This window comes from Methylobacterium sp. UNC378MF (genome assembly GCF_900103195.1).
Taxonomy (GTDB): Bacteria; Pseudomonadota; Alphaproteobacteria; order Rhizobiales; family Beijerinckiaceae; genus Methylobacterium.
On record NZ_FMWU01000014.1, the window covers coordinates 113,732 to 170,236 of the forward strand.

Below are 56,505 nucleotides of genomic sequence, written 5' to 3' on the forward strand. Positions count from 1 at the left end.
CCGCGGATCGCGGCCTCGACCGCCTCCGCCGCCACGCCGACGGGGAGGCGGATGTCGAGGGCGGCGCTGGCCCGGGACGGGACGAGGTTGGGCGATGTGCCGCCCTCGATCCGGCCGAGATTGACGGTGATCTGGCCGAGCGTTTCTGCCTCGCCGGCCCCGGCCAGGGGCTCGGAGATGGGACGCGACCGCGCGATCGCCTCGCTCACGGCGGCCGGTGCGATCACGGGCACCGCCGCCAAGGCCGCGCCGAGCCGGTCCAGCGCCCTGCGCAGCCGGTCGATCGCGTTATCTCCGAGGTGGACGTGGGCGCCGTGGGCGGGCCGCCCCACCGCCTCGACCTCGATCCAGAGGAAGCCCTTCTCGCCGAAGCGCAGGACGCGCGGCGAGCCGGCATCGCCGATGATTACCGCATCCCCCGTTGCGTGGGGTACGGTGTCGAGCAGCCACCGGGTTCCGAGGGGGCCCATCGTCTCCTCGTCTCCGGCCAGCGTGAGGACGACTTCTCCGGGCCATGCGTCCGCGACGTCGGCAAGCCCGGCGAGGGCGACGATGGAGGCAGCGATCCCGCCCTTCATGTCGGCGGCTCCGCGTCCGTACAAGCGCCCATCGATGGTCGCGCCGGCCGGATCGACGCTCCAAGAACTGGGTTCACCCACGGGGTATGTGTCGAGATGGCCGTTGAGGATGACCCGGCGGCCGGGTCCCGCGCCCCGGACCCGGGCAACCACGTTCACGATGCCCTCCGCGCATTCGTACTGCGCGATCTCGGCCGCGGGCACCGTTTCGCGGATGCAGGCGACGGCGACCTCGGCGACCGCGCGGATGTCGCCCGGCGGGTTGGGGGATGCGGCCGCGATCAGCCGCCGGGCGATAGCGGCCACCTCGGAGGCGCGGTCGATGGCGAGGGTGCGGCGGGCGGCGTCAGCGCGCGGCAAGGCGGCGCTCCCAGATGCGGATGGATTGGGTCAGCGGCCAACAGATCGCGAAGTAGATGGCCGCGATGAAGGTGAAGATCTCTAGCGGCCGGAACGTCGATGAGGACAACTCCATACCCCGCCGGGTGATCTCGCCGACTGAGATGACGGCGGCCAGGGAGGAATACTTGATGAGTTGCACGAAGTTGGCCGCGAGCGGCGGGAGGATGAGGCGGACCGCCTGCGGTAGGACGATGCGCACGAAGCTCTGGCCCGGCGTGAGCCCGAGGACCTGAGCCGCCTCCCGGTGCCCGACCGGGACTGCCTGGATTCCAGCCCGGAAGACCTCGGCGATGAAGGCCGAGGAGTAGATCGACAGGCCGAGGATGGCGGCGGCGAAGGCGTCGAGGCGGATCCCGAGGAGGATCGGCAGGACGTAGTAGGCCCACAGCAGTTGCACGAGGATCGGAGTATTGCGGATGACCTCACCGTAGATGAGGCTGATCGCCCGCAGGGGCCAGAAGCGGGAGCCCGACATGACAGCGACCAGAAGGCCGCCTGCCGTTGCGAAGACGAGGGTCAGCCCTGAGATGATGAGGGTGGTCTGGACGCCCGAGAGCAGGAACGGGAGGTTCGCCGGAATCACGTCCCAGCGGAATTGATAGGTGCCCATCGCCGGCGGCCTACGGCGCGACGATCGGGCCGAGCCCGTTCTTCTCGGCGAATTTGGCGAGACGCCCGTCGAGCTTGATCGTGTCGACGAACAGGTTGACGTAGTTGAGCCAGATCTGGTCGCCCGGCGCGACGACGTAGGCGTAGGGCGTTACCGCGAGCTTCTCCGGCGGCAGTAGGTAGGTGACGCCGGGGAACTCCTTCTTCATGCGCAGGGCGGTGGGGAAGTCGCTCATGATGACGTCGGCCCGGTTCGTCATCAATTCCGCTTGGCTGGTGGCCGGCGGCGCCACCGCGTTGACGGAGGCGTTCTTCAGGTAGCCGCGCATGAACGGCTCGATGTAGGAGCCGAGAGTGACCGCGGCGGTGATGCCCTTCTTGTCGATGTCGCCCCATTGCTTGATCGGGCCGTCCTCCTTCACCACCGCATAGACGTTGGTCACGAGGTACGGCTTTGAGAACTCGACGGCTTGCGCCCGCTTCATCGTTGCGCCGACGCCGAACATGCCGATGTCGCATTTGTTGGCCTGAAGGTCGGCGATGAAGGTGCCGAAAGCGGTCTCGACGACCTCGAGCTTGACGCCCATGTCCTTGGCCAACTCCTTCATCAGGTCGGCGTCGATCCCCTCGAGTTCACCGGTCGCGGGGTTGCGGAAGGAGATCGAGTAGTAGAGCGGCCAAGTGCACACGCGCAGCTTGCCGGACTTGGTGATGTCGTAGAGATGCGACTGCGTTTGCTGGGCATCGGCGGGAAGGGCCGACCCGAGAAGGGCAATCCCGGTCAGGACGGCCGCGAGGAGTCCGGTGAAACGACGTGTCATCGTGCAATCCTCCGTCTGAATGCGGGTGCCGATCAGTCCTCGAACTGTGCCAGGAAGCGGCGCGCACGGTCGGTGCAGGGCGCGGCGAAGAAGGCCTTCGGTTCGCCCTCCTCGATGATCCGGCCGCCATCCATGAAGACGACGCGGCTGCCGACCTTCTCGGCAAATCCCATCTCGTGGGTCACGACCATCATGGTCATCCCCTCGCTGGCGAGGTCGCGCATCACCGCCAGAACCTCGCGCCGCAATTCCGGGTCGAGCGCGCTCGTCGGCTCGTCAAACAGGAGGACGGCCGGGCGCATGGCCAGGGCGCGGGCGATGGCCACGCGCTGCTGCTGGCCGCCCGAGAGCCGGCCCGGATAGGCATCGCGCTTGTCGGACAGGCCGACCTTGGCGAGCAGCACCTCGGCCCGGGCGACGGCCTCGTCGCGCATTAGCCCGCGCACGCGGATCGGTGCCTCGATGACATTGGCCAGCACGCTCATATGCGGCCACAGATTGAAGTGCTGGAAGACCATGCCGATGTCCGACCGGACGGCGCGGGCGGCCCGCGCGACCGACCGGTCGGCCTTGCCGCCCGCGACGACCTGATCGTGCATGAGCACGCGCCCCTGGTCCGGTGCCGTCAGGAGGGCAAGGCAGCGCAGCAGCGTAGTCTTGCCCGAGCCGCTTGGCCCGATGACGCAGACCACATCCCGCTGGTGCAGCGTGAGATCCACGGCATCGAGGACGCGATGCGATCCAAACGCCTTTCCAATCTCCTGCCCCACCAAAACCCGTCGCGTCGAAGCCGCCATAGATCATCACCATCCGTGATGCAGACAGACTGGGATGATTTATCACCGCCTGTCACGCTCGAATTTTAGGCTTGTCTTAGAGGCGATTGCCGTCCGATAAATCACAGTTATGGATCTACGGCAGATCGAACTCTTCACTGCGATCATCGAGCACGGGAGCCTGACGGCGGCGGCTCGCACCCTCGGTGTCACGCAACCGGCCGTCAGCGCCGGGCTGGCACGCCTCGAACGGGCGGTTGGCTTCTCCCTCTTCCGCCGGGACGGCCGGCAGGTGGTGCCGACGCCGGAGGCGACGCTCTTCTACGAGGAGGCGGTCCGCGCCCTTGCCGGCGTCGCGCAACTGGACGATGCGGCCGCCGCCATAGCCGCTGCCGCGCGGGGCTCGTTGACGGTCGCGACCAATCCGAGCCCTGGAATCGCTTGGCTTCCCCGCATCGTCGCGGAATTCCAGCGGACGCGGCCGGACGTCCAGTTGAATTTGCTGACCCGCTCCTCGCGCGAGATCCGCGATCTCGTCGCGGCCCGTGCCTTTGATTTGGGCATCGCCGAGCCGCCGTTCGACAAGAAGGACAGCGTGCTCCGCCGCTACCGCTTCGCTGCCGTCGCGGCTCTCAAGACGACTCATCCCCTGGCCATGCACGAGACCTTGACCCCCGCGTTGCTCGACGGGGCGCCGATGATCGGGCTGCTCCCCGCCCACGGGACGACTCCCGCGATCGCCCAGGCCTTCGCCGCGCACGGGGCGGACTTGCGGATCATGGTCCGGTGCGAGTTCTTCGCAACCGCGTTGAACCTTGCGGCGGAGGGGGCCGGGATTGCCCTGGTCGATCCGATCGGCGCCGCGTGCCACGCGTCGCCCGACATCGCCATCCGGCCGTTCACCCCGCGCATCGCCTACGAGGTGGCCGTGCTGAAGCCGGCGCAGAGCGGTCTCTCCCGTCTCGCCGAGGCCTTCGCCGGGGAGATCGACCGGCACGTTCGGCCCTACCTAATGGAGCATGATGCGTGACGCAGCCTCTCCCCGCCTCCATCGCCGCCTCCATCCTGTCCGACCGCTTCCTGCCGGACGAGTTCGCGGCGATCTGTGATTGTGGCGGACGCCTCGCAGGCACACCCTCGGAGGATGCCGCAAAAGCCCTCCTCCGGCGCCTGGGCGAGGCGGCGGCGGGGCGACCGGCCGGAATCGTCCCGACGCCCTATGATGGATGGCGGTCATCCTCCGCCACGCTGGAACGCGTCGAGGGGGATCGGACCGTTCCGCTGGGCTGCCATCCCCTCGTGCGCACCGTCGCCACGCCGCCCTCCGGGCAGGAGGCGGAGGTCGTGGATGTCGGGCGCGGCACCGAGGCGGAGTTCACCGCGCTTGCTCCCCTCCTGGCGGGCCGCATCGCGCTGGTACGGCACGAATACATGTTCGCGCCTGGGCACATCCACCGCCGGTTGAAATATGCCTGGGCGCGGGAGGCGGGTGCCGTGGGCTTCCTGATCGCCGGGCCCCTTCTGACACGTCCGGTCGCGGGGTCATCCGGCCGGGGCCGGGAAGACGGAATCCCCGCCCTCGGGATCACGCCGGAGGCCGCCGCGCGCCTCGCGCCGACAGGAGCGGACTACGCCCGCGCCCGGCTCACGATCGTCGCAACGGAGTTCGCAGCCAGCACGGAGGCGATCCTGTTCGACCTGCCGGGGCAAACCGCCGAGACCGTCGTGCTAAGCGCCCATCTCGACGGACACGATCTCGCCGAGAGTGCGATGGACAACGCCACCGGTGTCGCGGCGGCACTTGCCGTGACGCGGGCGCTCGCCCCTCATGCGGGGCGTTTCCGGCGCGGATTGCGCCTCGCCTTCTTCAGCGCCGAAGAATGGGCCCTGACGGGCTCGCGGGTCTATCTCGACGGACTGCCCGAGGCCGAGCGCGAGACCCTCGCCTTGAACATCAACCTCGATTCGGTCGCCGGCTCCGGCCGTCTGACGGCCTTGTGCAGCGGCCTTCCAGGCCTTGCGGCCTGGGCTGAGCGAGCCACCGTCGCGGCGGGCGTGCCCGTCGGGACTTTCCTGCCGCCGATGGCCAACTCGGACCACGCCAACTTCACGCGGCACGGCGTTCCGGCCCTGCGCCTCGTCGCAGGCTTCGATGAGGGAAACTCCAATCTCAGGTACGTTCTGACGGCGGCCGATACGCGCGACAAGGTAACGGTGGGGCAACTGCGTCTGGCGACCCTCGCCGCCGCCGCGATGGTGTGGTCCGCCCTCACCGATGAGCAGCTTCCCTACTAAGGAGCCTGCCACAACCCTCCCGGACCCTCCAGGGGTACTCTTCATTGTGGGGAACGTCCCCGCAGCCATCGCAGCGCTCGTTCCACCGAATTGCAAATCGAACACGCGGTGCTCGCCGCAGAAGTTGCTCGAGAATCGCGTCCTTCGTAGGGCTGCCAAGCCAGTCAATCGCACTAAGCCAGAATGTCCGGCTCCAGTAGCCCTTCGCTTGAAAGCGGATTTTCCGCTTTCGGCCAATATCTAACGCCGCGACCCGCTCGCCTGAACGTCTCAGATGGGTGGATTTCTGCCCGTCCGCTTCGGGACGGCAGGTGCATCGAAACGGACATAGCCGTAGGACCGCACGCGATCCTTAGCAGACAGGCAGGTTGCCTGTGTGGAAGTCTCGTCCTGGCTCTATCCCATAACGGGTGGTCGGCACCTCCTGAGAGACAGGCTATGTCTACGACCACCATTCACCAGATCGCATGTGACAACGGTCGAACATGCTTGACCATCCACCAGCGTCAGGATGGCCTCTTCTTCTACACCGAAGATAGCTTTGAAGGCTGGGATGATACGCCCGCCATGTGGCGGGAAGGATACCCTCCTTCTGGCCTTTTCACGACAGCGGAGGAAGCCAAGGCTGAGGCCGAGGCTGTCTTACCTTGGCTGCGAGCGACCCGCATCTGACAGCTTCCCACCCCGAGGCGAAGTTGCCGGGCGGCTGACGAACGGCCGCTTCAGGGAGGTGCCCTTAGCAGGCTCAGCGGCCGGATCGGGTCGCTAGCGGGGCTGCTCGGGGTGGATTTCCGCCGATCCGCTTCTGTTGCGGCACGGCAAGGAAGCGGACATCGCCTCCGCGGCCACGCGCGATCCTCTGCGCACGCGGAACGCGTCCGCTTGCCGACCGCCGGTGGACCGTCGACCTTCGGGCTAAGCAGGCGGCTTCGGCCAAGTCGGCTTCAGCAAGGGGCTCGACGATGTGGACAGCATGGTTCATGAGGCCGTGCAGCTGGAGAGCACGGCCTCTTCGGGCTTTACGCCGCTCGCACGGTGGCGAGGAAGCGTGCAACCTCACCACTGAGGTGCTCTGACTGGCGCGACAGTTCCGAGGCCGCGCCGAGGACCTGGCTCGCCGCTGCCCCCGTCTCCTCGGCCGCACCGGCAACGCCCGCGATGTTGCTCGTCACGTCTCCGGTGCCCTGCGCCGCCTGCGAGACATTCCTGACGATCTCCTGAGTGGCCGCACCCTGTTCCTCGACCGCAGCTGCGATCGAGGTCGCAACGCCGCTGATCTCGCGGATCCGTTCGGTGATTCCGGCAATCGACGTGACCGCTTGGCCGGTCGAAGCCTGGATCTGGGCGATCTGACCCGAAATCTCACCCGTCGCCTTGGCAGTCTGCTCAGCGAGCGCCTTCACCTCAGAGGCCACGACTGCAAAGCCGCGCCCCGCCGCGCCAGCGCGCGCCGCCTCGATCGTCGCGTTTAGAGCCAGAAGGTTCGTCTGCCCAGCGATCGACGAGATCATTGTGACGACGTCACCGATGCGCGAGACCGCGGCGCTCAACTCCTGAACGAGGGCGCCGGTCTGACCGGCCTCAGTGACAGCGGTGCGGGCGAGATCCGCCGAGCCGGCGACCTGGCGGCCGATCTCCTGGACAGAAGAGCCCAGCTCCTCCGCCGCGGCCGCGACGGTGTTGACGTTGGAGGCGGCCTCCTCGGCGGCCGCAGCCACCGTGGTCGACTGGCTGGCGGTCTCGGTTGCCGTGGCGGTCATGGTCTGGGCAGTGGCCTGCAATTCGGTCGCCGACGACGACACCATGCCGATGATGCCACCGACGGCGGCCTCGAAGCCGTCCGCCATCTGGCGCATGCCGGCCTTGCGCTGCTCCTCGGCGGCCAAGCGGGCCTGGGCAGTCTCTGCTTCAAGGTGGCGGGTGCGGATCAGGTTGTCCTTGAACACCTGCACGGCGGCCGCCATCTCGCCGAGCTCGTCGCGCCGGTCGGCTCCGGGAACCGTGACTGACGTATCGCCGGCCGCGAGCGTGCCCATCGTGGCCGTCATACGGGTAATCGGATGCGAGACGCGCAGGAGGCTGAACAACATCGCCCCGAGCGCAAGGACAAGTGCGATCACCATGGCGACGTAGGTCACGCGGGTTGTGTCATCGACGTCGGACACGGTCTTGTCCGCCTCGCCCTGAGCACCCGCTCGATTGAGGGCCACAGCTTGTGTGATGATCTCAGACAGGCCTGAGTAGAGCTTCACGATCTCGGGCTGAGTAATCGCGCTCAGTGCCTCCGACTGGCGGCCTGCATCCATCAGCTCGACAGCACGCTTGCCGATGGCTCCGAACTGTATCCACTCTTTCCCAAACCGCTCGTAGAGCGCGCGCTCCTCGGGCGAGGAGATGAGCGTCTCATAGCGTCTGCTGACCTGTTCTGCGGCCTCGATCCCCGACAGGTACTGCTTACGATACTCGGCCAGCTGCTGGGGGTCACGTGTAGCAGCGACCAGCCGGTATTGGCGCACGCGAGTTTTGTCGACGGCTGAGTTTAACTCGCCGAGCGTTTGAACGGAGGGTAGCCAGTTGCCTGCGACTGTTGTCGCACTGTGACGGATTGCACTGAGCTTGATCAGCGTGATGGCACTCTCACCGGCTACAGTGGCTGCCAGTAAAGCAAAAAGGCCGCCCAGCGCGGCCTTGATCGAGATGCGCATCGTTGGTCCGGCGGATAGAGGAACGCTACGCGGCGTCCGATCGCATAACATCCACCAAGAGTTACCAGCATCCTAAAAGGTCACGAAGATCGCGTAACCGTGAGATGTATTTCTATCGAGAGAAGGCAGTTCAGCTGAGGAGGCGGAGCTGATATCACATCAAAGATCGTGGTTGCCCGCCCTCGAAGAAGGACACGAGCATGCTTGGCCTGAGTCAAGGCCGGCAATCCCCTGAGCCGACTTTGTATGGAAGTCGACGAATAGCGGCTCCTGAGAGGCCCGGAACTAGGATGAGCGTGCGCTGGTGAACCTTAAGGCGTTCGAGGAGGGCGTCGAGCTTGTCGAGCATGGTCGGGCTGCAGGTGTCGAGGCGGAGCTCGAGAACCAGTTTGTTTCTTCTGCCGGACCGCGCAGTCGGAGCGACCCTGGCCATGCTTGTCTATAGAGCAGGCCATAGCCCTGCAGGATCGAGGGCGTTTACATCAATGCAGATGTTGTCCATTGTAAGGACAGCGAGCAACCCGGCCAGTAGTACAGCCGTCGCACCAACTAACACCGGGCTAACCCGCTCCGGATCTAGCCAGTGCTCCCTTATCACTGCGCATCCAAAGGTGAACGCGGCCGCCTCCGTCAGAGGCACGACGCTAGGCAGCCCCATGTTGGTCCTCTCTCCTCCACATCGGCCACGAGCAGCGCGAACTCAGAAGGCGTCGGACGGTTGCCCATCCTCAAGATGAACCTTGAGCGTCAATTCGCGGGTATCTATCCGCGTCTGAACCTTCGCCTCCAGCCTCGGCGGACTTGTCAGCATAGTGACCCAGAACGCTCCGGTAGCCAAAGCAAAAGCGGCTATTAGCATCAGAATTTTTCGCATTCTGTATCTCCCAAATCAGTGGATTCAACACTTTCTTCAACACGACAGATGAGATTGGGATCTATAAGTGGAATATTTGGATATAACTGCCATAAACGCAGTCCATTAGATCAACAATGGCGCAATTAGATCGCGATATGCCCGAAATATTCGGAAATACAACCTATCTATCGCCCTTCAAGTAATGCATATGTGAGTATCGCATGCTCGATATGTTGAGCGCATCCTTCAATTGAGGGATGCGTCTAAGCTGAATTCGGCGCAAGGAGGCGCGGCAGTTGGCGCTTCCAAATGGTGCTGGTTGCTGCAGGCCGTTTGTCCGCTTCCCCTTTTCGGCGGCTCTCCTTTTGCATATCCAGACCGTAGTCCGCCGCCTGTCGCCGCCCGCCGGTGTAGCGCTGCCGAGCTTGACGGCGTATCCGGGCTGTATGGCCAATCAGGTGAAGCAACAGCCTCAGGATTAAGGTCTCGTCCTCTTCGGCGTCGTCTTTCGGGACTTCGGCCGCGCCCCGCGCCGGAGCGTACTGATGTCGATCCTTGGCGGTCTGGATGGTGGTCAGCAGGCGCACGATCTCATTGAGCAGCAAGAAGCGGAGATCTCTCAAAAGGCAGGTCTGCCTTCGCTGGCGATCCAGAGATTGAATCGAGCTGCCATAACAGAGCCGACGCTCGTTCGCGCGGGATTTGCGGCGCCCACAACTCGGCAGCGAACCGCGGCTCCTTCAGATCAGCAGGTGCCGATCGCCTCCCCAGCTGCGAGCTATGGCCGAACGGTGCACAAGTAGGTCGTCACCGACTGCTTGCGATCCCGAGCCCGAGTTGCTGAAGAACTGAGGAGCGGCCGCTTTGGAGTAGCGCGATCGGCGTTCCTTACGGCCGGGTTGGGTCGCTACCGGAATGGCTGCTCAGCGTGGATTTCCGTCGGTCCGCTTACGACCTGAAAGGCATCAAAGCGGAAGTTGCCCCCCGCTCACGACCGAAGCGGACGGCATCCGCTATTGGCACATTGCGTCGACCGTCTTCGCTTCCTTGTAGGCGATGACGGCAGCCGGCTTGATAGGGATCAGCATCCCACCATGCAAAAACGCCTGTAGCTCGCATCGCCGGATCATGTTGCGGACGTGCTGCGCGCTGCAGCGCCACTGCTCGGCCAACGACACAAGGTCGCAGACTTGAGGGCGTCTTGGATAGTCCTCAGACGGCGCAATCCGGGCGGTATGGCGACGTCTGACATCTTTTCAAGTCTGGATCCTCTCCGCATTATCTTTGGTCGGCTGCTTCTTCTGCTGGGCCCTGCTCTTCCCCCGCAAGGAGGGATTCAAGTCTTTCCATCCGGTAAAGCTCTCGGCGTCCTCAGGCCGGCGCAGCACGCCGAAGGCAGCGTCCAGCTTTCGCAGAACCCAGACGAACCCGAGATCCGCTGCCGAAAAGGCCCGGACACCTGTCCATCCCGCACCAACTCGTCGAACTTGGCTGCGCCTACCCCACTGTAGCGGGCAGCCTCCTGCCGGCTCAGCCCGCGTCGAGGCACTACCTTGACGGGGACCACGGCTGGGGCGTCGGGAGCCTCGGGGTGGCACTTCGGCATCGCAGCTGAGCCCTCTTTCGGCTTGATCAGAGTGGCGTGGACGGGGCGCGTGTCGAGTCAACCAATCTGTTGACGAATTCCCTCACGCCGAGGGCAGCCTGATCAAATTACGCAAAGGCAGGCAGCCTCGCTGGCCCAGCCATCAAGGTTAAATCTTCGTCAACCGGTTTGCCAGCTATGATCTGGAAGCTGCCGCTGGATGCTGCGCAGCGTATTGACGTAGGCCCTGCGATGAAGATCTCGGTCCGTGCGCTCCTATCAGGCCTGTTTGGCCTGATGTGCATCATCGCCCTGTGCCTCGCAGGCGGCGGCATCAGACAGGCCCTCACGGCCGGAGAGAGTGCGAGTGAGGTCGCCAAGCTGGCTCAACTCGACAAAGCTATCTTCGAAAGCTTCGCTTCCACGCGTCTCGAATGGGGCTCCTCGTCAGCCGCACTCCTGATCGGAAACGATCGGAACGCGAATGAGCGCAAAGCCGCCCTGGAGTACCGTCAGGTCGCCACGAAAGCGCTGGAGGCCGGCCTGAACGGGTTGGCCGGCCTGTCACTGGATGGCGCGGGCCAAGTCCATCGCGAACTCGCCGCCACCTACGACGATTGGAAAGCGGTCCGCTCAGAGGTTGACCGCGGCCTCGGGCAGGAGCTAGCCGCACGCGACATGTCGGTGCGGACCCGACTTGATCAACGGCTGGAGCCGGTGCTGGTCGCGCTCTCGAAGGGAGCCAAGCTTCTGGGGCGGCGCATGGTGGCGCTCGATGCAACGACGTTTCCCCTCATTCAGATCGGCGCGACCGCGTGGCAGGCGCGGCTCAACGCCGGTCTGCTCCGGTTCCAGGTGCGGACGATCCTGGCGCAGAACAGAGCGGTGCGGCCGGAAGAGGCGACGACGCTGCGCGAATATGCGCACCAGGTCACGTCCGGTCTCGCTGTCATGACCGACCTGATCGACGAGCACACTCCCGCCGAGCTGCGCACGGCCTTGACTGCCGCGCAGAACAGCTTCTCTGGAAGCGCCTTCGTGAATCTGCGCAAGGACATCGACACCTCAGCTGTGACCGGCCAACCGCTCGCCTTCAGCATGGAGACGTGGCTGAAGCTGGCCGGCGATGCGCAGTCGAACGTCTTCGCCGTTGCGACTGCCGCGATGGAAGTCCTGGCTGCTCAAGCCACCGCTTCAGCGGGTCAGGCTTGGACTTGGATGCTCATGCTCACCGGGATAGCCGTCGGCATACTCGCTGTTGCCATTGTCAGCTTCCTGATCCTGCAGCGGTGGGTCTCCCAACCCATCGTTCGCCTGGAAGAAGCGATGGGTAACTTGGCTGCTGGTGACAGCACGGTCGCTGTCCCGGGTATCGGACGCCATGACGAGATCGGCGCAATGGCGTCTGCCGTGCAGGTGTTCAAGGACAACCTGATCCGCACCCGCCACCTTGAAGCAGAGACTGCCCAGGCCCGCTTGGCCGCCGAGGAGCAGCGCAAGGCCGGCATGCGCCAGATGGCGGACGGCTTCGAGCAGGCTGTCGGCGGCATCATCGGCATGGTGTCTTCCTCGGCTACCGAGTTGCAGGCCACCGCGCAGACCATGACCGCGACGGCGACGGAGACCGCCAGCCAATCGACGACCGTGGCGGCTGCTGCCGAAGAGGCCGCCTCCAACGTCAACACCGTAGCTGCAGCGGCGGAGGAGCTGGGCTCCTCGGTCCAAGAGATCGGCCGACAGGTCGCAGGCTCGGCCGAATTGGCGCAGCGCGCCGTGCACGAGGCCGACCAGACCGGCACCTTGGTGCAGGAGCTGAGTGTGGCCGTGTCCCGGATCGGCGATGTGGTGGGGTTGATCTCGACCATTGCCGGGCAGACCAACCTTCTGGCGCTCAACGCAACCATCGAAGCAGCGCGCGCGGGGGCGGCGGGGAAGGGCTTTGCGGTGGTGGCCTCGGAAGTGAAAGCGCTGGCGGAGCAGACCGCGAAGGCCACATCGGAGATCTCGGGACAGATCGCGCAGATCCAAGCCTCGACGGGTCAAGCAGTGACGTCGATTGCGGGTATCACCGGCCGGATCCGAGAGATCAGCGATGTCGCCACTTCGATCGCGGCCGCCGTCGAGGAGCAGGGTGCAGCGACGCGAGAGATCGTGCGTAATGTGAGCCAGGCGGCAATGGGCACAGGCGAGGTGACCAGCAACATCGCCGGTGTGGCTGGCGCCGCCGAGGAGACCGGGGCAGCGGCGAGCCAAGTTCTGGGCGCGGCCTCGGAACTGTCGCGTCAATCCGAGCACCTCACCGCCGAGGTCGGGCGTTTCCTCGCAACTGTTCGGGCGGCCTGAGCGAGGGTGACTCGTCACTTTAGCTGAAGCCACCATCGTCGGAGGACCGTCCCCGTCCACATTTCGGGGGCGGTCCTTTTTCATCCCTGACCGCAACTAGCCGCCTGTCGCCGCCCGCCAATCTGGCGCTGCCGAGTGTCCGTCGTCAGATGATTTGAGACGGCTTGAGGCGCTCAGGAACGGAGGCTCTGGTCCACCTGGGTTGAGAGGTTAGGCAGCGTGCGCGTGATGGCGTAAGCGGCGGTCCATGAGGGTCTGGCGCTTGATCCGCGCCCGGTCCTGCAGGATGGCCTCGCCGCGGCCGAAGTAGACGTCGGCAGGGGTGAGGTTGCCCAGGCTCTCGTGAGCCCGGAGATGGTTATAGTGCTCGACAAAGGCGGCAACCCGCGCCTCCAGTTCGCCGGGCAGGTAGGCGTGTTCGAGCAGGATGCGGTTCTTGAGCGTCTGGTGCCAGCGCTCGATCTTGCCCTGCGTCTGAGGATGGCGGGGCGCACCGCGGATATGGGTCATGCCCCGGCTGCCGAGCCAATCGGCCAGATCACCCGCGACGTAGCTCGATCCGTTGTCGGTGAGTAGCCGTGGCCGATGCACCACTTGCACGTGGTCGAGCCTGGCCGCCGCCAGCGCCAGGTCGAGCGTGGCGGTGACGTCGCTGGTCTGCATCGTCGCGCACAGCTTCCACGCCACGATGTAGCGTGAGAAGTCATCCAGCACCGTCGAGAGATAGTACCAGCCCCAGCCGATCACCTTCAGGTAGGTGAAATCGGTCTGCCAGAGCTGGTTAGGCGCGGTAGTCTTGTCGTGGAACTCATCGGAGGCTTTGACCACGATGTAGGCCGGACTGGTGATCAGGTCCTGGGCCCTGAGCAGGCGGTAGACGGTGGCCTCCGAGACGAAGTAGCGCCGCTCATCGGTGAAGCGCACCGCCAACTCGCGCGGGCTGAGCTCCGGCTGCTCCAGCGCGAGGGCAACGATCTGATCGCGAACCTCGGCGGGCAACCGGTTCCAGACCCGGCTGGGTCGGGACGGGCGATCCGCCAATGCCTCGGGGCCGCCACGCTGGAAGGCGTCATACCAGCGGTAGAAAGTGGCGCGCGGGATGCCGAGCTTCTCCAAGGTGGCGCGCACCGGCAAGTGGGATTGCTCGACCAGCCGGATGATCTCCAGCTTCTCAGAGGCCGGGTACCTCATGCCTCGTCGTCCCCAGCCCCGGTCATACTTTTTTTCAGCGGGCGGTTTTCCAGGACGAGATCGGCCACAACCTCCTTCAGCGCACCCGCCTCGCGACGCAGGTCCTGGACCTCGTCGGCGGTCGCGGCACGGGCCGTGTCGCCGGCCAGCCGCTTCTTGCCGGCCTCCAGGAACTCCTTGGACCAGCCATAGTACATCGAGCTGGCGATGCCCTCGCGCCGGCACAGCTCGGCGATGCTGTCCTCACCGCGCAGCCCTTCCAGCACGATGCGGATCTTCTCTTCGGCCGAGAACTGCCGGCGCGTGGCGCGTCGGATGTCCTTGATCACGGCTTCTGCCGGCTTCCGCGCCGGCCCGGATGACTGTTTCATCTTCGCTCCTGGGGGCTACGATGAACCAGCCATCCTCCGTTCGTGAAGACCCTCAATCTGTCTCAGGAGTGCTGACGGCGGACACTGCTTCTGAGCATCAGCAATGACGCCCGCAGCGACCGGGATGGGTCGCTACCAGACGGACCGCTCGGGGTTTGTATCCTGCCAGTCCGCGTCCGAGCGCAGTTATGCGAGAAGCGGGCCGCAGAGGATAGGCTTCTTGCCGTATCAGCTTTGGCCGAGGCGCTGCTTGGCTTCAGGCGTGACTGGAGCGAACAAGTTAATGAGCGTGCCGTCTGGGTCGCGCAGTAACAGCGAGCGGTTGCCCCACGGCATCGTTGTCGGCGGCTGCACCACCGTCACATCGATACTAGACGCAATCCGTGCCTGTTCCGTATCCACGTCGCCGACTTGGAACTCGATAATCGCGCTTCGGTTGGCTGCGGCCTCGGCGACGGCGTCCAAACCGGATAAGGCCAGCGTGCGCGTGCTTTGGATCGCCAGCGTCGCGCCCGGCGTGCGGATCTCGGCGAAGTCAGGCGTGTAGTGCGTGGCGGGAAGCCCCGTCACAGCCTCGTAGAAGGCGACGAGGCGGTCGAAATCGGCAGTGACGATACGGGTCGAGGCAAGTTGCACGCTTTCCTCCTGAGCGAGCGCGGCTTTGCGGCCGCCAACGATGGGCGTAACCGAGCCCTGCTGACACCGTTCTGTCAGCAGAGATGAGCCGATGCGCCGCGCCGATCGCCCGTTGCAGATCATCCAGATCCTGCGCCGCTCGGCGCGACCAATCACGGCCGCGGTGCTGGCGGAAGAGCTCGAAGTGACCGTCCACACGGACGTAGGCAGCGGAACGCTTGACCGCGAGGGCCTTGCCCAGCGTCGTCTTGCCTGTGTTGGGTAGTCCGCAAGGACGACGAGTATGCGGCTCCAGCGCTCTGCTACGTCCGCTTATAGGGGCAGCCGCGGCGGTCGTGAACGAACGCGTTGGGTCGCTATCGGAAGGGCTGCTTCGGTTGGTTCATTGCCGTCCCGTTTCGGGGCGGTGATGAAGGGAGGCGGATGTCGCCGTGCTTCCTGACGCCCCTTAGCGGTCCTTACTAGCTCGGTCGTCAACGTCCTCGCTTGACCGGAATGGCCGCGCGGCCTTCCAGAAGCCGATCAGCCCACAAAGAAAAAGTAAGGCTGCAGATAGAGCACACGATAACTGTCGCCAGATCGGCTGCCAATCATTCTGGTAACTCAATTTTGAAGTAGCGCTCTTCCAGCTCGGGTCACCGACTCTCACAGTGTACCAACTCAAAATAGCAGCGCATACAATAGCGTATAGCCCCATAGCGGCCCACTTCGCCCGCCTTTTGAGGCCGGGGGGATCCGTTTCGGGGAGCAGGAAAGGCATACGTTGCGGTATCGCAGAAGACATCTGATCTTAGCTGAGATCGTAAGAATGTCTGCTTACCGGAAGCGGCGTTGGCGATCCAGGCGACCGGCATGGGTCGCTACCGGAATGACGGCTTGGGGCGGATTTCGGCTGGTCCGTTTTCGGGCGGCCATGTTTAAAAGCGGACGGCCTCGCCGTTCCTGCTCACGACCCCAAGCCGACCCTCAAAATGTCCGCCTCCTAGACCGACCGCAACGCATAGCCCTGCTCATTGAAGGAAATCAGGTCGCGTTGACCGGGAACGGCATCAGGCTGTGTCTGCCCCTTTCTGGAGATTGCGATCCCGTTGGTCACGCAGCCGAAGGAGCCGCTTCAGCTTCGCTACCAACAGCCCTGCGGCCTCCGATTTGTCTCGCCCCTCTTGGTGCAACTCGCGCAGACGCTTTAGCAGAGCGGTGACCTCCGCGTCGGCCGCCACGATCTCCGCATTCTTTCGCAGCAGTTCTTCGATCCAGAAGTCCGACATGCTCCTACAGAAGCTTCTCGCGGCAGAGGCCACCCGCTGTCTCGGAGAGGCCGTCATCGCCCCCTATCTCACGACCTCGTGAGGTATGGTACTTGCTGTACATGATATCGGTCCGGCATGGGGGAAGCCATCCATGCCTGATGAAAAGCCCGTTGCGACGGCTGTGGCTGTCCGCGAACTGATCGATATCAAGTTCATCGACGGGGGCGATACCGTCGCTGCCCGCTTCATCGCGGCAGATGGCCAGACTGTCGGCGTGGTCATCCCACGAAGGGTGTTTGCCGAATTGCAGGCGAAGGTACCTGATGGCTCGGATCATAAGCGCTAGGCCGGGCTTGTATCGGACAGCTGGCCAACGACCGCTTTGTAGAAGCGCCGCTGGTCAATCGGGTGGCTGGGTTGGGTTGGACGCGGAAGGGCAGCTTGGGGTGGTTTCGCGACCGTCCGCTTCCATGTGGCAGCTGCAATGAAGGGGACGTCGCCGCGCAGCCAGATGTCGGCCCTTCTCACGCGTTTGAAAAACTCGCGTGTCTGCAGCCTAAACATCGCAGAGCAGCGGCGTTCAGAACCGAGCGATGATCTGCGCCCTGATAGTCCGGGGAGCGCCCGGCGTGATGTTGTTGTTGTTGTCTGCCGTGGAAATGTAGCGCCGGTCAAACAGGTTCTCGATGTTGACCTGAGCACGGATCGACTCGCTGATATTATAGAATATTCCTAGATCGATCCGCGTATACCCCGGCAAACGGATCGTGTTGTCAGATGTTGCAAAGGTGTGTGAGTAGTTAAGGACACCAACTCCGACAGCAAGTTCGCGCGTCACATCAAACTTGTTCCATAGAGTGAAGGCGTTGAACGGGACCAAGCCGACTGTGTTGCCAGCCACGATCGTCGCTGAGGTCGCGCTGGCGATGCGCGCATCGGTGAAGGCGTAGCCGCCCGCGATCTGCCACCAATCGGTGACATACCCGTTCGCACCGATCTCGAAGCCCTGCGTGTTGGTCTTCCCCGACAGGATGAAGAAGCCGGGGTTGTTGGGATCGGCCAAACGCTGGTTGTACCGGTCAAGGTTGTAGGCCGCGGCTGTGATCTGGAAGCGCGGGTTGACGTCGTACTTGATGCCGACCTCGGTGTTCTCGAACTGCTCCGGCTTCGCGATGACCAAGCCCGGTGTGAAGTTGCCGATCTGGTCGCCCGAGGAGGGCAGGTAGGACACACTGTAGCTCGTGTAGAGGGCGAGGTTCGGCAACGGCTTCAGCACGAGACCGGCGCGCGGCGAGATAGGATCGTCCACGCGATTGTTGCTCAACAGCGTGCGCCGGTCGGTGGAGGTGAAATCGAAATGATCGTAGCGCAGGCCGCCGACGAGCTGCAGCCAGTCGGTGATATCGATCTGGTCCTGGGCATAGACGGCCGCGAGGCCGAGGCTGTACCGCGCGTTCGAGTCCGTCGTGCCGTTGTTGCGTAGGGAGGTCGGCACGAAGGTCAGCGGGCGGAGCGGACTGACCACGACACTGCTCGCGAGGCTGTTCCCGAAAAACAGGGACTGCCTGTAGGCCAGTCCTTCCTGGTAGCCGAGCTCGAACCCACCGAGGAGGGTGTGCTTGATATCCCCTGTCAGGAATTTGTAGGTGAAGTCGTTCTGGCTGAAGTAGTTCGTCCGCGGCGTGTCGTTGCGGTACCCGGTAATCGTCACGGCGGTCCCGGCGGCGTTCACGGCGCTGCCCGGAAGTGTATTGACGTAGTACCGGTCGTAGTCCGCAAAGCGCAGCTGGCTGTGCATCTCGACACCCGAGTCGAACTGGTGGTCGAGCTGCACGGTGGCGATGTTAGCATCGACCTTCGTGAAATTCACGTTTGGATTGCCGAAGAAGGTCCGGATGTTGTCACGGTACCGGTAGGGGCGGCCGAATTGCGACGGGATGCCCCGGTCGGGAAAGCGCTGATCGTGGAAGTACTCGTATGAGAGCTTCAGCGTCGTCTGCGGGTCGATGAGGAAGGTGGCGGTCGGATTGACGCCGTAGCGGGTCAGGTCGCCGAACTGGCGGTAGGTCCCCGAATCCTCGAACACGCCATTCAGGCGGAAGAAGGCGGTATCGCTGATCCGATCGCCGACATCGACGGCGACGCGCTTGTCGCCGAACTGGCCGCCGCCGGCCACGATCTCCCTGACGCGGTAGCCGTCCGCCTCCTTGAGGACGCGGTTGATGACGCCGCCTCCGCCACCGCGGCCGAAGATGAGGGAGTCCGGCCCCTTCAGGACCTCGATCCGCTGGATGTTGTACAAGTCGCGGAAGTACTGAACGTCATCACGAATACCGTTGATGTAGAAATCAGCGCTGGTGTTTTGACCACGGATCAGCACCTGGTCGCGATTGCTCTCGCCCTGCGCAGGAATCAGGCCCGGTACGAACCGCAGCTGCTCAGTCAGGTTCTGATAATTTTGATCCAGAAACTGCTCCCGTGGAACGATGGTGATGGATTGCGGAATGTCGATGACCGGCGTGCTCGTCTTGGTTGCGCTGCGCGTCTGCTTGGTCAGATACCCGATAGTGACCCCACCCTGCGGCTCCGGGCGCTCGCCCGCATTCTCGACCGTGAGCTGGTCGAGTGTGACGACCTCGGCAAGCTCGGCCGGAGTTTCGCCTCGTTGTGCATGCGCGGCTGTGGCAGATAAGGTGCTAGTCAGCAGAAGCCCGAGGAAATGACACCTGAAAGTCCTGCCCATCATTCACTCCGCGGCTTCGCACGAAAGCCGGTACGTACCGAAAGCTGTTCGATTTCGGACGAGGAGTTACGAGTGAGACACAATGCGGATCAAGAATTAATCCCATGCTGAACAGGCAAAGATTCTGTAACAAATCTTAGAATAATTCTTATACTCATTGTATCTCACTGAGATACATCACAATAGCGTTTTGAAAATGAAGTTAGATCAGTTACAATCTAGAAATATCCGGTCTCAGGCGTTGCAGATCAGCAACATGTCGAACGTGAGCGGTTGCACCCTTCGGACCCGCCCCAGTTCCACGCTTGGTCAAACTGCCCTGGTCATACCGAGATTCCCTATCCATCACCGGAACGCGAGAAGCGACCTGGCACACCTTTACGGGCGCATGGCTACGATACGAGTAAGGCGCGAGGGTCCAGTTCCGGAAGGCCAAGGTTGGGTTCCACTCGCGAGCGGGATTGGACTGTTGGCTGCCAATGGCTGCTTTCGGGAAGCGCTGACAGCCGCCTGCTCGTCTGACATGGGTCGTATGCGGTAGGGCCGCTTGGGGTGGGTTTCCGTCCGTCTGCTTCCGAGCAGCAAATGCAAAGAAGCGGACGTCGTTGTCCCACGGAAACGTCAACCCTAAGAGGGTTTCGAGGCGTCAGGCCAGCGACCGTGAGGCGGCCGTGATGCCGATCTGAGGTCGGGCTCGGCTATTCTCAGCTCAAGCGGACGTGCTGCCAAAACTCCTGCTCAACCAGCTTTGGCCGAACACATCTTTAATTGAAGCATGCTGCTGTGCGGGTGTTCGGGGGAACGCGCGCAAACGGTATCAGAATGGCCTGGCGGAGCCGTACCCGCACGTACCTCAAGTCTTTTAACCATAAAGCACAGCGCATTTCGTGTCGCTTTCAGGCCGACCGTCGCGGCGCTGTGGCTCTTATCTTCGGCCTTTCCAGCATCGTCCTCCTCGGGCTGGTCGGAGGTGGCATCGACTACGGCCGCATCTCCTATCGCCGGAGCCAGATGCAGAATGCAGTTGATGCGGCCGTGCTCGCGGGCGGCAATACACTCAAACTCGCACCCTCGAACTCGAGCGCGGTGGCCAGCATCGTGGAGCGGATCATCGGCGAGCAGGCGCCGTCCCCGCCAGATCGACCTCTGTCGGTGCAGGTGACGGTCGGCAGCGACAAGACCAGCGTGGCCGCCACCGCCACCGACAACTTCAAGCTCGCCTTCGGCGGTTTCGTAGGGCTCAAGAGCGTGCCGATCGCGGTGCGCTCGACCGTCAGGATCATGGGCAAGATGCGCCTGTGCCTTCTCACCCTCGACCCCGCGGCCAAGGGCAGCCTTCACTTGGAGAAGAACGCCAACCTGTCGGCAACTGCCTGCTCGCTATACGCGAACTCGACCAATGCGCAGGCCATTCAGGGCGACGACAACGCCATCGCCAAGGCTGAAACGATCTGTGCTGTTGGCGGTGCTAAAACTGACCGTGCTAATTTCGCGCCGCCGGTCACGGCGGGCTGCCCGGCGATTAAGGACCCCCTGGCGGCTACCGTCACTGCGCCGGCGCCGGGTGCCTGCGTCACCGTTAGCTCGACGGCCGGTCCTGGTCCGGGCAAGGGACCCGGCGGACCTGCGGCAGGCAACGTTGCGGTGACAGCCACCACGACGCTCGATCCCGGCACCTATTGCGGCGGCCTGCACATCACCGGGTCAGCGAACGTCACGCTCAACCCAGGCGTCTACATCATCAAGGATGGCCCGCTGATCGTGGATCAACAAGGTACCATGGCCGGGCAGGATGTCGGCTTCTACTTCATGGGCGATGCCGCCGGTGTACGCTTCGACACCAACACCACGATCAGCTTGACGGCGCCCGTGAGCGGACCATTGGCGGGCTTCCTGATGACGGAGGAGCCGAGCGTATCGGCTCCAGTTCCTCCGCCGCCGGGCCCGAAAGGGTCACCACCGTCGCCACCGAGCCCGCCCTCGAAGCCGCTCCGCGAGTATCGGATCATCAGCAACAACGCTCGCACGATGCTTGGCACGATCTACTTGCCGGCTGGTCGTCTGATCATCGACGGCAGCGCAGCTGTGAGCGATCAGTCCGCCTACACGGTCGTCGTCGTGCAGCTCCTCGATCTCTACGACGGACCGACGCTGTACCTGAACGCCAACTACGATGCGACGAGCGTTCCAGTGCCGAAGGGGGTCGGCCCAATTTCGGGAAAGCTTGTGCTTACCCAGTGAAACAATGAGCCGTGCCTCTATCGCCGAAACTAGACGACGCGAGTAGCCAACTCTGACGCCTTACCATGTCACAATAGGTCGAAATAGCGCCGAGGAATGACCGCTATTGAGCAGTCCCGAAGGCTATTCTGATAGCTGGGTAGGGTGGGAATCCGCTGGTCCGCTTCTGAGTGAAAAGGCAGCGAAGCGGACATCGCTGCCGCGCCCATTTCGTTTAGTCGCCCATAAGAAGCCCGTCCGGCTCGGCCGGAGGCCCCTCACATTGCCACGCTTAGCGTAATAGCGCACTTGCCTGCGCGACGTGGCGGAGCTTGTCGGGATTGCGGGTGATGTAGATCGCGGTGATCCGGCCGTCCTCGATGGCGAGCGCAGTGGTTTGGAGAACGTCGCCGCGTTCGCGACTGACATACCCGGGTAAGCCGTCGATCCAGACGGGTTCGAGCATCTGCGCCCAGCCTTGTCCCCATTTGCGCCGCACACCCTCGAACATGCGCAATAGGCGCTCCAATCCGGTGATGGGGTTGATGAAGGCCAGAACCTTGCCGCCGCCATCGGAGCGCAGCACCGCGTTCTCGGCGAGAAGGGCACGCAGCGCTGCGGTATCGCCGCTGGAGGACGCCGCGAAGAAGGCCCGTGCGATCCGCTCGCCCTCTTCGCGCTCTACGGGGAAGCGCGGACGCGCAGCCTCCACGTTCCGCCGCGCCCGGACGGCGAGTTGGCGCACGGCCGCCGCCTCCCGGTCGAGCGTGTCCGCCACCTCGCCGAGCGGCACGCCGAAGACGTCGTGAAGGAGGAATGCCGCCCGCTCTAGCGGGGACAGGCGCTCCAGCGCCATCATCAGCGTCAGCGTCAGGCCATCTTCGTCCACCCCATCCTCCTCGTTCTCGACGAGCGGCTCGGGCAGCCAAGCGCCGACGTAGGTCTCCCGGCGGGTGCGAGCCGATTTCATCTCGTCGAGGCAGAGGCGCGTGACGATGCGCGCTAGGAACGGGTAGGGAGCAGCGACCTTCGTCTGGTCCACCGCCACCCAGCGCAGCCAGGCATTCTGCACGACATCCTCCGCTTCGCTGTGCGAGCCAAGCATGCGGTAGGCGATGCGCAATAGCCGCGCTCGATGGGTCTCGAAGGTCGCCGTGGCGATTTCCGCCTGCGACATGGGCCGTCCCTCGTGAACGAAGCCGGTTGAGCGAATGTGGACGACCATCGCCTATCCTTGCCGCCTTGAACAGCTGAGTTCCCGCGCCGTGGCCGTTGCTACGGCCGGTCGGGCGTCGTCAACACCCGGTCGGCCGTATCCACGACGAAGACTGCGAGGAGCTTGGAGGGCTCGACATCACTGGCATTGGCGCTGACACCGTGGTGATCACCGGGCATTTCGACGAAGCTCTCGCCGACGCGGAAGATCTTCTCCGGGCCGTCGTTGATCCGGCTGCGCACCGCACCCTCGATCACAGTTGCCGTGATGAAGGCAGACGCGGCGTGGGTGTGGGACGGTGAGGATCCGCCCGGACCGTACTCGACGAAGACGCCGCGCAGGCTCTTGCCGGGAGCCGAAGGCAGCGGATGGTCGAAGATCGTCGTAACGCGGGCCTCGCCCTTTGCGACATCGGCCGCCATCGCAGGAACGGCGGAGACGGCAAAGAGGGCTCCCAGCAGAAATGCTCTAGACATCGAAGAGGTCTTTCTTTGTTGACGGGGAGAAGCGCAGCGGTTCAGGCGGCAGCGAGCCAGCTCTCGAACCCCGTCGGCCCGAGCCGCGCCGTCTCTGCATGCTCGGGAACAAGCGAACCCTTGTCGAGCGCGGCGCCGAAGTAGCGCGCCGCCCTGTCGGCTCGCACCTCCCGACGGTCGCCGGTAGCTGCGATCGAGTTGGCGACGAAGTCGCGGAACGGCAGACGGTCCGGCCCGGCGATCTCGATCGTCGCGTTGCGCGGGGGAGCAAGCGCGACATCGGCGAGCGCTGCGGCGACATCGGCGGCGGCGATCGGCTGGAAGTCAGCGTCGGGAACAACGATGCGGTCGCCTGCGACGGAAGCCTGGGCAATCGTCGCGACGAACTCGAAGAACTGCGTCGCCCGGACGATGGTGTAGGGAAGGCCGGAAGCCGCGATCAATCCCTCCTGCGCGACCTTCGCGAGGAAGTATCCGTTCCCTTCCAGGCGGTCCGTGCCGACGATGGATAGGGCGACGTGATGCTTAACACCCGCCTCGCGCTCCGCGGCGAGGAGGTTGCGGCCAGAGCGCTCGAAGAAGTCGAGCACCGCCGCGTCCTCGAAGGACGGAGAGTTCGACACGTCGACGACGACGTCAGCTCCGGCAAGAACCCCGGCCAAGCCTTCGCCCGTCAGCGCGTTCACCCCGGTGCTCGGCGAAGCGGCGATGGCCTCATGTCCTTGTCGCGAAAGTTCGGCCGTCAGGTGACGCCCGATGAGGCCGCTTCCGCCAATCACCACGATCTTCATGGCACCCGTTTCCTTGTTCGAGAATGGACGGCACGGCTCCTTGCCGCTTTCAGGCGTCCGTCGAACAAAGGACGAGGCGGACTGGGCCCGATGTGACATGCCCCGGGGAAAATCAGCGATGTGAGACGCGGAACTGCGGCCAGGGCTCCATTGACATCGGCGGAAACGGGACGGCGCTGGCGCCGCCCCTGACGGAGCGCAGAGCCGATTAGGCCTTCGCCTGGACCGGGAGACGGAAGGGTGCGCCGAGGCGATTGAACGCGTTCATCGCGGCGATGGTGATCGTCAGATCGACGAGATCCTTGGCCGCAAAAACCGCGCTCGCCGCGGCATAGGCCTCGTCGGAGGCGTGCGTCTCGCTGACCAGCGTAACTTCCTCTGCCCAGGCGAGAGCGGCACAGTACTGTTCAGAAAACAGGTGAGGCACCTCGGCCCAGACCGGAACCAGGACGACCTTCTCCCACGGCATGGTCTTGAGAAGGTCCCTGGTGTGCAGGTCGATGCAGTGCGCGCAGCCGTTGATCTGCGACACTCGCAGGAAGATGAGGTGTATCAGCTCATGGGGTAGATCGGTGCCAGTGGTGATGTAGTGGTGAATGCCATAGAGCGCTTTGGCACCCTGCGGGGCTACCTCGTTCCAGACCAGTCGCTCGATTTCGCTCATGTCTCGTCCTTGTGCTCTGAGCGCCGGAGATCGACGTTCAAAGCCATGACGAGCCAAGCGACCCTGGTGTGACATGCAATGCCACGTTCTCTCACCAAGCGTATTATCTTGCAGCCGAGAGCATCTACGTCCGCTTCCAAGCAGGTTGAGCAGGTCGCTCGATGACCGACATGGGTCGTTAGGGGGTTGTCCGCTTTTCCGTCGGACCATCTCAGAAGCAGCCATTCCGCTTTCGGCCAAATCCGGCCGGCCGCTTCGCGCCTATCTCGGCTGTTCAGGATGCTCGAAAGCGGACGCCGTTCACTCGGCGGTGTCATATGCCTCCGGCGGTGGGCAACTGCACACGAGGTTGCGGTCGCCGTAAGCGTTGTCCACCCGGTTGATCGGCGGCCAGTACTTGTCCATCCCACGTGCGCCGACGGGGAAGCAGGCGGTCTCCCGGGAGTACGGCCGCTCCCAGGCGCCGATCAGGTCCTGCACCGTGTGGGGTGCATTCTTAAGTGGGTTGTCGGCCCGATCTGAGCCACCGGTCTCGATCGTGCGGATCTCCTCGCGGATCGCCAGCATCGCGTCGCAGAACCTGTCGATCTCGCCCCTCGTCTCGGACTCCGTCGGTTCGATCATCAGCGTGCCCGCCACCGGCCAGCTCATGGTCGGCGGGTGGAAGCCGCAGTCGATCAGCCGCTTGGCCACGTCTTCGTTCGTGACGCCCGCGCTCTTCTGGAACGGCCGCAGATCAACGATGCACTCGTGCGCGACGCGGCCCTTCGCGCCCGTGTAGAGGATTGAGTAAGCGCCCTCCAGCCGCTTGGCGATGTAGTTGGCGTTGAGGATCGCCACGCGGCTCGCTTGGGTCAGCCCGTGCCCGCCCATCATGAGGCAGTAGCTCCACGAGATCGGCAGGATCGACGCCGAGCCGAACGGCGCGGCCGAGACCGCGCCCGCCTCTCCAGTGCGCGGGTCGCTCGGCAGAAACGGGATCAGGTGCGCCTTGACGCCGATCGGACCCATGCCGGGCCCGCCGCCGCCATGCGGGATGCAGAAGGTCTTGTGCAGATTGAGATGGCTCACGTCCGCGCCGATGTCGCCGGGCCGGGCGAGCCCGACCAGTGCGTTGAGGTTTGCTCCGTCGAGGTAGACCTGGCCCCCGTAGGCGTGGGTGATGGCGCAGATCTCGCGCACGCGCGCCTCGAACACGCCGTGGGTCGAGGGGTAGGTGATCATGCAGGCGGCGAGTTTCTCCGCATGCTGCTCGGCCTTGCGGCGGAAGTCCTCGACGTCGACGTTGCCCTGCGCGTCGGCGCAGACCACCACGACGCTCATCCCGCACATCTGCGCCGAGGCTGGGTTGGTGCCGTGTGCCGAGGACGGGATCAGGCAGACGGTACGGTGCTCCTGCCCACGCGAGAGATGGTAGCCCCGGATCGCGAGCAGGCCCGCGTACTCGCCCTGTGCCCCCGAGTTCGGTTGCATCGAGATCGCGTCGTAGCCGGTGATCGCGCAGAGCTTCTGCGACAGATCTTCGATCAAGGCGCGATAGCCCTGAGCTTGGTCCTCGGGCACGAAGGGGTGGATCTCCGAGAACTCCGGCCAGGAGATCGGCAGCATTTCGGCGGTCGCGTTGAGCTTCATCGTGCAGGAGCCGAGCGGGATCATTGCCCGGTCGAGGGCGAGGTCGCGGTCGGCCAAGCGGCGCATGTAGCGCGTCATCTCGCTCTCCGCCCGGTTCATGTGGAAGATCGGGTGGGTCAGGTAGGCGGAGGTGCGCCGAAGCGCCTCCGGCAGCCGCGGCTTGGGCCACGCCTCGTCGTAGGTGAGGTCGGCGCCTCCGAAGGCACGCCACACCGCCTGGACGATGTCGGGCCGGGTGCGCTCGTCCACTGTGATGCCGACGCGGTCCTCGCCAACCTTGCGCAGGTTGACGCCGTTGGCGACCGCATTGGCCAGGATTACGCCCTGGAACGGGCCGACCAGCACCGTCACCGTGTCGAAGAAAGCGGCGTGATCGGCGGTGAAGCCGAGGCGCTCCAGCCCTTCGGCCAGGCGCACCGCGTCCCGATGGACACGATTCGCGATCGCTTTGAGCCCCATCGGTCCATGGTAGACCGCGTACATCGAGGCAATGACGGCGAGCAGCACTTGGCTCGTGCAGATGTTCGAGGTCGCCTTCTCGCGGCGGATATGCTGCTCGCGGGTCTGGAGTGCCAAGCGGTAGGCGCGGTTGCCGCGCGCGTCCACCGAGACGCCAACGATGCGGCCTGGCAGTGCCCGCTTGTGAGCGTCGCGGGTCGCCATATAGGCGGCGTGGGGGCCACCGTAGCCCATCGGCACGCCGTAGCGCTGCATCGAGCCGACGGCGATGTCAGCACCCATCTCGCCCGGCGCCTTCAGCAGCGTCAGCGCGAGCGGGTCGGACGCAACGACCGCAACGGCATCTGCCCCGTGTAGGGCCGCTATCACCGCCGTGAAGTCGCACACCGCGCCGTTCACACCCGGGTACTGGAAGATCGCGCCGAACACCGCTTGCGGGTCGAGGTCACTGAGGGGGTCGCCGACCACGACGCGCCAGCCCAACGGCGCAGCGCGGGTCCTGAGCACCGCGATCGTCTGCGGCAGGCAGTCCCGATCGACGAAGAAGGCGTCGGCTTTCGAGCCTGCGATGCGCTTGGCCATGCCCATCGCTTCGGCCGCCGCGGTCGCCTCGTCCAACAGTGAGGCATTGGCGACGTCGAGTGCGGTGAGGTCGCAGACCAGCGTCTGGAAGTTCAGTAGCGCTTCGAGCCGGCCCTGGCTGATCTCCGGCTGATAGGGCGAGTAGGCCGTGTACCACGCCGGGTTCTCGAAGATGTTGCGCTGAATCGCGGGCGGCATGATCGTGCCGTGGTAACCCTGCCCGATAAGGGAGACGAGAAGTCGGTTCATGTCGGCCGTCTCCCGCATCCGCTCGATCGAGCGCCGCTCGGTGAGAGCGCGCCCGAACTCGATCGGCTCAGCCTGCCGGATGTCGGCGGGGAGCGTCTCGTCGATCAACGCGTCGAGGCTCGGCGCGCCGACGCGCTCCAGCATCTCGGCGATCTCGTCGACGGTCGGGCCGATGTGGCGGCGATTGGCGAAGTCGTAGGGATCGTAGTTGCTGGCGGTCATGGTCATCGGCGGGTCACGCTTTCAGATCGTCACGCTGTTGGCTGATCTGGGCTCTCGTCGGCGGATCGACGCGCCGGCTCCTCCATCGTGCGATCATTTGTCCAGGGCGTCGTAGGCCGCCGCATCGAGGAGCGCCTCCATCGCGGCAGGGTCTGTAAGGCGCATCCGATAGAGCCAGCCCGCGCCCTGTGGGTCTGCGCTGACGCTGGCAGGGTTGCTCACAGCCACCTCGTTCACCTCGGTGACCTCGCCGTCCAGCGGCGCATAGACATCGGAGGCCGCCTTGACCGACTCGACCACGGCGGCAGGCGCGCCTTTGGTCAGCTGCATCCCGATTTTCGGCAGTTCGACGAAGACGAGGTCGCCGAGCTGTTCGGCGGCGTGCGCGGTGATGCCGACCGTGGCGATCCCATCCTCCAGACGCAGCCACTCGTGCTCCTCCGTGAATCTCAGCATGAAGCTCTCCTCGGGCGTCTCTCGGATCAGCCGCGCTTGAAGCCAGCGGCAACGAAGGGCAGGCCGGTGACGATGGCTGGCAAGCGTTGGCCGCGCACCTCCGCGAAGACGCGCGTGCCGGATTCGGTCATCGCGGCGGGCAGGTAGCCCATTGCCGCGGGTGCCCCGAGGCTCGGCCCGAAGCCGCCCGAGGTGACGCGGCCGACGGACACGGCATCGTCGGCTGCCGCGAAGAGGGGCGCTCCGGCCCGCACGGGTACCCGCCCCTCCGGTAGCAAGCCGATGCGGCGGCGGGCGGGGCCCTGCTGAATCTCGGCCAAGATGCGGGCCGCGCCTGGGAAGCCGCCGGACCGGGCGCCACCGCCGCGCCGGGCAGGCGAGATCGCGAAGGTCAGGCCGGCCTCGACGGGGCTCGTAGCCGCGTCGATGTCGGCGCCGTACAGGCAGAGCCCGGCCTCCAGACGGAGTGAGTCGCGCGCGCCGAGGCCGACCGGCAGCACGGCGGCGTCGGCGAGCAGCGCCTCAGCGATCGCCTCGGTCGCCGCGAGTGGCGCCGAAATCTCAAACCCATCCTCGCCCGTGTACCCTGAGCGCGTCACAAGGCAGGGCACGCCTGCGACCTCGATTTCGCGCGCGTCCATGAAGCGCATCCCCGCGACCTCAGGGGCCAGCACCGTGAGCACTGCCTCTGCGGCGGGACCCTGCAGGGCTAGGAGCCCTCGATCGAGCTTCTCGATGGAAACTGCGCCGGGCAGGCTCGCCTGCAGGTGCGCGGCGTCCGCCCCCTTACGGGCGGCGTTGACCACGAGGACGAGCCGGTCGCCGAGGTTGGCGACCATCAGGTCGTCGAGGATACCGCCGGCCTCATCGGTGAGGAGCCCGTAGCGCTGCCGGCCGGGCGGCAGCCCGACCACGTCGGTCGGCATCAGCGCTTCGAGGGCGCGCGCGGCCTCGGCTGGATCGTCGGCGCGTAGCGCGATCTGGCCCATGTGCGACACGTCGAACAGCCCGGCGGCGGCGCGCGCGTGCAGATGTTCCTTGAGCAGGCCCGCCGGGTACCGGACCGGCATCGCGTAGCCAGCGAACGGCACCATGTGCGCGCCGAGGCGCAGGTGCAGGTCGTGGAGCGGCGTACGTTCGAAGGGGACGGACTCGGCGGCCGATGCCGGCATCTGGTTCCTCCGCAACAAAGGTCCCGGACGCACCGCGCTAGCGCGTCCGACCACCCCCATCTGTCGCGGTTACCTGAGAGCTTCCCCCACGCCAGGGACGCGGGGTTTCTCCTTCGGTGGACGCCGTGCGGCGCCTCTCTCCAGATCGTCCAACGATGCGGTGATTGTGCCTGAGAGTTTCCGGGGGTGGTTGCTCCGTCGGCGCCATGCCTAGCTTTCGGCTAGGCTGGGCTCTCCCGCATCGCCTTGAGGACGGGTCCAGAAAAGCACACGGTGCTGCGCAGCACAACATCAGATCGGCGCGCCCAGTGCCGCCGGTCAGTCGCGTCTGCTTTGGCCGGACACCCGTCCGGTAGCGGTCGGGCAGCTCTCGGCCAGACTCCGTCACGCCGGATCGTCAGCACGCGCAGGACCGGACATTCAGCCGATTGTGGCGAAGACCCGTAAGAGACCTTCTTCTCGAGTGACTACCAAGCCGAAGGCGTGAGAGCGGCTCCGCAATGACCGGATCAGACGCTCCGTTCACCACGCGAGATCGTCGACGTGCAAAGCGGCGCTTTGGGCCACGAAGAGGAGACCTGTTGCGCCACCCTGTTCGGGGCAGCCTCGAATGGATGAGGAACTAGGTAGCCTGTCAGCATGACGAGCAACCACAGCGATAGGCCGCCGACGATATCGCTGCCGTGGAGCGCGTGGTCACGTGGATCGTAGGCCATGTCTAAACTCCCTCCGAACGTGCTGGTCTGAAGCGATCCGGTACAGCACGACCGTCCTCACTGGGTCCGGGACCGCAGAAAATCCTGGCGAAGCTGCAGCAGATCCTCGTCCGCCACGTCTGAGACTGCGCAGAACGTGAGATCGTTCGAAGTCCACCAGACCATGTTGTACCCTCGCTCGCTGTAGCTCTGCGCGGCGGGCTCGCGTGCGGGCCAGACGAAGACGTTGATGACGTGCCCGTTCCGCCGATAGACGATGACCGGGACCGGCTGGCCAGCGATGTAGTCGAGCCGCCCGCCGACAAGAGGAAAGCCCTGCGCGGCGAGGTCGACCACGGGCGGCGAGACGTTGGCCTTACCGTTGAACCACGGTTTGACCGTGTGTCGGTCCGAGGTTTGCACGTCGGTGAGGTGATCCACCAGCAACGACCGGACGTGGCTCGACACGATCTCGTCCTGAAGCGAAGGATGCTGGCGCGGGACCGCCAGAACGAGGAAGAGGCTCGCGGCCAGGGCACCGGCCGATGGGATGAAGCTCCAGCTCCTAACAAAGCCGAGGACTTGTGCGGTGGGTCGACGCGCGTCGCGCTTCGGTTGTGGGACCGCTCGCGAGACGGCGTCGACCACCTGTGCGCGCACGTGCTCCGGGACAGGCCACGCGACGCCATCCTGTCCGATGGTTCGCCGCAGGGACATGAACCGCTCAACCTCGGCGCGACAATCCGGGCAGGTTGCGAGGTGGGACTCGAACGCGAGGGTGTTCGCCGCGTCGAGTTCGTCGTCGATGAAGCCGTGCAGCGCCACGGCCCAGTGTGCGCAGCCATCAGGATCGCGGGTCATCAGGGTCAAGCCTTCTCGATCCGAGGGTCCTAGATCCAAGCCTCGGCGAACGCGCTTCTGGCTCGCGCCAGGCGCGACATCACTGTCCCGATCGGCAGCGCCGTAACCGCCGCGATCTCGCGGTAGGAAAGCTGCTCCAGCTCGCGTAGCACGAGCATCTCGCACAAGGGCTGCGGCAGGCCGAAAAGGACGCCGCGTACCTGCTCCGCCTCGCTCTTACGGATCAGGGCCGCCTCGGGCGTGTCCTCCTCGGAGACCGCCCGGTCGAGCACCGAGCCACCCTCGAAATCCTCCTCAAAGCCCGTATTGGGATCGGCTTCGTAGCGGGCGGTTCGAGCCCGCGCTGCGCGCCAGTCGTGATGGCAGTTGCGCACGATCGCGAACAGCCAGGTCCTGACGTTGCCATCCCGGAAGCTGCAGAAGTGGCGGCAGGCCTTCAGGAACGCGTCCTGCACGATGTCGTGGGCGGCGTCGGCATCGCGGCTGAGGAACCGGGCGAAGTTGTACGCCGCGTCCATTTGCGGGAGCACCAGCCGCTGAAACCGTTCGCTGGCTTCGGCGTCGAGAGCCGGATGGGCGTCGTCGTGAGCGACCGAGGACGCGGCGACCAATCCCGCGGCAGACGAATGTGCCCCGGGCATTTGCCGGCGAGCGGGAGGGGCGACGATCATTGCCCACATCTGGCTGAACTCATCGACGAGTGAGCTCAGGCATCCCGTGAGCCGATCGAACGGCGTCGCTGCATCCGCGCGGTAAGCCCCAGTGGCGCTGTGCAGATCGTGAGTGGCCATCAGTTTGTTCGCCATCGCCCTCGCTCGCTCATCGTGCCGTCGCGCCGCTCGGTGCAGACCTCTCCTTGAGAGACTACCTTCCCGCTCGTTTTATTCTCGCCCTCCGTAATTTCGCCGGTGCCGCTTCGATCGACGAAAAATTTTGAGAATAAATCGCCGGCGCTCTCGGTCTCTCTCAATAGTGAGGAGCAGCTATGCCAGGCTGCGCACCGGAGGAGAGCCTCTTCTTCGGTTCGGATGCCTGACGAAGCGAACGTGCCCTCACTGTTCGAGACCCGACACTCACACAGGAGAGGGTGTTCATGGTGACGTTATCTCGCCGGGCCGCGTGTGCGGCCTTGGGCGCGGCGGCGGCTTTTGGCCTGAACCGACCGCTGCGCTTCGTTCCCGCCGCCGGCGCCATGCCGGTCGAGCCGACCGTCGGCTTCCGCAGGTTCAAGGTCGGCTCGGTCGAGGTCACGGCGGTCTACGACGGCATCTGGCGCAAGCCGCACGACCCGGCCTTCATCAAGGACGTGACCGTCGACCAAACCAAGGAGGCGCTCGCCAAGGCCGGCTTGACGACCGACTTCATGCCGATCCCACTGACCGTCTTCGTTCTCAAGCTCGGCGACCGCTACGTCATGTGCGACGCGGGTTCCGGTGTCGGGCAGTGGCAGGCCAATGCCACGCACCTGCCCGGCAACATGGCTGCAGCAGGCATCGACCACACCAAGATCGACACCATACTCATCTCACACTTTCACCCCGACCACGTTTGGGGGCTGATGCAGAAGGGCACCAACGCGCCGACCTTCCCGAACGCCGAACTCGTCGTCAGCAGCACGGAGTATCGGTGGTGGACCGACCCGGAGCGGCTCGGGAAGTTGCCGGAGGGCCGGCGCGGCGCGGGCAAGCGGATCGCGGACGTGTTTCCGACCTGGAAGAACTGGCGTCTGGTCGAGGACGGGTCCGAAGTCGCGCCCGGCGTACGGTTCGTCTTCGCGCCCGGCCACACGCCCGGCCACTCCGCGCTGCTGGTCTCCTCCGGCACAGAGCAGCTGATGATTTCGGCCGACACGATGTACGTGCCGGCGCTGCTCGCGCCACATCCCGACTGGCAGGGCAGCTACGACCAAGACGGCCCGATGGCGATCGGCACCCGCCGCATGCTGGTCGACCGCATCATCGCCGACAAGGTTGCGATCTGCGGCTCTCACTTCCCGTTCCCAGGGTCCGGCACCTTCGTCAGGGACGGCAACGCCTACGCGTTCACGCCTGCCGAAGCCTGACCCCTATCAATGTGCGAGGAAACCAGATCATGACGAACAGCTCCTCCCTGCGCGCCGTCGTGTTGGCCGCCGGCCTCACAGCGACCATGCTCGCCGCGTCTCTTCCCGCCTTCGCTGTCGATGACGACTCGTCGGATGGGGCGGTCGACCTCACCTCGGTGCGGACCAAGATCGCCGCCAAGGATTACAAGGCCGCGCTGACCGAGCTGCGCGATCTCGCTGAGGACAACCAGCAGGCCGACGTCTACAACCTACTCGGCTTCACCCTGCGCAAGACCGGCGACCTCAAGACATCGCTGACCTACTACACGAAGGCTCTCGAGCTGAAGCCGGACCACAAGGCGGCACGCGAGTACCTCGGCGAACTGTATGTCGAGATGGGCGACATGGCCAAGGCCAGGGACCAGCTCGCCGCGCTCGGCAAGCTCTGTCCCGGCGGCTGCGAGGAACGTGCGGATCTCGAGAAGGCGATCGCAGCGAAGACGGGCGGCTGATGCCCGAGGCGCGGGACCGATGGCGGTCCCACGCCCGGCTCTCATCAATCGAGAACTCCGCCATGACCTGGTCGTTTCCTGCCATCCCGACACCCGTGCGCGACGGCCTGCTGCTGCTCGCGCGGCTCCTGCTCGCCTGGATCTTCATCCATGAGGGGTTCGTCCTGGTGTCGAACCTCGACGGCACCTTCGCCACGATGGCTAAGCTCGGCGTGCCGGCCGCTCTGGCAGTCGCGACCATCCTACTTTAGCTCGGCGCGGGCCTAGCCGTCGCGGCTGGCTGGCAGACGCGAGCGGCCGCGCTGTCGCTCTGCCTCTTCTGCCTCGCGACCGCTATCCTGTTCCATGCGAACTTCGCCGCTCGCAACGAGCTGCTGCACTTCGAGAAGGATCTGGCAATTGCCGGCGGTATGTGCGCCCTCTTAGTCGTGGGCGCTGGTCGGCTTTCTCTCGACAGCCTTATGCACTCATGGAGGGCGACAAGCGCGAAGACTACGCTGAGGTGCTTCTTCAAAGACAAACGTGGGCGTCTTGGATAGAGGCAAAAGCCCCGAGTGCCGTTCTCTGCTACGAACGCTTCGCTTTGATATGAGCCGCTGTGCTCCCCCCATCCGGCAGCCCATCAGTGGACCTTTTAACCTTCCGCAAAGGATCGATAGGGGCCTGTCCGCTTTTCCGGCAATTCTTCTCCGAAGCGGACGAGCCGCTTGCGGCCAGATGACGTCACGCCTGAACGCCATTGCTTGCAGAACCGGACGTTCGGCTTTGCGCCCATTGCAGTCATTCAGCCGAATGCGACGCCGCCCCAGAACCAGACGTCACACAACGGAGAATCGATTTGGGGCCCTGGTGAATTCTATGACGGCAGCAGTGGCCGCGATCTCGGCCGCGCTCAGCCGATCCCGAGGCCGCGGATGAGCAGGACCGCGATGGCCAGGAGCACGAGCAGCGAGGCGGTGACCGCCAGCGTCACCCGGCCGCCGACCTGGACCAGCACGCGGACATCGACACCGAGCCCCAGCGCGGCCATCGACACGATGGTGAGGAAGCCGGCGATCCGGGCGAGCGGCGCGACCCAGCCGTCCGGGATCAATCCCAGCGAGCGCAGCGTGGCGAGCGCCAGGAAGCCCAGCATGAACCAGGGCACCAGCTTGAAGAAGCCGAGCCGCCCCGGCGCGGCCTTGCCCGTCGCCCCCGCTGCCGGCAGGCGCGGAGCGAGCAGTGACAAGGCGAGCACCACCGGTCCGAGCATCAGAACCCGAACCAGCTTGACCAGCGTACCCACCTGCGTGGCGAGCGGGCCCACCGGGACGGTCGCGGCCAGCACCTGCGGCACCGCGTAGACGGTCAGCCCCGCCAGCACGCCGTACTGGTGCTCGCTGAAGCCGGCGAGCGGCACGAACAGCGGCAGGCCGAGCACCATCAGCACGCCCAGCACCGCCGTGAAGGCGATGGCCGCCGCCACGTCCCGGCTGTCGGCCCCGATCACCGGGGCGACGGCCGCGATGGCCGAGTTGCCGCAGATGGCGTTGCCGCAGGCTATCAGCAGCGCCATGCGCACGGGCAGACCCAGCGCGCGGCAGAGGGCGCAGCTCGCCAGGATGGTCAGCGCCACCGCCCCGACGATGCCGGCCAGCAGCGCCGGCCCCGAGGCGACGATGGACCCCAGGCTCACCGCGGCGCCGAGCAGGGTCACGGCCACCTCCAGCACCTGCTTGGCCGAGAAGGCGATACCGGCCTTGAAGAGCGCGCCCGGCACCCAGGCGGTGCGCAGGGCCGTGCCCAGCAGGATGGCTAGCACCAGCGCCTCGACGTAGGGATGGCCGGTCAGATGCTCCTCGCCAGCCTGCAGACCCTGCGCCACCGCCGTGATACCCAGGCACAGGAGCACGCCTGGGAGCAGGGTCACGGCCGTCCCGGCCCAGGCGGATGCGCGCCGCGGTTGGGACGGCGTAGGTTCTGACCGGTCCGGAGCGGCGGTTCTTGCGATCATCGCGCGGCCTCCTGTCCGGTGTCGGCGCTCAGTAGGTCGCGCCGAGATAGGCGGCGATGGCCCTGGCCTGCTCCTCGGCGATCGGCGCCCGGTAGACCTTGATCATCTTGGCGACCTCCGCGTCCCAGAAGGCCTGGCCCTTCTTCGGTGGCTGCATGGCGACGTAATCCGCCGAGTGGCAGGTCATGCAGGTCTCCTGCGCGGCCTGGAAGCCGGCCGCGTGCGCCGCATCCGGGGCCGGCCGGAACTGCGCCGTCGGCTCCGGCAGCGTGTAGGTGTCCGGCGCGGCGCGCGCGGAGGTCGCGGCCAGTGCGGGCGCCAGCGCGAGGGCGGCGACGATCGACGCGCGAAGCGGGCGGGTGCTGGACATGCCGATCCTGCTTCAGGTCGCCCGCACGCGGGTCGTCTCGACGACGTTGCGCATGTATCCGGCGGGGTTCCAGCGCGGCTCCATCGGCTGAGTGCCCCCGTCGTTGCCCGTGGCCCGCACCCGCAGGGCGTGGGTGCCCGGCGCCAGCTCGACCGCCGCGGTCCAAGTCCGGAAGGCATAGCGGCCGAGATCCTGGCCCAGCGCGGCTTCGATCCAGCTCCGGCCATCGTCACCCGAGACCGCCACGGACTTGATGCCCGAGCCGCCGTCGAAGGCGATGCCGCGCAGGTCGACGCGCCCGGCCTTCACCTGCGCGCCGTCGGTCAGGTTGGTCACGAACGAGCGGACGTTGAACCGGCCGATCGGCACGGTCTTGTCGGGCGCCTTGCCCGGCTCAGTGCAGGCGCAAGAATTGTCGGGGATGCGGTAGGCGGACTTCATCCAGAAGCCATCGAAGGGCTTGTCCAGAACGGTGATGGTGTCGAGGTGCTTGACCCAGTAGGTCCCGTAATAGCCCGGCACCACGAGGCGGAGCGGGTAGCCGTTGAGCCAGGGCAGATCCGCGCCGTTCATGCCCCAGGCGAGCAGCACCTGACCGTCGCCGGCCTGGTCGAGGGACAGCGCCTTGGCGAAGTCCGGTGTCTCCGGCAGGACCGGGCGGTCGAGCCCGTTGAACGCGACCTGCACGGCCCCGGCCTTTACGCCGGCCCTGTCGAGCACGCTCTTCAGCGGCACGCCGGTCCAGCGGGCGCAGCCCATGGCGCCGTTGGCGAGCTGGCCGCCGGCCATGCGCGGCTCGAAGAAGCCGCGGGAATTGCCCGAGCACTGGTTGACCGCCACGATCTCTGTCTGCCCCGGCAGGGCCTTGAGGTCCGCCAGCGAGAGTTCGACGGGCCGCTCGACATGGCCCGTGACCGCGACGCGGAACGCCTGCGGGTCGATCTCGGTGGGGATGTCGGCGAGGTGGTAGCGGACGAAGAAGGCGTCGTTGGAGGTAATGGCGCCCTCGTCGAAGACCGCGAACGGCGTCTCCAGCTGCGGCGGGCGCGCGGTCATCTGCAGGAGCGGCCGCTTGCCCGGATAGGCCACGAGCGGCCGCGCGCCGTTACCGAAGGGCAGCGTCGCGGTGTCGCCCGCCCGTGCGCGCGGCACGCCCCCTACGGCGGCGATAGTGCCGAGCGCGGTCAGCCGCATGAAATCCCGTCTTCCGCGATCGGTCATCGCGCGCTCCTCGTTCAGGCTGTCGCAGCGGAGTTCCGGTTCGGCGCGCCCCGCCCTCGATTGCGGGGCGACGCCTCGGAGCAGATCCCGGTCAGCGCAGGACCGAGAGGTAGTGGATGTCCTGAGTCAGGCAGGTCGAGAGGCGCCACTCGACCGGCCGTTCCTCCAGATCGATGGCGACGCGGTCGATCTCGAGGGCGGGGGTCCCGGCGGGCACCTCGAGCAGTTCGGCCTCGCGCGCCCCGATCGCCACGGCCTTCAGGCGCTCGTTGGCGGTTGCGATCGTGATGCCGTAGCGCGTGGCGTAGAGGCTGTAGAGGGTGTTCGGCAGCTCGAGCTGGGCGATGCCCGGGAACAGGCTGGCGGGCACGCTGATCGTCTCGACCACGCACAGCTTGGCGTCGACAGCGCGCACGCGCTCGATCCGGACCACCCGGGCCGACCGCACGAGGTCGAGCCGCCCGCGCTCGTCGGCGCTGGCGGCCGCCTCAGCGATCCCCGTGACCCGGCTCGTGGGCATGCCGGTGCCGTCGCCGTCCGGCCGCAGCTTCAGGAAGCGGAAGACGCTCTGCTTGTCATCGTGATCGGCCACGAAGGTCCCGCGGCCCTGACGGCGCACCAGCAGGCTGTCGGCAGTGAGCGCATCGAGGGCCTTGCGCACCGTCCCCTGGCTGACCCCCAACTCAAGGGCGAGCTGTCCCTCGCTCGGCAGGATCTGGCCGGGCTGCCAGACCGCGTCGGCCAGGCGCTTCAGCAGCGTGTCGTAGACCTGCCGGTAGAGCGGGCGGAAGCCGACCGTGCCGGTGCGCCCCGAACCTGCCTGTCCTTCGCCTGACCGTTCCATCGCGTGACGACGCAGAGCCCCATCCGTGGGTAGAGCGTCGAAGGATGTGTCCAGCACCTCTCCCTCCTCTCGCTTACGTGGCTCTTCCGACGGGAGCAATCATAGGTTCTTCCTCCGCACAGGCGATCCGCGTCACAGCGCCTCGATCTCGGCGACGAGGGCTTCGGCCACGTCGAGGCCCGCCTCGGCGGCCCGGCGGCGGAGCCCGAGCCGGCGGCTGCCGGGTAGCCGGGCGCCGTCCTGCGCCTCAATCGCGTCGGCCAGTGCCGCGAAGCGCTCCGGCGCGTCCGGGCTGAGCGCTGACGCGTCGAGGGCGAGGATCAACTGCCCGGTCCCCGGCGGGTCGCCCGCGGCGTCGAGGAACGAGGAGGCTTCGCCGGCGAAGCGCGCACCGACGAGGCCGGCAGCGAGCAGCTCCACCATCAGGGCGAGCGCCGTGCCCTTGGCCTCGCCCAGCGGCACCATCGTGCCGTCGAGGGCTGCCTTGGCATCGGACGTCGGGCGTCCCTCCGCGTCGAGAGCCCAGCCTTCGGGGATCGCCTCCCCGCGCTTGGCCGCCCCGACGATGTTGGCGCGGGCCACCTTCGACAGGGCGAGGTCGACCACGATCGGCGCGCGGCCCGGCAGCGGGCAGGCGAAGGCCAGCGGGTTGGTGCCGAACACCGCCTGACGTCCGCCCCAGGGGGCCATCGCGGCGGGCGTGTTGGCGAAGAGCAGCGCGACGCAGCCCTGCTCGGCCAGGGCCTCGACCGGGCGGCCGGCCGCGCCGCAATGGTGCGAGCGGCGGATGCCGGCGGCCGCAACGCCTTGCTGCCGGGCGAGGCTGGGCAGCGCCTCCAGGGCGAGGTCGAGGGCCGGATAGGCGAAGCCGTGTGCGGCGTCGACCGCGAGCAGGCCCGGCCGCGGGCGCTCCGCCCGCGGGACTGCGTCGCCCACGACCTTGCCGGCGCGCACCTGCGCGCCGTAGGGCGCCACCCGCGACAGGCCGTGGCCCTTGAGCCCGTCCGCTTCGGCGCCGACCAACGCCCGGGCGACGCTCCGCGCCGCAGCCTCGGCCGTGCCGCAGCGGATCAGGGCCGCCTCGGCGAGGGCCTCTACCTCCGACAGAGTGAGGTTCGGCATCGGCTCAGCGCTCCGTGAGATGGCGGCGGACGGCCTGCGCCGTGACGGCGGAGACGCGCACATTCGATTCCTGCGTCACTCCGGCGATGTGCGGGGTCAGGATCAGGTTCGGCACGTCCGCAAAGACGGCGCCGGCCTCCGCGTCGAGCGGCTCCCGATCGAACACGTCCAGCGCCGCGCCGCCGAGATGCCCGGACCGCAAAGCTTCTGCTAAGGCGGCCTCGTCTACCACGCCGCCCCGGGCCGCGTTGATCAGGATTGCGCCCTCGGGCATCCGGGCCAGCGCCGCCGCGTCGATCAGGCCGCGGGTCTGATCGGTGAGCGGCACGTGCAGCGAGAGCACGTCGCTCTGCTCGATCAGGGCGTCGAGCGCCTGCCGCTGCACGATGCCGTAGGCCGGGTTCCAGGCCGGGTCGCTCTCGGCGACGAAGGGATCGTGGGCGGCGATCGCCATGCCGAGGGCCGCGGCCCTCTGGGCGGTCTCGCGGGCGATGGCGCCGAAGCCCACGAGGCCGAGGCGCTTGCCGGAGATCTCGCGGCCCAGCAGGGCGTTGCGCGGCCACGTGCCGGCCGCGACGCGGGCCGTGGCACCGTAGGCGCCGCGCAGGAGCAGCATCGCGGTGGCGACCACGTACTCGGCGACCGCGACGTCGTTTGCGCCGGTCGCCGGGTAGACTGCGATGCCCCGATCCCGGCAGGCCGGCCCGTCGATGTTGTCGAGGCCGACGCCGAGGCGTCCGACGACCTTGAGGTCGCGGGCGGCATCGAGCAGGGCGCCGCGCACCTGCGTCCGGTTGCGGACGATCAGGGCGTCGGCCCCCGCCACGGCGGCGGCGAGATCCGCCGGCCGGTCGACGAGGCCGGGATCGTACAGGACATCGAACCCGGCGAGCTCGGCCGCGATCGTCGCCTCGTCCATGAACTCGCTGATGATGACCTTGGGCATGGAGGGTCCTTCTCAGGTCGCCGGCACGGCGGCCGGGAGGGGGCGGCGGAAGGCCGCCGCCGGCTCGCGGGCGGGGATCGCGTCCGCCACCGCGTCCTCATCGTCGAGGAGATCGAGATTCGGGGTGATGCGGCCGTCGAGCACCGCCCGGGCGTGGGCGAGGTCGATCTTGCCCTCCCAGCGGGCGATCACCAGGGTCGCCACCATGTTGCCGACCGCGTTGGTCACGCAGCGCAGCTCGTTCAGGATGCGGTCCACCCCGATGATCAGCGCGATGCCCGCCACCGGCAGGAGCTGCGAGGCCTGGAGCGTCGCGGCCAGCACGAACAGGATGGCACCCGCCACGCCCGCCACGCCCTTCGAGGTCACCAGCGCGATGGCCAGGATGCCGAGTTCCTGCTCCCAGGTCAGCGGGATGTTGAGGGCCTGCGCGATGAAGCCGATCGCCATGGTCAGGTAGATGCACGAGCCGTCCATGTTGAAGGACAGGCCGGCCGGCATCACGAGGCCGGTGACGCTCTTGTCGACGCCGAGCCCGTTGAGCTTGGCCATGATCCGCGGCAGCACCGATTCCGAACTGGTGGTGCCGAGCAGGATGAACAGCTCTTCGCGGGTGTAGCGGAACAGCTTCCACAGGCTCAGGCCGACGTAGAACCGCATCACGCCGCCGAGAAAGACCGCGATGAACACGATGAAGGTCAGGTAGAGCGAGACGATCAGCATCCCGTACTGGGCGAGGATGCCGAGACCGAACTTGCCGATCGTGAAGGCCATCGCGCCGAAGGCGCCGACGGGAGCGAAGTGCATGATCAGGCCGACGACCTTCATCAGCACGTCGCCGAAGGCGTGGACCACCTTGAGCGGGAACTCGCCGCGCCGGCCCAGCATCGCCAGCCCCATGCCGACGAGCACCGAGAAGAACATCACCTGGATCAGGTCGCCCTTGGCGAAGGCGTCGACCGCGCTGTGCGGGATGATGTTGGCGACGATTTCCATCGGCGACTGCGCGTGGGCCTTGCCGGCGATGCCGGCCACGAGCTTGGCGTCGAGGCTGTCGACCGTGGCGTTCACGCCGTCGCCCGGCCGCAACAGGTTGACGAACAGGAGGCCGGCGGCGAGCGCCACCGTGGTGGCGACCTCGAAGTAGAGGATGGTCTTCAGGCCCATCCGGCCGACGCTCTTCATGTCGCCGACATGCGCGATGCCGACCACGACCGTGCAGAAGATGACGGGGGCGACGATCATCTTGATCAGGTTGATGAACATGTCGCCGAGGATCTTGCAGCCCACCGCGAAGTCGGGCGCGACCACGCCGACGCCGATGCCCAGCGCGATGCCGAGCAGAACCTGGCCGTAGATCGACCGAAGCAGCCTCATGCGTTCCTCCAGAATGACGGGACGGAGGCCGCCGCGGTTTCGCCCGCGGTCGTGCGCTCCCTCATGGTCCTGACCCCGTGGCGTCGGGGCCGCGCCCGCGGACCGGATCGCGGTCCGCGGGCGCGGGACTGGTGAGTCCGCGACTTGCGCGTCAGGCGCTGCGGTAGAGCTTCGTCATCACGAACTCCCGGTGGCCGAGGGACTCGGCCGCCGTGAGCCGGCCGTTGGCGGTGCGCACCACCATGTCGATCAGCGCGTCGCCGGCCTGCGGGATGGTCATCTCGCGGGTGAGCACGCCCGAGACGTCGACGTCGATATGCTCGCCCATGGTCCGCACGGTCCGGGGATTGCCAGTGATCTTGATCACCGGGACGATCGGGTTGCCGATGACGTTGCCCTGACCGGTCGGGAAGGTGTGGACCACGTAGCCGGCCGCCGCCATCAGGGTGACGCACTCGGCCGCCGCCGAGGACGTATCCATGAAGTAGAGGCCCGGTCCCTTGGCGGGGGCCTCCGCGGGCTGCAGCGCGTCGATGAACCGGCACTCGTGGCCGATCTTCTCGAGGTTGCCGAGCGCCTTCTCCTCGATCGTGGTGAGTCCGCCCGCGATGTTGCCCTTGGTGGGCTGCGAGTCCGAGAGATCGTCGGTCTTGTGGGCCTCGATCACGTCGTCCTGGTAGGCCTTCCACATCGTGTACCACTTGTCGGAGATTTCGGGGCTGATCGCCCGCTCCCGACAGAGGTGCTCTGCGCCGGTGATCTCGGAGGTCTCGCCGAACACCCCGTAGATCCCGTGCGGGATCAGCTTGTCGTACATGTTGCCGACCGTGGGGCAGGAGGCGAGGCCCGTGGTGGTGTCGGACTCGCCGCACTTGGTCGAGACCCAGAGGTCGGCGATCGGGCATTCCTCGCGCTGGAGCTCGGTGGCCCACTGCACGAAGCGCTTGGCTTGGTAGCTCGCCTTGGCGACGATCGCAATGTCGCCGTGGCCCTCGATGCCGAAGCCGACCACCGGCTTGCCGGTCTTGGCGATGCCCTCGACCACGCGGTTGGTCCATTGGTCCTCGATGCCGATCACCACGACGGCGGCGACGTTCGGGTTCGAGCCGATACCGATCAGGGTGCGGAAGTGGAGGTCCAGATCCTCGCCGAACTGGAGCCGGCCGTAGGCGTGGGGCAGCGCCATCGTGCCCTTCACATTGTTGGCGACCGCCTCGCAGGCGGCGTTGGACAGATCGTCCAGCGGCAGGAGCACGACGTGGTTGCGCACGCCGACCCGGCCGTTCTCCCGGCGCCAGCCCATGAAGGTGGCGGCCTTGTAGTCCTGCGAGGCGCGCTTGGTCGCGAGCGCCTTGGTGGCGAACTGATCGGGCGCACCGCCGACGAAGGGGGTGGCGATCTCGTGTTCGAGCTGAGCGGCTTCCTTGAACATCGTCACCTCACCAGCGCTTCGTCTTGACGTTGTGGACATGGACGTGCTCGCCCTTGGCGACGTCCTTGATGACCTTGCCGATGTCCTGGCCGTACTTGATGGCCGTATCGCCGGCCTTCAGGTCGGTGAGCGCGACCTTGTGGCCGATCGGGATGTCGTGGCGGACATGGACCGCGAAGGTGGAGTCGTTCTCGGTGACCACCCCAAAGGCGTCGGTGTTCGCGCTCAGGCCCTCGATCACCGCGACGGCGACGTTGTCCTGGGGGGAATGGGCGAGAAGATGCGGCTTGCGGTGCCCCTCGCCGGACGCGGCGTGGCTGCTCATGCGGTCCTCCTAATAGCTGTCGTCGGCTTCTCGGCGGCGACTGGTCTTATATAAGATCCATGAGGCGGTGGACGTCAACGGGTGATTGAGTGGGGAGGTCGAATTCATTGTTCGAGGCGCGATCCGGCTCCGCGCGTCTCCCTCCCCCTCTGCGGGCTACGATATTCACACATCTACGCCGACGCGCTCTCCTCCCCTGGCAATTTCGGGCTTGCCCGGGATCGCTCGAGCTTGTGGGGAGGAGCTGGAGGTGGGGGTGGTGCAGGATCGAGCGCGCTGGCGCTTTCTGCTCCACCCCCACCCCTGGCCCCTCTCCACAAGATGGAGGGAAAAGCGCTTTGTTCAGAGAGGGTTGAGTGTCGGGCAGAGAAGCGTGAATCCGCAAGCCTCTGCGAGGGAAGGAGGGCGCGTGGCAGGTCTGGACTGCCTGTCCCATCGAGCGCACGAAGCGATCAGCGAGCGTCCGTCCGAGCAGTCTCCCAGATCTCTCGCGCGGCAAACACGCCTTGCTCCTCACGTGATGTCTTATATAAGTTACATATCATGAGCGGCTCGCCTTCGGCGGGACGCCGGCCGGGAGGACGAGGATGGGTAGCGCGCCTGCGCAGGGCATCGGCTGGGCCGGACGCCCGCGGTGAACGAGACACTCCTCCTCATCCTGTGTGTTGGCTGCGCCGGCGTGATCTCGGGCCTCACGGGCTTCGCCTTCGCGCTGATCGCCTCCGGCACGCTGCTGTCGATCCGCACGCCCGTCGAGGCGACCGCCCTGGTGCTCGTCTGCAGCATCCTCTCGCAGGTGATCTCGATCCTGCGGCTGCGCACCTGGCCGCCGCGGGGCACCGCCTTCGCGATGATCCTGCCCGGCCTCGTCGGGGCGCCGATCGGCATCCACCTGCTGCACGATCTGGACCCGCGCTTCATCAAGGTCGCCATCGGCGCCTTCCTGGTCCTCTACAGCGGCGGCATCGCCCTGCTGCGCGCCGATTACCGGGTGGGCTTCGGCAATCGCTGGAGCGACGGTGCGATCGGCTTCCTCGGCGGCGTGCTGGGCGGCATCGCGGGGCTGTCCGGGGCCCTGCCGACGGCCTGGAGCCTCGTGCGCGGCTGGGATCCGCGCACCCAGCGGGCGGTCTACCAGTCCTTCACCCTGGTGATGCAGGTCTGGGCCTTCTCGATCCTCGTCTACCTCGACCCGATCCCGCCCGAACTCGTCGGCGACTTGGCGCTGGCGCTGCCGGTGGTGCTGGTGAGCGTGCTCGCCGGGCTCTCGCTGTTCGCCCGGATCGACCAGCGGCGCTTCCGCACCCTCGTCCTGGCCCTGCTCGCGGCGATCGGGCTGACCACCACCGCGCTGGCGCTACCCGGCCTGCTGCAGGGTTGAGGCGGCCGCCTGGGCGGCTCAGCTCCCGGCCTTGTCGTGAACGCCCGCGAAGAACAGGTCCTTCCAGCTGTCCGGGCGGCGGCGGATCGTGCCGGTGCGGGCCATGAAGTCCGCGACCTTGCCGATGGCCCGGGGCGTCGCCGTGAAGGAGACCTGCGGGTCGTTCAGGATCTCGGTGATGAGGCCGACATCGCTCCCGTCGCGGGCGAGGCGCACGTAGGCGCGGGCCGCCTCCGCCTTGTCGGCCACGATCCCCGCGAGGGCCTCGTCGAGGGCGGCGCCGAACGCCTCGAAGACGCGGGGACTGGCCGCCGCGAAGGCCGCGGAGGCCCAGACGACGTTGAAGGTCGAGGGCTCGCCCAGGACGTCGAAGCTGTTGAGCACCGTGCGGATGCCGGGCCGGCGCAGCTCCAGCTCCTGGATCGGCGCGGCGGTGAAATGGGCCGTCACCTCGCTGCCCCCGAGGAGCGCTGCCATTCCGTCGGGATGGGAGAGGGTGATGGTGAGCCGGTCGAGGTCGTTGCGATGGGCCGCGCCGAGCTCCTTCTCGGCCGCCATCTGCAGGAACATCGCTTGGACCGAGACCTTGACGGCGGGGAGCGCGATCTTGTCCCGGTCGGTGAAGTCGGCGAGCGTGCGCACCTTCGGGTTGCTGGAGTTCATCAGGAGCGGCATGCTGTTCATCGCCGCCACGCCCTTCACCGCCATGGCGGTGCCCTCGGTCTTCGACCAGAGCAGCACGAGGGGCGGCACGCCACCGGCCGCGAACTGGATCTGCCCGGAGAGCAGGGCGTCGTTCATCGCCGCGCCGCCCGCGAGGGTGAGGTAGCGGGCCTGGAGCCCCGCCACGCCGCGGGCGGCCGCGGCCTTCTGGAGCAGGCCCTGCTCCTCCATCAGCATCAGCGGCAGGTGGCCGAGGCTCGGCTGGCGGGCGATCGCCACCGCGCCGACCTCCTCGGCCCGCCCCGGGCCGGGGCTCGCCAGGAGCGCCGCAGCCCCCGCCAGAACGTCGCGTCTGCGCATGATCCCCCCTCCTAAGCGGTGTTCCTCAGCCGGGGCGGCGGATCGCCGGTGCCGCCACGCTCTCGATCGTCACGTTGATGCAGGCCGGCAGGCCGCTGGCCTGGGCCGCCTCAAGGGCCGCCGGGAGGGCGGCGGCCTCGGTGACCAGCGCGCCGAAGCCGCCGAGCGCCTGCACCACCGCGTCGTAGCGGGTCGGGAGCAGGTCGCAGTGGCGCGTCCGTCCGGGTCCGTAGCTGCGCAGCTGGATCTGGTGCTCGGCGTTCCAGCGCGCGTCGTTGCCCACCACCGCGATGAACGGGATCCGATAGCGCACGGCCGTGTCGAACTCGGCCATGTGGAAGCCGAAGGTGCCGTCGCCCAGCACCGCGACCACCGGGGCGCCGGGGCGCTCCAGCGCGGCGGCGATCGCGAAGGGGATCGACGCGCCGATCGTGCCCGAGACGCCGTTGATCAGCCGGCGCCCGGCGCGGACCAGGGCCTGCGGCCACTGGCCGATCTCGCCGCCGTCGCAGATCAGCGTGCCGTCCGGATAGCGTTCCAGGAAAGCGTCGACCGCCCGGCACAATTCCACCGGGTGCAGGCGCCCGTCGGTCCCGCGCAGATCCGCCCAGCCGGGGGGCCGGTAGGCTAGGGCAGCCCGCGCCTCCCGGTGCCAAGCGTCCCGGCGGGGGAGGGCGGTGCCGCGGGCGGTCAGCGCCGCCAGCACCGGCCGTGGATCGGCGAGGCCCGAGACGGCGAAGCGGTCGGCCGGCGCGCGGGCGAGGAGCGCCGGATCGGGATCGACGAGGGCGAAGCGGCAGTCGGGCGCGAGGGCAGGGGCCGCGCCGAAGCGCAGGGTGAAGTCGAGCGGCTTGCCGAGGAGCACGAGGAGATCGGTCCGCGCCAGGACCTCGGCGAAGGCGCCGAGCGCCGGATCGTTGATCCCGCGTGGGCTCTCCATGCCGACGACCGGCAGGCCGAGCGTCTCCTCCAGCGCCGCCATGGCGGCCCGGCCGGAGGCGTCGCACAGGGCCGGGCCGCACACAATGAGCGGCCGTTCCGCCTCGGCCAGGGCGGCGCGCAGGTCGGCCACGAGGTCCGGCGCCGGCTCGGCGGCCCGGATGGCCGCCGCGGCCCGGTCCGGGATCCGCACCGAGGCGGCGGGGACGGACTTGTCCAGCAGGTCGACCGGCAGGCTGAGATGGACCGGGCCGGGCCGCCCCTCGCGGGCGATCCGGAAGGCCCGGGCGAGGTCCGGCCCGAGCGCCGCGACCGACCCGGCGGTCCAGGCCGCCTTGGTCATCGGCCGGGCGATGTCGGCCTGGGCCAGCTCCTGGAAGGCGCCCCGCCCGAGCTCGGACAGGCCCGCATGGCCCGAGAGCAGCAGCACGGGCGAATCCGCCGCAAGCGCCGTGGTGAGCGCCGCCGCGCCGTTGGTGTGGCCCTGTCCGCCCGTGACCAGAGCGACGCCGACCTCGCCGGTCAGCCGGCCCCAGGCATCGGCCATGTGGACGCAGGCCGCCTCCTGGCGGGTGTGGACGAGGCTGATCCCGGTCTCCAGTAGGGCGTCGAAGACCGGCATGATGTGGTTGCCGGAGAGTGTGAAGATCCGGGTGACGCCGAGCGCCTCCAGGGCCCGGGCCACGATGTCGGCGCCGCGCAGGGTCTGCATGGTTCAAGCCCCCTCAGGCGGCCGCGTCGAGGAGGGAGCCCCCCGGCCGGACATGGGTGAAGTGCACCGGCTCCATCGCGAGGTCGAGGGCGCCGCCGCGCTGGCGCACCACGGTGAAGTGCGAGGTCGCGAGATCCGAGGTCTCCGGGAAGTCCTCGCGGAAGTGGGCGCCGCGGCTGTCGGTGCGGGCGAGCGCCGCCCGGGCGACCGCCTGCGAGACCAGGACGAGGTTCTCAAGGTTCAGCCGGTCCATCCAGGTGAGCGCGTAGCGGCGGTCGCCGTCCGGCGCGCCGGCCCGGGCGACCGCGTCGGAGAGGCCGTCGAGAGTGGCGAGCGCCCGGGTCAGCCCGGCCGCGTCCCGCAGGATGCCGACATCGGCCCACATCGTCTCGTAGAGCGCCTCGCGGATCTCCGGCAGCGACTCCGCTGGCCGGCCGAGCGGGCCGTAGGCGCGGGCGAGGCCCGCCTCGATGGCGGCGGGATCGGGCTCGGCGAGGCGACCCTCGCGCGTCACGGCCCGCGCCATGGACTGGCCGGCGAGCCCCCCGAATACCGTGGAGTTCGCCACGCCGTTGCCACCCAGCCGGTTCGCCCCGTGGACGCCGCCGGTGTCCTCGCCGGCTGCGAAGAGGCGCGGCAGCGCGGTGGTGCAGTCGACGGCGAACTGAAGGCCGCCCATCATGTAATGGGCGGTGGGGATGACCTCGACGAGCCCGCCCGCGAGGTCGAAGCCGCAATCGGCGCAGCGCTCGACCATGCCCTTGAACCGGCGGCGCACGTCCTCGGGCCCGAGGTGGCTCATCTGGATGTGGACGCCCCCACTCGGCGTGGCGAAGCCCTCGCGCAGCCGCCGCATGATGGAGCGGCTGACCACGTCCCGGGTCGCCCGCTCGGCCCGCGTGTCGTAGGCCTCCATGAAGCGCTGGCCGGTGGAATCGAGGAGCCAGCCGCCGGCCCCGCGCAGGCCCTCCTCCAGCACCGTCCCGGTCATGCGGGTGCCGGCGCCGGCGAGCAGCCCGGTCGGGTGGAACTGAACCATCTCCATGTCGCGTAAGGGGAGCCCGGCGCGCAACGCCATGGCGAGCCCGTCGCAGGACTTGTCGCCGGAGGGCGTGTGGTACTTGTACATGGTCGGCCCGCCGCCGGTGGCGAGCAGCACGGCCTTGGCCCGCACCAGCTTCGGTTCGCCGGTGCGCATGTCGAGCATCAGCACGCCCGCCAGTCCCGATCCGTCCCGGGCCGGGATCAGCTCCAGGGCGCGGTGGTCCTCCAGGCGGCGCACGTTCCGGCGCCAGACCTGCTCGGACAGGCGGTTGATGATCTCGATGCCGGTGAGGTCGCCCTTATGCACCGTCCGGTCGAAGGTCTGACCGGCGAACGCCTTCTGGTGGACGCTGCCGTCCGGGTTGCGGTCGAAGAAGCAGCCGAGCTCGGTCTCCAGCTCGCGGATCCGCACCTGCGCCTCGGTGACGAGCGTCCAGGCGAGCGCTTGGTCGTTCAGCCACTTGCCGCCCTCGATCGTGTCCATGAAGTGCCGCTCGACCGAGTCGCCCGGCGCCAGCGCGACGTTGTAGCCGCCCTGGACCATGCGGGTGCAGCCGCATTTCCCCAGCAGACCCTTCACCGCGACGGTGACGTCGAGGTCGGGCGCGACCTTCTTGGCATGGAGCGCCGCGAACAGCCCGGCCCCGCCGGAGCCGAGGATCAGGATGTCGGTCTCGACCGGCTCGGGGCTCATCGTGCGTCTTCCAGGGAGGCGATGACGGCATCGCGCCGAGCGGCCACGTCGCGCTGCACGTCGGCGAAGAGCGAGCCGCCGTGGGAATCCATCCCCACCAGCAGCGGCCCAAAATCACGGATCGCGAACTGCCACAGGCTCTCGGGGTGGAGGTCGTCGAGGTCGACGTCCACGATGGTCTCGATCCAGGTGGTCTCCAGCGCCGCCGCGCCGCCGACGATCGCCAGATAGGCGCCGCCGCGCCGGGCGAAGGCGTCGAGGGTCGCCGGTCCCATGCCGCCCTTGCCGACGATGAGGCGCACGCCCTCCCGCTCCATCAGCGCGTCGGTGAAGCGCTCCATGCGCATCGACGTGGTGGTGCCGATGCAGAACGGCGCGAAGCCGACCGGCGCCTCGTTGGAGACCGGGACGCGGTGGACGTTCGGCGCGGTGTGGATCACCGCGTGGCCGTTGAGGTCGAGCCGGGTGCGGCGGTCCCGGTCGAACATGTGGATCAGGGTCGCGTCGCGGATGCCGAACAGCCAGCGCCGCAGGGTGACGGTGTCGCCGATCCGGAGCGCCCGGATCTCGGCCTCGCCGGCCGGCATATCGAGGACGTGGTGGGCCACGGTCTGCTCCTCAATCGAACGCGATGCCGCCGGGCGTGAGCGTCGCGCGGGCGCGGCGGGCCGAGTGGCACTGGATGTTCACGGCGACCGGGTTCTGGGTGATGTGGGTCGCGGCGAGTTCAACATGGACGGCGAAGCTCGTGGAACGGCCCCCGAGCCCCTGCGGGCCGATGCCCAATTCGTTCACCGCCCGCGACAGCTCGGCCTCGATCCGGGCGCCTTCGGGATCGGAGCAGACGGAGCGCAGCGGCCGGGTCGCCGCCACCTTGGCGAGGTGCATGCACAGGTCCGAGGTGCCCCCGAGCCCTACGCCCACGATGGTCGGCGGGCAGACCCGGCCGCCTAGCTCGATGACCCGGTCGATGACGAAACGCTTGGCCGCGCCGATCCCGTCCGAAGGCAGCAGCATCTGCAGGAAGGATCCGTTCTCGGAGCCGGAGCCCTTCGGGATCATCTCGACGGCCACGGTCTCGGGCCGGTCGTCGAAATCGACGTGGATGATCGGCACGCGGATGCCGCAGGAGGTCTGCTCGTTCTTGCGGGTGATCGGGTGGACCACCGAGGAGCGCAGGGAGAACTCCTTCGTGGCCCGCTCGCAGCCGCGCCGGATCGCGGCCTTCAGGGCGGCGCCGTCGAAGCGCACGTCGGCGCCGATCACGACGTTGTAGATCGGGATGCCGGTATCCTGGCAGAGGATATTTTTCGTGCGTTCCGCGACCGCGACGTTCTCCACCATCGTTTCGAGGATGGCGCGGCCGGTGGCGCTGGTCTCGGCCCGCTGCAGGTCGGCGAAGCCGGTCTTGATGTCGGGCGGCAGGATCTTCAGGGCGCGGACGTAGAGGTCGCGGCAGACCTCCTCGAATTCGCGGATGTCGAGATCCATGGCGGGTCTCCGCTGGCGAGGACGATGGGCAGGGGCGACGGTCAGGCCCCGCTGAGAAGGAATAGGAGGCCGACCGCGAAAGCGGTCGCAAGGCAGCCCGACACGACAAGGGCATTGCGCTCGCGGAAGCGCAGCCACTCGATGGCGAGGACCCGCAGGCCGAACGCCATGTGGACGGCGAGCGCGCAGACGAGGCCCCATTCGGCCGTGCGGACGAAGCCGTTATGGGTGAGGCCGAGGAAGCTCTCCAGCCGGTCGGCACCCTGGAGCGCGGTGCCGAGCGCAATGAAGTGCATCGGCAGGAACAGCGCCAGGGCGATCCCCGAGAGCCGGTGGATCAGCGCGGCGGCAAAGCCGGGCCTGCGCAGGGACGCGCGGGTGATGCCGGTCCGCCCGGCCGTGCTCGTGGCGGTCCTCATGCTACATACACCGCGAGTGCCGCACGCAGGCCCAGACCGGCGAGCAGGGCCGAGAGGGCGATCATGGCGAAGTCGAGGGAGCGGCCGCGCCAGCCGGTCCACTCGCGCAGGATGCTGCGCAGGCCGATCGGGGCGTGGATCGCGGCGGCCAGAACGAAGACCGCGTAGAACAGCAGGAAGGCGAGGTTGCCGTGCGTCCGGCCCAGGATCTCGCCCGCCGTGAGCCCGCCGCGCACCGCGTAGAGGATCGTGCCGAGATGGACCGCGACCGTGACCGCCAGGATCGCCGCGGTGCCGCGCTGGGCGAGATACAGGAGCGAGCTCATCCGCGCCTCCAGAACCGGCGCAGCGCCGCCTTGCCGGTCTCGCGCTTCAGGCCCGCGATCGAGAAGGTCGGGCTCAGGCCCTTCGGGCAGTGCTCGGTGCAGCTCATGTGGCTGTGGCAGGAATGGCAGCCGGCATCGCCCGCCACCGCGACGAGCCGATCCCGGTCGCGGTCGCGCACGTCGTTGACCAGCGTCCAGGCCCGGTTGAGGGCCGCCGGCCCGAGATAGTCGGGGTTCCACGTCACCAGATCGCAGGCGGCGTAGCAGACGCCGCAATTGATGCACTCGATGCCGGCATCGACCTCCTGGCGGGCGGGCGAACTCGGCGCGACCGTCGCGAAATCGTCGGGCGGGTTCTCGCCCGGCTCGAAATAGCCATGGGCCCGGCGCCACTTCTCGAAGAAGGGCTCCATGTCGACCGCGAGATCCTTCACCACCGGCAGGTTGCGCAGGGGCTCGAGGGTCAGCACCCCGTCCGGCGCCACCGCGGCGACCCGGGTGCGGCAGGTCCAGCGCGGACGCCCGTTCACCGTCATGCCGCAGGAGCCGCACATGCCGACCCGGCAGGCGAAGCGGTAGGCGAGCGTCGGGTCCTGGTCGCGCTGGATCTCGGTTACGACGTCGAGCACCGTCTGGTTGGCCCGGCGCGGCACCACGTAGTCCGCGACCCCGTCGCCGCGCTGGACCCGCACCCGCAGCGCCTCGGTGGCGCTCAGCCCGACGGCGGCGTGATCGACGGGGGCCGTCACCGCGTGGCCTCCTTCGGGGCATCGCCCGCCGCCGGCGCGGGGAAGAATAGCTCGGCGTCGCTGGAGGCCGTGGCGGAGACCAGTCCGGCGCGGTTCATGTACGCGAGATAGTCGGTCATGCGCTGGGGCTTAGTGGTCCAGGCATTCTGCGGGGCGCGGATGAGGGCTTCCGCCTCCTCCGGCGAGATGTTCGCGCCTTCCGCCTTGATCCAGAGCGCAGCGGCCTTCGCGGGATCGTCCCGGATCAGCTTCAGGCTGTCCTCCAGGGCCGCAAGGAAGGACGCGGTGACCTTGGGATTGGCCGTGACGAAGCGGCTGGAGGCCCAGACGAGGTTGAAGGTGTGGGGACCGCCCATGACGTCGTAGCTGTCGAGCACCTTGTGCGCTCGCGGGTCCTTCAGCTCCATCTCCTGGAAGGGCGGGGAGCCGAAATGCGCCGTGATCTCCGAGCGGCCACCCATCAGGGCGGTCTGCGCGTCCGGGTGCCCCATCGACACGGTGAGCGGATCGAGCTTGGCCTGCTGGCCGGGCCCGAAGGCCTTCTCGGCGGCCATCTGCAGGGTGATCGCCTGAATCGAGGTCTTGGCGGTCGGCAGCGCGATCTTGTCCTGGGAGCCGAAGTCCTTGATCGACTTGACCGCGGGATTGGTGGTCACCAGCCAGAGCGGCATCGCGTTCAGCGCCGCCACGCCCTTGACCTTTATGTTCCCCTGGGTCCGGCCCCAGATCGTCAGGAACGGGCCCACGCCGCCCGAGGCGAAGTCGAGGTTGCCGGAGAGCAGGGCCTCGTTCATCCCCGAGCCGCCGGTGAACCGCAGCCACTCAGCCTTCAGGTCGAGGCCGCGCCCCTTGGCCTGCTTTTCGAGCAGGCCCTCCTCCTCCATCACCGTCAGCGGCAGGTAGGAGATCCCGAACTGTTTGGCGAGTCGGACGGTCGAGACCTCGGCGCGGGCGGCGCCGATCGTCACGCACAGGGCCGCGACCGTCCCGACGAGCCGGATGATGCCCCGTGCCGTCATGGCGTTCCTCACCGGTTGTTGCGCCGCTCTTGTCTCTCGCGAGTTCGTCGGCGTCGGGTCGAGGATACGCCCGGCGCGAAGTCTGTCAACACTCATGTGTCATATACATGACTTGCCCCGCACCCGGAAGGCGGGGAGGGCGTCCGACTGCGCGCGATCACCCGCAGATGGACTGAGCGAAAGCGCGCCTTGAACGGCTCGACGAGCGCGCCGCGAAGTCACCGCGCGCGGAGTGCGAAGTTCGCGCCGGACGACCGGCCTGCCACCCGCCGCTCAGGCCTGCATGCCCCAGCGCTGAACCGTGCGCCGCTCAATCGTCTGGAAGATCAGGTTCTCGACGACGAGGCCGATCAGTATGACGGTGAGCAGCCCGGCGAACACGTTCGGGATGTCGAGCATGTTCTTGTTCTCGAAGATGAACCAGCCGAGCCCGCCCGCCCCGGACGACACCCCGAAGACCAGCTCGGCCGCGATCAATGTGCGCCACGCGAACGCCCAGCCGACCTTCAGGCCGGTGAGGATCGACGGGAAGGCCGCCGGGATCAGGATCTTGCCGATCAGCCGCGGACCGGACAGCCCGTAATTGCGGCCGACCATCTTCAGCGTCCGGCTCACCGACAGGAAGCCCGAATGGGTGTTCAGCGCGATCGCCCAGGTCACCGAGTGGATGAGGACGAAGATCAGGCTGCCGTTGCCCAGGCCGAACCAGATCAGCGCCAGCGGCAGCAGCGCGATCGCCGGCAGCGGATTGAACATCGAGGTCAGCGTCTCGAGAAAGTCGGTCCCGATCCGCGACGCGATGGCGATGCCGGTGAGCACGGTCGCCAGGGCGACGCCCGCGGCGTAGCCCATCAGCAGGACCTTGAGCGAGGTCCAGGCCCGGGCCGGCAGCGTGCCGTCGGCGATGCCCCGGAAGAAGGCCTCCACCGTCGCCGAGAAAGTCGGGAACAGGAGGTCGTTGTCGAGGTAGCGCCCGTAAGCCTCCCAGATTCCGGCCAGGAGGACGAGGATCACGATCTTGCGCAGCCACGCCTGGTTGTAGAGCCGCTCGGCGACCGACAGGGGCTTCTCCACCACCGTGGCGCCGTGGGCGTGGCCGGTCTCGCGCACGATCTCGGGCCGGCTCGGCTCCGCGGCGGACGGGCGCGCGGGTGCGGCGCGCGGCAGGCCGGTCAGGACGGGCGCGCTAGACATTCTCCGCCTCCTCAATCTCTTCCGAGAACAGCATCTGCTGGATCCGGTTCTCCAGCCCCATCGCGGCCTCCGGCGAGTCCGCGCTGTTGAGCTCCGCCTTCACCTCGCCGGGATGGGGCGAGAGCAGCAGGATGCGCGAGCCGACCTTGATCGCTTCCGGGATCGAGTGGGTGACGAACAGCACGGTGAAGCGCGTGCCCTCCCACAGCATCAGCAGCTCGTCCTGCATGCGCCGCCGGGTCAGGGCGTCGAGCGCCGCGAAGGGCTCGTCCATCAGCAGGATGTCGGGCTCCATCGCCATGCCGCGGGCGATGGCGACGCGCTGCTTCATGCCGCCCGAGAGGGTGTGCGGGTAGCTGTCGGCGAACTTCGTGAGATTGACCTTGTCGATGTACAGGTTCGCCCGCTCCAGGGCCGCGCGGCCTTTCAGCCGGCCGGAGGCTTCGAGGGCGAAGACCACGTTCTGCCGGACCGTCTTCCAGGGCAGGAGCTGGTCGAATTCCTGGAACACCATCATCCGGTCGGGGCCGGGCTCGGTCACGGGCCGGCCCTTGAGCCGGATCTCGCCCTCGGTGGGGGCCATGTAGCCGCCCACCGCCTTGAGCAGGGTCGACTTCCCGCAGCCCGAAGGCCCGAGCAGCACGAACCGGTCTCCGGGCCAGACCCGGAAGCTCACCCGGTAGGTGGCCGTGACGAGGTGATCGGGCGTCTTGTAGCGGAGCGTGACGCCGTCGACCTCCAGAAGAGGCTGACCCGTGTCCATCCATCCTCCCTGGCGCCGCGGCTTGGGCCGCCTGTCGACGCGACCGTACCGCGCTCTGGTCTGTGTCTCAGCCGTCCTGCGCTCTTCCCGGCGCTTCTCCAGCCACGCGCAACGAACTCCCGTCCGCGTACGGCGTCGCGATCTCGCCAAGATAATGCATCATATATAAGACATCTGGCAACAGCAGCGTGTCCCGTGAGCGGTCGATCAGCACTCGCCCGGGCGCAGGCCCCGCCTGCATGGGGACGGGCTCCGCCTGCACGAGGATCGCGTTCGCCGGTGGAAGCCGCCGTCGTGGGTCCGGCTTCGGCTACGACCCTCGTTCGTGCGACGCTTATTCTCAAGCCGGCGTGTTCGGACGCAGGATCAGCTTCGGCGCGGCGACGCGACTTGCATCCATGTCGGCGAAGGCAACCGCGCCCGCGACGAGAGGGCGTTCCTCGACCCAATCGAGAGAACCCAGCCGGCCATCCGCGAGGGCCTCAACCACATCGCGGAACTCCTGCATCGTGTAGCAGTAGCTGCCCGAGAGCACGATTTCCTGAAGCGTGATCTTGCGAACGTCCAGCCCCCGCTCGCCGGGGAGAAGCCCGATATGCACGATGACCGCCCCTGGCCGGGCGAGCTGGCTCGCCTTGGCCCGCGTCGCGTCGCTGCCGACGGCATCGAGTATCAGGTCGGCGCTGTCGGGACCCGGACCTTCGGCATCGTCGGGCGCTCGGCAGCGGGCCGTCGGGAGGCCGCGCGCGGCTTTGGTGCGCCGCTCGGGATTCGGCTCGATGATGACCACATCGCCGGCACCCTGCATGGCCAGGACCAGACCCGACCCGAAACCGATTGCGCCGCCGCCCAGCACCACGCAACGCGCCCCCGCCAGAGGGCGGCCGAGAAGCCGCGCCCCCTGGTTGACGGCGTGGTAGGCGACGGCGAGCGGCTCGGCGAGGGCTGCGTGCGTGGTCGACAGCGCGTCCGGGATCGGTACGAGGCTCTTCTCGGGGACGCAGACGTAGTCCGCGAAGGCCCCTGGGCGCGGGGGCATCGAGAGGATCTGCCGGCTCGGGCACAGGTGCGTGCGCCCGGATTCGCACGCCGGGCAGTTTCCGCAGGTGACCAGCGGATTCACCGCCATGCGCGCGCCGGCCCGCGGCCCCTCCGCGACCCGTCCGGCGGCCTCGTGGCCGAGGATCAGCGGGGCGGGGCGCCGGGCATCGTGACCGTGATAGGCGTGCATGTCCGAACCGCAGATGCCGACCGCCTCGACCCGCACCAGCACCTCGCCGGCCCCCGGCACGGGAACCGGCACGTCGTCGACAATGAGCGCGTTCGGCCCGGTGTAGATCAGCGCTTTCATCGCGGGGCCTCGGACAGACGGGCGTTCATTTGGCGGTGAAACCCCCGTCGACCGGCAGCGTCTGCCCGGTGACGTAGGCGGATGCCTCGGAGGCGAGGAAGACCGCCGCGCCGTAGAGGTCGGTGAGTTCGCCATTGCGGCCGCAGGCCGTCTGCGAGGCGTTGCGGGCCGCGCGCTCGGAATCGGCGAACACCACCTGCGTCAACGGCGTGGGAAAGAAGCCGGGCGCGATCGCGTTGCAGGTCACGCCGCGCGCCGACCACGCTTCCGCGATGGCGCGGGTGAGCTGCACCACCGCCCCCTTGGCGGCCCCGTAGGGCGCGGAGTCCGGAAAGGCCCGGTAGGATTGCAGGGAGGC

51 protein-coding genes, 2 pseudogenes and 1 riboswitch (2 of these 54 only partly in view) are annotated in these 56,505 nt (G+C 67.2%); of the genes and pseudogenes, 11 read left to right on the forward strand and 42 right to left on the reverse strand.

Translation table 11 applies throughout. The features are described from left to right. The 4 genes in view from BLT59_RS16170 to BLT59_RS16185 are tightly spaced (at most 32 nt apart) and all read right to left on the reverse strand, a layout consistent with a single transcriptional unit that may run on beyond the window. Window positions 1-938, reverse strand: partial view of a M20/M25/M40 family metallo-hydrolase gene (locus tag BLT59_RS16170; RefSeq protein WP_091782168.1) — the 5' portion only. It extends 319 nt beyond the left edge of the window; 938 of the gene's 1,257 nt are visible here — the first part of the coding sequence; it begins with the start codon at window positions 936-938; the stop codon falls past the left edge of the window. Beyond that, entirely contained in the window at window positions 925-1,590 is a 666-nt protein-coding gene (locus tag BLT59_RS16175) for an amino acid ABC transporter permease (RefSeq protein WP_091782170.1), read from the reverse strand. Before BLT59_RS16175 ends, BLT59_RS16170 begins: the two co-directional genes overlap by 14 nt. 10 nt (window positions 1,591-1,600) lie before the next feature. Then, entirely contained in the window at window positions 1,601-2,410 is an 810-nt protein-coding gene (locus BLT59_RS16180; RefSeq protein WP_091782172.1) for an ABC transporter substrate-binding protein, read from the reverse strand. Window positions 2,411-2,442: 32 nt separating this feature from the next. Further along, window positions 2,443-3,207 carry an amino acid ABC transporter ATP-binding protein gene (locus BLT59_RS16185; protein ID WP_091782174.1) on the reverse strand — a complete coding sequence of 255 codons (765 nt, stop codon included), beginning with the start codon at window positions 3,205-3,207 and terminating at the stop codon, window positions 2,443-2,445. Between the two features lie 109 nt (window positions 3,208-3,316). Here BLT59_RS16185 and BLT59_RS16190 point away from each other — a divergent pair, with 109 nt between their 5' ends. The 3 genes from BLT59_RS16190 (at window position 3,317) to BLT59_RS30640 (ending at window position 6,153) form a co-directional block, all read left to right on the forward strand. Next, on the forward strand, window positions 3,317-4,216 hold the full coding sequence (locus BLT59_RS16190) for a LysR family transcriptional regulator (protein WP_091782176.1): 900 nt from the start codon (window positions 3,317-3,319) through the stop codon (window positions 4,214-4,216). Beyond that, window positions 4,213-5,481: a M28 family peptidase gene (locus BLT59_RS16195; protein WP_091782178.1), complete on the forward strand. Its 1,269-nt coding sequence runs from the start codon at window positions 4,213-4,215 to the stop codon at window positions 5,479-5,481. The genes BLT59_RS16190 and BLT59_RS16195 overlap by 4 nt, the downstream gene beginning before the upstream one ends. A 438-nt stretch (window positions 5,482-5,919) precedes the next feature. Continuing rightward, window positions 5,920-6,153 carry a hypothetical protein gene (locus tag BLT59_RS30640; protein ID WP_139174056.1) on the forward strand — a complete coding sequence of 78 codons (234 nt, stop codon included), beginning with the start codon at window positions 5,920-5,922 and terminating at the stop codon, window positions 6,151-6,153. 347 nt (window positions 6,154-6,500) lie between these two features. Here BLT59_RS30640 and BLT59_RS16200 read toward each other — a convergent pair whose 3' ends face one another. Both BLT59_RS16200 and BLT59_RS31330 read right to left on the reverse strand, forming a co-directional pair. Next, window positions 6,501-8,186, reverse strand: a complete 1,686-nt coding sequence (locus BLT59_RS16200) for a methyl-accepting chemotaxis protein (protein ID WP_091782181.1) — start codon at window positions 8,184-8,186, stop codon at window positions 6,501-6,503. A 1,119-nt stretch (window positions 8,187-9,305) separates the two neighbouring features. Continuing rightward, window positions 9,306-9,647, reverse strand: coding sequence for a hypothetical protein (locus tag BLT59_RS31330; protein ID WP_175544032.1), 342 nt, complete (start codon window positions 9,645-9,647; stop codon window positions 9,306-9,308). 1,178 nt (window positions 9,648-10,825) lie between these two features. Here BLT59_RS31330 and BLT59_RS16215 point away from each other — a divergent pair. After that, on the forward strand, window positions 10,826-12,970 hold the full coding sequence (locus tag BLT59_RS16215; protein WP_348272289.1) for a methyl-accepting chemotaxis protein: 2,145 nt from the start codon (window positions 10,826-10,828) through the stop codon (window positions 12,968-12,970). Window positions 12,971-13,180: 210 nt separating this feature from the next. On the opposite strand, the gene BLT59_RS16220 is transcribed toward BLT59_RS16215, so the two are convergent. Continuing rightward, a protein-coding gene (locus BLT59_RS16220; RefSeq protein ID WP_091782187.1) for an IS3 family transposase occupies window positions 13,181-14,532 on the reverse strand; the annotation gives its coding sequence in 2 pieces (ribosomal slippage) (window positions 13,181-14,194 and window positions 14,197-14,532; 1,350 coding nt in all). Window positions 14,533-14,760: 228 nt separating this feature from the next. Further along, window positions 14,761-15,324 carry a VOC family protein gene (locus BLT59_RS16225; protein WP_348272290.1) on the reverse strand — a complete coding sequence of 188 codons (564 nt, stop codon included), beginning with the start codon at window positions 15,322-15,324 and terminating at the stop codon, window positions 14,761-14,763. Here BLT59_RS16225 and BLT59_RS30645 point away from each other — a divergent pair. Then, a pseudogene (locus BLT59_RS30645) lies at window positions 15,281-15,373 on the forward strand (HTH domain-containing protein); the annotation flags it as partial. The gene BLT59_RS16225 and the pseudogene BLT59_RS30645 overlap by 44 nt on opposite strands. An 844-nt stretch (window positions 15,374-16,217) precedes the next feature. Here the strand turns inward: BLT59_RS30645 and BLT59_RS16230 are convergent. After that, window positions 16,218-16,436: a hypothetical protein gene (locus tag BLT59_RS16230; RefSeq protein WP_091782193.1), complete on the reverse strand. Its 219-nt coding sequence runs from the start codon at window positions 16,434-16,436 to the stop codon at window positions 16,218-16,220. A gap of 133 nt (window positions 16,437-16,569) precedes the next feature. Between BLT59_RS16230 and BLT59_RS30655 the strand changes: the two genes are divergently transcribed. Next, window positions 16,570-16,764, forward strand: a complete 195-nt coding sequence (locus tag BLT59_RS30655; protein WP_139174058.1) for a hypothetical protein — start codon at window positions 16,570-16,572, stop codon at window positions 16,762-16,764. A 234-nt stretch (window positions 16,765-16,998) separates the two neighbouring features. On the opposite strand, the gene BLT59_RS16240 is transcribed toward BLT59_RS30655, so the two are convergent. After that, window positions 16,999-19,161, reverse strand: a complete 2,163-nt coding sequence (locus tag BLT59_RS16240) for a TonB-dependent receptor (protein WP_091782199.1) — start codon at window positions 19,159-19,161, stop codon at window positions 16,999-17,001. Between the two features lie 822 nt (window positions 19,162-19,983). Here BLT59_RS16240 and BLT59_RS16245 point away from each other — a divergent pair. Continuing rightward, window positions 19,984-21,402 (forward strand): TadE/TadG family type IV pilus assembly protein, encoded by a 1,419-nt coding sequence (locus BLT59_RS16245; protein WP_091782203.1) that lies wholly within the window; start codon window positions 19,984-19,986, stop codon window positions 21,400-21,402. Window positions 21,403-21,673: 271 nt separating this feature from the next. Here BLT59_RS16245 and BLT59_RS16250 read toward each other — a convergent pair whose 3' ends face one another. From BLT59_RS16250 to BLT59_RS16290, 10 genes are all read right to left on the reverse strand, one after another. Beyond that, window positions 21,674-22,558, reverse strand: coding sequence for a sigma-70 family RNA polymerase sigma factor (locus tag BLT59_RS16250; protein WP_175544033.1), 885 nt, complete (start codon window positions 22,556-22,558; stop codon window positions 21,674-21,676). Window positions 22,559-22,656: 98 nt separating this feature from the next. Beyond that, on the reverse strand, window positions 22,657-23,019 hold the full coding sequence (locus BLT59_RS16255; RefSeq protein WP_244514019.1) for a cupin domain-containing protein: 363 nt from the start codon (window positions 23,017-23,019) through the stop codon (window positions 22,657-22,659). 95 nt (window positions 23,020-23,114) lie between these two features. Next, window positions 23,115-23,864, reverse strand: a complete 750-nt coding sequence (locus tag BLT59_RS16260; protein WP_091782213.1) for an SDR family oxidoreductase — start codon at window positions 23,862-23,864, stop codon at window positions 23,115-23,117. A 208-nt stretch (window positions 23,865-24,072) separates the two neighbouring features. Next, on the reverse strand, window positions 24,073-24,528 hold the full coding sequence (locus BLT59_RS16265) for a carboxymuconolactone decarboxylase family protein (protein ID WP_175544034.1): 456 nt from the start codon (window positions 24,526-24,528) through the stop codon (window positions 24,073-24,075). Between the two features lie 300 nt (window positions 24,529-24,828). Next, window positions 24,829-27,672, reverse strand: coding sequence for an aminomethyl-transferring glycine dehydrogenase (gene gcvP, locus BLT59_RS16270; RefSeq protein WP_091782331.1), 2,844 nt, complete (start codon window positions 27,670-27,672; stop codon window positions 24,829-24,831). A gap of 93 nt (window positions 27,673-27,765) precedes the next feature. Then, window positions 27,766-28,128 (reverse strand): glycine cleavage system protein GcvH, encoded by a 363-nt coding sequence (gene gcvH, locus BLT59_RS16275; protein ID WP_091782216.1) that lies wholly within the window; start codon window positions 28,126-28,128, stop codon window positions 27,766-27,768. A 26-nt stretch (window positions 28,129-28,154) separates the two neighbouring features. Beyond that, window positions 28,155-29,300, reverse strand: coding sequence for a glycine cleavage system aminomethyltransferase GcvT (gcvT, locus tag BLT59_RS16280; protein WP_091782219.1), 1,146 nt, complete (start codon window positions 29,298-29,300; stop codon window positions 28,155-28,157). A 148-nt stretch (window positions 29,301-29,448) separates the two neighbouring features. After that, window positions 29,449-29,549: riboswitch (glycine riboswitch) on the reverse strand. 260 nt (window positions 29,550-29,809) lie between these two features. Next, window positions 29,810-30,016 carry a hypothetical protein gene (locus BLT59_RS30660; protein ID WP_139174059.1) on the reverse strand — a complete coding sequence of 69 codons (207 nt, stop codon included), beginning with the start codon at window positions 30,014-30,016 and terminating at the stop codon, window positions 29,810-29,812. A gap of 57 nt (window positions 30,017-30,073) precedes the next feature. Next, the gene (locus BLT59_RS16285; RefSeq protein ID WP_091782334.1) at window positions 30,074-30,856 is read right to left on the reverse strand and encodes an anti-sigma factor family protein; all 783 of its coding nucleotides are present in this window, start codon (window positions 30,854-30,856) and stop codon (window positions 30,074-30,076) included. Window positions 30,857-30,885: 29 nt separating this feature from the next. Beyond that, a complete protein-coding gene (locus tag BLT59_RS16290; RefSeq protein ID WP_244514020.1) occupies window positions 30,886-31,662 on the reverse strand; it encodes a sigma-70 family RNA polymerase sigma factor in 777 nt (258 codons plus the stop codon). 287 nt (window positions 31,663-31,949) lie between these two features. On the opposite strand from BLT59_RS16290, the gene BLT59_RS16295 reads away from it, so the two are divergent. The 3 genes and pseudogenes from BLT59_RS16295 (at window position 31,950) to BLT59_RS16305 (ending at window position 33,951) form a co-directional block, all read left to right on the forward strand. Then, window positions 31,950-32,918 carry an MBL fold metallo-hydrolase gene (locus BLT59_RS16295; protein ID WP_091782222.1) on the forward strand — a complete coding sequence of 323 codons (969 nt, stop codon included), beginning with the start codon at window positions 31,950-31,952 and terminating at the stop codon, window positions 32,916-32,918. Between the two features lie 86 nt (window positions 32,919-33,004). After that, window positions 33,005-33,412 (forward strand): tetratricopeptide repeat protein, encoded by a 408-nt coding sequence (locus BLT59_RS16300; protein ID WP_244514024.1) that lies wholly within the window; start codon window positions 33,005-33,007, stop codon window positions 33,410-33,412. Window positions 33,413-33,474: 62 nt separating this feature from the next. Further along, window positions 33,475-33,951: pseudogene (locus BLT59_RS16305) on the forward strand (DoxX family protein). Window positions 33,952-34,304: 353 nt separating this feature from the next. Here the strand turns inward: BLT59_RS16305 and BLT59_RS16310 are convergent. From BLT59_RS16310 to BLT59_RS16350, 9 genes are all read right to left on the reverse strand, one after another. Continuing rightward, on the reverse strand, window positions 34,305-35,405 hold the full coding sequence (locus BLT59_RS16310; RefSeq protein ID WP_175544035.1) for a YeiH family protein: 1,101 nt from the start codon (window positions 35,403-35,405) through the stop codon (window positions 34,305-34,307). A gap of 28 nt (window positions 35,406-35,433) precedes the next feature. Then, window positions 35,434-35,775: a SorB family sulfite dehydrogenase c-type cytochrome subunit gene (locus BLT59_RS16315; protein WP_091782231.1), complete on the reverse strand. Its 342-nt coding sequence runs from the start codon at window positions 35,773-35,775 to the stop codon at window positions 35,434-35,436. Between the two features lie 12 nt (window positions 35,776-35,787). After that, window positions 35,788-36,996 (reverse strand): SorA family sulfite dehydrogenase catalytic subunit, encoded by a 1,209-nt coding sequence (locus tag BLT59_RS16320; RefSeq protein ID WP_091782234.1) that lies wholly within the window; start codon window positions 36,994-36,996, stop codon window positions 35,788-35,790. Between the two features lie 91 nt (window positions 36,997-37,087). Then, window positions 37,088-37,897, reverse strand: a complete 810-nt coding sequence (locus BLT59_RS16325; protein ID WP_091782237.1) for a GntR family transcriptional regulator — start codon at window positions 37,895-37,897, stop codon at window positions 37,088-37,090. Window positions 37,898-37,972: 75 nt separating this feature from the next. Then, window positions 37,973-38,962 (reverse strand): Ldh family oxidoreductase, encoded by a 990-nt coding sequence (locus BLT59_RS16330; RefSeq protein WP_091782241.1) that lies wholly within the window; start codon window positions 38,960-38,962, stop codon window positions 37,973-37,975. A 4-nt stretch (window positions 38,963-38,966) separates the two neighbouring features. Continuing rightward, entirely contained in the window at window positions 38,967-39,908 is a 942-nt protein-coding gene (locus tag BLT59_RS16335; protein WP_091782244.1) for a hydroxyacid dehydrogenase, read from the reverse strand. A gap of 12 nt (window positions 39,909-39,920) precedes the next feature. Then, window positions 39,921-41,285 (reverse strand): cation:dicarboxylate symporter family transporter, encoded by a 1,365-nt coding sequence (locus BLT59_RS16340; protein WP_091782247.1) that lies wholly within the window; start codon window positions 41,283-41,285, stop codon window positions 39,921-39,923. Between the two features lie 151 nt (window positions 41,286-41,436). Next, window positions 41,437-42,717 carry a UxaA family hydrolase gene (locus BLT59_RS16345; protein WP_091782340.1) on the reverse strand — a complete coding sequence of 427 codons (1,281 nt, stop codon included), beginning with the start codon at window positions 42,715-42,717 and terminating at the stop codon, window positions 41,437-41,439. A gap of 7 nt (window positions 42,718-42,724) precedes the next feature. After that, complete coding sequence (locus BLT59_RS16350; RefSeq protein WP_010685100.1) at window positions 42,725-43,042, reverse strand: UxaA family hydrolase; 318 nt, start codon at window positions 43,040-43,042, stop codon at window positions 42,725-42,727. A gap of 634 nt (window positions 43,043-43,676) precedes the next feature. On the opposite strand from BLT59_RS16350, the gene BLT59_RS16355 reads away from it, so the two are divergent. Continuing rightward, window positions 43,677-44,423, forward strand: coding sequence for a sulfite exporter TauE/SafE family protein (locus BLT59_RS16355; RefSeq protein ID WP_091782250.1), 747 nt, complete (start codon window positions 43,677-43,679; stop codon window positions 44,421-44,423). 18 nt (window positions 44,424-44,441) lie between these two features. On the opposite strand, the gene BLT59_RS16360 is transcribed toward BLT59_RS16355, so the two are convergent. The 13 genes from BLT59_RS16360 to BLT59_RS16425 all read right to left on the reverse strand — a co-directional run. Then, window positions 44,442-45,446, reverse strand: coding sequence for an ABC transporter substrate-binding protein (locus tag BLT59_RS16360; RefSeq protein WP_091782253.1), 1,005 nt, complete (start codon window positions 45,444-45,446; stop codon window positions 44,442-44,444). 25 nt (window positions 45,447-45,471) lie between these two features. Next, entirely contained in the window at window positions 45,472-47,097 is a 1,626-nt protein-coding gene (locus tag BLT59_RS16365) for a thiamine pyrophosphate-binding protein (RefSeq protein WP_091782255.1), read from the reverse strand. A 13-nt stretch (window positions 47,098-47,110) separates the two neighbouring features. Beyond that, complete coding sequence (locus BLT59_RS16370; RefSeq protein ID WP_091782259.1) at window positions 47,111-48,835, reverse strand: L-aspartate oxidase; 1,725 nt, start codon at window positions 48,833-48,835, stop codon at window positions 47,111-47,113. Further along, entirely contained in the window at window positions 48,832-49,443 is a 612-nt protein-coding gene (locus BLT59_RS16375; RefSeq protein ID WP_020094916.1) for a fumarate hydratase C-terminal domain-containing protein, read from the reverse strand. The genes BLT59_RS16370 and BLT59_RS16375 overlap by 4 nt, the downstream gene beginning before the upstream one ends. 10 nt (window positions 49,444-49,453) lie before the next feature. After that, a complete protein-coding gene (locus tag BLT59_RS16380) occupies window positions 49,454-50,326 on the reverse strand; it encodes a fumarate hydratase (protein WP_091782262.1) in 873 nt (290 codons plus the stop codon). A 41-nt stretch (window positions 50,327-50,367) separates the two neighbouring features. Then, the gene (locus BLT59_RS16385) at window positions 50,368-50,745 is read right to left on the reverse strand and encodes a succinate dehydrogenase, cytochrome b556 subunit (protein ID WP_091782265.1); all 378 of its coding nucleotides are present in this window, start codon (window positions 50,743-50,745) and stop codon (window positions 50,368-50,370) included. Further along, a complete protein-coding gene (locus BLT59_RS16390; RefSeq protein ID WP_091782268.1) occupies window positions 50,742-51,071 on the reverse strand; it encodes a succinate dehydrogenase in 330 nt (109 codons plus the stop codon). Before BLT59_RS16390 ends, BLT59_RS16385 begins: the two co-directional genes overlap by 4 nt. Continuing rightward, on the reverse strand, window positions 51,068-51,820 hold the full coding sequence (locus BLT59_RS16395) for a succinate dehydrogenase/fumarate reductase iron-sulfur subunit (protein WP_091782271.1): 753 nt from the start codon (window positions 51,818-51,820) through the stop codon (window positions 51,068-51,070). The genes BLT59_RS16390 and BLT59_RS16395 overlap by 4 nt, the downstream gene beginning before the upstream one ends. Next, window positions 51,817-52,839 (reverse strand): ABC transporter substrate-binding protein, encoded by a 1,023-nt coding sequence (locus tag BLT59_RS16400; RefSeq protein ID WP_091782274.1) that lies wholly within the window; start codon window positions 52,837-52,839, stop codon window positions 51,817-51,819. Before BLT59_RS16400 ends, BLT59_RS16395 begins: the two co-directional genes overlap by 4 nt. A 273-nt stretch (window positions 52,840-53,112) precedes the next feature. Further along, on the reverse strand, window positions 53,113-54,033 hold the full coding sequence (locus BLT59_RS16405; protein ID WP_091782277.1) for an ABC transporter permease: 921 nt from the start codon (window positions 54,031-54,033) through the stop codon (window positions 53,113-53,115). Beyond that, entirely contained in the window at window positions 54,026-54,796 is a 771-nt protein-coding gene (locus BLT59_RS16410; protein WP_091782280.1) for an ABC transporter ATP-binding protein, read from the reverse strand. The genes BLT59_RS16405 and BLT59_RS16410 overlap by 8 nt, the downstream gene beginning before the upstream one ends. A 340-nt stretch (window positions 54,797-55,136) precedes the next feature. Beyond that, window positions 55,137-56,147, reverse strand: a complete 1,011-nt coding sequence (locus BLT59_RS16420) for an alcohol dehydrogenase catalytic domain-containing protein (RefSeq protein WP_091782286.1) — start codon at window positions 56,145-56,147, stop codon at window positions 55,137-55,139. Window positions 56,148-56,172: 25 nt separating this feature from the next. After that, a protein-coding gene (locus BLT59_RS16425; protein WP_091782289.1) for an SDR family oxidoreductase crosses the window boundary here: on the reverse strand, window positions 56,173-56,505 show its 3' end. It continues 435 nt past the right edge of the window; only the last 333 of its 768 coding nucleotides appear in the window; its start codon lies off the right edge, out of view — the gene reads right to left on this strand; it ends in the stop codon at window positions 56,173-56,175.

Bases quoted from the DNA above. Each gene is read 5' to 3' on its own strand.
- BLT59_RS16245 (WP_091782203.1), top strand. From the start codon at position 19,984: ATGGCCTGGCGGAGCCGTACCCGCACGTACCTCAAGTCTTTTAACCAT.
- BLT59_RS30640 (WP_139174056.1), top strand. From the start codon at position 5,920: ATGTCTACGACCACCATTCACCAGATCGCATGTGACAACGGTCGAACA.
- BLT59_RS16405 (WP_091782277.1), bottom strand. From the start codon at position 54,033: ATGTCTAGCGCGCCCGTCCTGACCGGCCTGCCGCGCGCCGCACCCGCG.
- BLT59_RS16380 (WP_091782262.1), bottom strand. From the start codon at position 50,326: ATGGATCTCGACATCCGCGAATTCGAGGAGGTCTGCCGCGACCTCTAC.
- BLT59_RS16185 (WP_091782174.1), bottom strand. From the start codon at position 3,207: ATGGCGGCTTCGACGCGACGGGTTTTGGTGGGGCAGGAGATTGGAAAG.
- BLT59_RS16370 (WP_091782259.1), bottom strand. From the start codon at position 48,835: ATGAGCCCCGAGCCGGTCGAGACCGACATCCTGATCCTCGGCTCCGGC.
- BLT59_RS16335 (WP_091782244.1), bottom strand. From the start codon at position 39,908: ATGCCCAAGGTCATCATCAGCGAGTTCATGGACGAGGCGACGATCGCG.
- BLT59_RS16365 (WP_091782255.1), bottom strand. From the start codon at position 47,097: ATGCAGACCCTGCGCGGCGCCGACATCGTGGCCCGGGCCCTGGAGGCG.
- BLT59_RS16285 (WP_091782334.1), bottom strand. From the start codon at position 30,856: ATGACCCGCGATCCTGATGGCTGCGCACACTGGGCCGTGGCGCTGCAC.
- BLT59_RS16240 (WP_091782199.1), bottom strand. From the start codon at position 19,161: ATGGGCAGGACTTTCAGGTGTCATTTCCTCGGGCTTCTGCTGACTAGC.
- BLT59_RS16260 (WP_091782213.1), bottom strand. From the start codon at position 23,864: ATGAAGATCGTGGTGATTGGCGGAAGCGGCCTCATCGGGCGTCACCTG.
- BLT59_RS16250 (WP_175544033.1), bottom strand. From the start codon at position 22,558: ATGTCGCAGGCGGAAATCGCCACGGCGACCTTCGAGACCCATCGAGCG.
- BLT59_RS16385 (WP_091782265.1), bottom strand. From the start codon at position 50,745: ATGAGGACCGCCACGAGCACGGCCGGGCGGACCGGCATCACCCGCGCG.
- BLT59_RS16360 (WP_091782253.1), bottom strand. From the start codon at position 45,446: ATGCGCAGACGCGACGTTCTGGCGGGGGCTGCGGCGCTCCTGGCGAGC.
- BLT59_RS16340 (WP_091782247.1), bottom strand. From the start codon at position 41,285: ATGAGGCTGCTTCGGTCGATCTACGGCCAGGTTCTGCTCGGCATCGCG.
- BLT59_RS16215 (WP_348272289.1), top strand. From the start codon at position 10,826: ATGATCTGGAAGCTGCCGCTGGATGCTGCGCAGCGTATTGACGTAGGC.
- BLT59_RS16255 (WP_244514019.1), bottom strand. From the start codon at position 23,019: ATGGCGGCCGATGTCGCAAAGGGCGAGGCCCGCGTTACGACGATCTTC.
- BLT59_RS16345 (WP_091782340.1), bottom strand. From the start codon at position 42,717: ATGTTCAAGGAAGCCGCTCAGCTCGAACACGAGATCGCCACCCCCTTC.
- BLT59_RS16190 (WP_091782176.1), top strand. From the start codon at position 3,317: ATGGATCTACGGCAGATCGAACTCTTCACTGCGATCATCGAGCACGGG.
- BLT59_RS16330 (WP_091782241.1), bottom strand. From the start codon at position 38,962: ATGCCGAACCTCACTCTGTCGGAGGTAGAGGCCCTCGCCGAGGCGGCC.
- BLT59_RS16400 (WP_091782274.1), bottom strand. From the start codon at position 52,839: ATGACGGCACGGGGCATCATCCGGCTCGTCGGGACGGTCGCGGCCCTG.
- BLT59_RS30655 (WP_139174058.1), top strand. From the start codon at position 16,570: ATGCCTGATGAAAAGCCCGTTGCGACGGCTGTGGCTGTCCGCGAACTG.
- BLT59_RS16290 (WP_244514020.1), bottom strand. From the start codon at position 31,662: ATGGCGAACAAACTGATGGCCACTCACGATCTGCACAGCGCCACTGGG.
- gcvT (WP_091782219.1), bottom strand. From the start codon at position 29,300: ATGCCGGCATCGGCCGCCGAGTCCGTCCCCTTCGAACGTACGCCGCTC.
- BLT59_RS16200 (WP_091782181.1), bottom strand. From the start codon at position 8,186: ATGCGCATCTCGATCAAGGCCGCGCTGGGCGGCCTTTTTGCTTTACTG.
- BLT59_RS16180 (WP_091782172.1), bottom strand. From the start codon at position 2,410: ATGACACGTCGTTTCACCGGACTCCTCGCGGCCGTCCTGACCGGGATT.
- BLT59_RS16315 (WP_091782231.1), bottom strand. From the start codon at position 35,775: ATGTCCAGCACCCGCCCGCTTCGCGCGTCGATCGTCGCCGCCCTCGCG.
- BLT59_RS16230 (WP_091782193.1), bottom strand. From the start codon at position 16,436: ATGTCGGACTTCTGGATCGAAGAACTGCTGCGAAAGAATGCGGAGATC.
- gcvH (WP_091782216.1), bottom strand. From the start codon at position 28,128: ATGCTGAGATTCACGGAGGAGCACGAGTGGCTGCGTCTGGAGGATGGG.
- BLT59_RS30660 (WP_139174059.1), bottom strand. From the start codon at position 30,016: ATGGCCTACGATCCACGTGACCACGCGCTCCACGGCAGCGATATCGTC.
- BLT59_RS16310 (WP_175544035.1), bottom strand. From the start codon at position 35,405: ATGATCGCAAGAACCGCCGCTCCGGACCGGTCAGAACCTACGCCGTCC.
- BLT59_RS16420 (WP_091782286.1), bottom strand. From the start codon at position 56,147: ATGAAAGCGCTGATCTACACCGGGCCGAACGCGCTCATTGTCGACGAC.
- BLT59_RS16300 (WP_244514024.1), top strand. From the start codon at position 33,005: ATGCTCGCCGCGTCTCTTCCCGCCTTCGCTGTCGATGACGACTCGTCG.
- BLT59_RS16320 (WP_091782234.1), bottom strand. From the start codon at position 36,996: ATGACCGATCGCGGAAGACGGGATTTCATGCGGCTGACCGCGCTCGGC.
- BLT59_RS16410 (WP_091782280.1), bottom strand. From the start codon at position 54,796: ATGGACACGGGTCAGCCTCTTCTGGAGGTCGACGGCGTCACGCTCCGC.
- BLT59_RS16265 (WP_175544034.1), bottom strand. From the start codon at position 24,528: ATGAGCGAAATCGAGCGACTGGTCTGGAACGAGGTAGCCCCGCAGGGT.
- BLT59_RS16350 (WP_010685100.1), bottom strand. From the start codon at position 43,042: ATGAGCAGCCACGCCGCGTCCGGCGAGGGGCACCGCAAGCCGCATCTT.
- BLT59_RS16390 (WP_091782268.1), bottom strand. From the start codon at position 51,071: ATGAGCTCGCTCCTGTATCTCGCCCAGCGCGGCACCGCGGCGATCCTG.
- gcvP (WP_091782331.1), bottom strand. From the start codon at position 27,672: ATGACCGCCAGCAACTACGATCCCTACGACTTCGCCAATCGCCGCCAC.
- BLT59_RS16175 (WP_091782170.1), bottom strand. From the start codon at position 1,590: ATGGGCACCTATCAATTCCGCTGGGACGTGATTCCGGCGAACCTCCCG.
- BLT59_RS16295 (WP_091782222.1), top strand. From the start codon at position 31,950: ATGGTGACGTTATCTCGCCGGGCCGCGTGTGCGGCCTTGGGCGCGGCG.